We start from the raw sequence: 54,937 nt of genomic DNA, 5'->3' as shown, positions 1-54,937 counted from the left end.
GCGCCGGTGGCAGGATTGACAACGTCTCGCCTGCGGCCGGATGCACCGTCGGTCCAGCGACCATCGATCAGCAGTTGCGTGTGAGTGAGCGAAGTCTGCACTTGTCTTCCTTGAAGAATGAAACGTGCCGCGCTGTCTGCAGCGCGGTCTTCCAAATTCTGTTGGACTGCCCTCGAGCGCACAAACGATGGAATCTGTTGCTGTGTCAGCTTTATTCACGCCGGAGGACTTCCCCCCTACGGAAAGATCGTTCAAGCGTGTTGTCGCCGTGTCGCAAGGCTTGAGTTCGCGATGTCATGCTTGCCCCTCTCTCCAAATCCTGGATTTGTGGACTACCGCGCCACAACGATGCCGGCCAGCGAAGTCACGGCACCGAGCAACATCGCTACGGCGAGCCACCATGCCGGGACCATTGCGACGGGCGCAGTTTGCGGCGCTTGCGCGATCAGCGCTCCCGGGTTCTGCTTGGCCATCGACATTCCCGCATGCGCTGCAGGCGACGAGACAGTCGTCAAAGGCGACGCGCCAGCGGCGAACTCCGGCGCGGGCGACGTCGGCAACACCGCAGCAGACTCGATGGGCAGATCGACAGGCACGAGCTGTCGACGTAAGGCGGTGAAGAAATCGTCAGCCATCTTGCGCGCCACGTTATCAATCAGCCGCGAGCCGACCTGCGCGAGCTTGCCTCCCACCTGCGCGTTGGCGGTGTAGTTGAGCGTGGTGCCGTCGACCGTCTCGGCCAGCGACACCGACGAAGAACCCTTGCCGAAGCCCACCACACCGCCCTGCCCCTCGAACGTCATCAGGCACGATTCGGGCGGCCTGGACTCGGTCATGCGCAGCTTGCCGTTGAAGCGCGCCCGCAGCGGGCCGATTGCCGCGGCCATGAGCACGCGGAATTCGTCGGAGCTGACGCGCTCGACCGACTCACACCCCGGAAGACACAACTTCAAGATGACCGGATCGTTGAGCGCATTCCACACCTGCTGGCGCGGTGCACCGATGCTCTGGGTGCCATTAATTTGCATGATGCGCTCAGTGCCTCTTCTTCATGGCCGCCGAGGTGTTCACCATCGAATGGAGGCTGCGGGCATAGTCGATTGCAGCCTGCTCGTCCATCCGTGGTGCGACGCGCAGGTATTCCTTCAAGCCGAGGATCGCGGGGCGTGGTCGGCTCAGGAGCACCCGGCAGAAGCGGTCGACTTCGGCGTTCAGTGCCGCCGCTGGTACGACGTTGCTGACGATGCCGTACGCCATCGCGCGCTCGGCATCGATAAAGTCGGTCGAATAGGCCATCCAAAGGATGGCGTTTCGGTTCATGCGGTCATAGACGGCCGACATCACCATGGTCGGCATCACGTTGTGGCCGATCTCGGGGATATTGAAGTTCGCGGCGTCGCTGGCAAAACTCACGTCGCACAACGCCGCAATCGCAGTGCCAAAGCCCATGCAGCGCCCCTCGATTACGCCGATCACCGGCACCTTGGCGCTGCGCATCGCGTGGTAACTGCCGAAGATGCCGTCGTATTCATCTCGGCGCGTATAGGCCTCGCTGGCCGCCGGCGTCGGCCCGGCATCGCGGATGCGGCCGGTGCAGAAGTCAGGGCCCGCGCTGCGCAGGAGCACCGCGTCCGAAGTCTCGTGCGCCGAGAGCAGCACGACCGACAGTGCGGACGCCATGCTGTCGGACACACCGTTGTCCTCGGTGCGGTTCAGCGTGACGCGCAGCAGTCGGCCGTCTTGTTCGATCTTCAATTGGGGGTGCATGGTCTCTCTCCAGAAATATGGGTGATGTCAGTTGCCGAGGCGCTCGAAGTGCCGCAGCAACGCGGCGTTGAAAAGTTCGGGCCGGTCGATGTTCGGCAGGTGGCCCGCATCGGCAATCACCTCCAGCACGGCGCCGGGCAGCAACGTCTGGATGTCTCGCAATGCACCGGGCAGCGGGCCATCGTTGGCGCCGACAATCAGGGTCGTGGGTGCGGCGATCCGCGGCACGCTGCCCAGATAGTCCAGCTGCTGGATGGCACGCGCGCAGCCGACGAAGCCCTCTACCGAGGTCGCCGCAGCGGTGGCGCGAAACCGGTCCGCCACTGCCGGATGGCGGTCGAGAAAAGGAACTCCGAACCAACGCTCGATGGTCGACTGCGCCAACGGCGCGCAACTGGTGTGCTGCAGCGCCGTTGTGACGCGTTCGTCCCACGGCGCCGCAAAGGCGGCGGGCGCATCGGCCCGGCAATCGCACAGCACCAGGCTCAGCAAGCGGTCTGCATGGTGGATGCCGAGGCCGAAGCCGCTCATGCCGCCAAGCGACAGGCCGATGCAGTGCGCCTTGTCGATGCGCAATGCATCCAGCACCGCCACGGTGTCGGCGGCCAAGTCGTCCAGCGTGCAGGGGCCCACCGGTGCTGCCGATGCACCGTGGCCCCGGGTATCGGCCCGCACTACGTGAAAGCCGCGCACGGCCAGAAGCGCTGCCTGCACTTCCCACATCATCGACGACGACAGCACCGAATGCGCCATGACCACTGCCGGTCCGGTCGGATCGCCCTGCACAAACACGGCCAGTTCGCCGGCCGCGCCGGCGACGCTGCGTTGCTCGACGGCATTCATCTTCCTGTCTCCGTAGCGGGTGCCTGAAGGGCGCGCCAGATGGCCTGCGGTGTCATAGGCAGGAAGTCGATCGACGCACCGCGGGGCGCGAGCGCATCGTTGACCGCGCTGGCGATGGCGGCGGGACTGCCCAGGTAACCGGCTTCGCCCGAGCCCTTCTGTCCGAACTCGGTAAGCGGCGACGGCGTGCAGTGGTCGACGATAGTGATGGCCGGCACCTCTTCGGAACTCGGCAGCAGGTAATCCATGAAGGTGCCGGACAAGAGCTGGCCTTCTTCCGAGAACGCGAACTTCTCCATCAACGCCGCGCCAAGCCCGTGGGCAATGCCACCGTAGGTCATGCCGTGCACCACATCCGGGCTGATCATCACGCCGCAGTCATGGCCGCACACATAGCGGTGGATGCCGACCTTGCCGGTTTCCGGATCGATGCTGGCCAGCACCACATGCGACTCGAACGAGTGGCAGGGGTACATCTGGATCCGGCCGTCCTTGGTCGGCAGCCCGCCGCCCGTGGGCACTTCCCATACGAACTTCTCCTGCAAACCCGGCTCCATGCCTTGGGGCATGCGGTGGTAATGGCGGTGGGCAATTTCCACCAGCGAATCCCAACTCAGGCGCTTGTCCGGCTGCGCCGTCGCGAATACGTCGCCATCCTCGTAGGTCAACTCGCCCTCGGGCAACTGCAGGTCGTGCGCGGCAATGCGCAGGAACTTGGCGCGCAGCTTCTTGGCTGCGCCGGCGGCCGCACCACCCAGCATGATGGCCATGCGGCTGCCTACCGGGCTGTTGGACGGCAACGCGTTGAGCGAGTCGGCATGCAGCACGCGGATGCTGTCGGGCTCGCGCCGCAACACCTCTCCCACTACCGTGGACACCAGCGTCTCGTGCGCCTGTCCCGAAGTCGAGGTGCCCATCAGCGCAGTGATAGAGCCATTGAGGTCGATGCGCACCAGGCACGAGTCCATCCAGGTGGTGGTCTTGTTTTTGGGGTTGAACAGCGGCTCGAAAGCCGAGTTGCCACCCGAAGGCTCAAGGCAGGTCGAGACGCCGATGCCGGCCAGCAGGCCCTGGGCGCGCATGGCATCGCGCTGAGCCACGATGGCCTCGTACGGCGCGGCGTCCAGTGACTTGCCGAACACGGTGGCGTAGTCGCCCGAGTCGTAGTACGTGCCACTGGGAATCAGGTAAGGAAACTCGTCCTTGCCGATCATGTTGCGGCGGCGTAGCTCGATGCGGTCCATGCCCAGGAAGCGTGCCACCTTGTCGATGCCGGTTTCCAGGGCGTAGTTGGTCGGCGCCTGGCCGAAGCCGCGCACTGCCTCCTGCGGGGTCTTGTTGGTCAGCACCGAGATCGCGTCGTACTCGACGCTAGCGATGCGGTATGGACCGACGATCGCACCCACCGGCTTGCCCAGTTGCAGCGGCGAGCGGCCCGAGTACGCACCGATGTCGTCGAGCGCGCGCATGCGCATCGAGCGAATCGTGCCATCGCCCTCGAAGGCCAGCGTCACGTCAAAGATGCGGTCGGGGCCCTGCATGTCGCCCCCGCGCATGTTCTCCAGCCGGTCTTCAAGAAAGCGAACTGGCCGCCCCAGCTTGCGCGCGAGATAGCCGACCAGGATGGTGTGCTTGATTCCGCGCTTGACGCCATAGCTACCCCCCACGTCCACGTCGTAGTGCACCCGCACGCCGTTGCCCGGCAGGCGCAGCGCCCTGGCCAGCAGGTCGGGGTACTTGGGCATCTGGATCGAGGCCCAAACGTCGAGAATCTGGGTGGCGTCGTTCCAGGAGCAGGTGGCGACGAAGGTCTCGATCGGCACGGTGGAGCTGCGGGCCCAACGCGCGCGGTAGCTGACCTGGTGCTGCGCGGCCGCAAAATGTGCGTCCACTTCGCCCCAGGTGAACTTGCGCCGCCAGATCACATTGGAGCCGTGCGCCGGATGCACCTGCGGACCGTTGTCGTCCATCGCGGCCTCGGGGTCGACCACATGAGCGGTCTGCTCGTATTCGATCATGACAAGCTCGCTGGCGTCTTCGGCCAACGCGCGCGTCTCGGCGACCACGGCCACCACCCATTCGCCTGCATAGCGCACCACACCGCGCGCCAGCGGGTAGCGGGTCACACGTGGCGCATCGACACCGGGCAGCATGGGCTCGACGGCCGGCGTCAGCTCCTCGCCGTCCAGCACCGCATGCACGCCGGGCAATGCCAGCGCGGCGGATGCGTCGATGGACACGATGCGCGCGCTGGCATAGGGGCTGGCGACGATGGCCACGTGCAGCAGACCAGGCAGTTGCACGTCGGCCGCGAAATGCCCCTGGCCGGTGACGAACCGGCGGTGCTCCACCGCCCGGCGGCGACGGCCGATGTAGCGGAAGGCCTGATACGCCTCACCTTTCGGATCAGCCATTGGCGACTCCCGGAATGCCCGTGTGGCCCGGCGGCAGGCCTTGGGCCTCGGAGTTGCCCCTGACTTCGTAGCCGGGACTGGTCGCGAGTTTCACCGCATCCACAATCTGCTGGTAACCGGTACACCGACACAGGTTGCCGCCGATGGCATCGCGGATCTGTGCCTCGTCGGGATGCGGCGTCCTGTCGACCAGCGCGTGGCAGGCCACCAACATGCCGGGGGTGCAATAGCCACATTGCAGCGCATGCGTTTCGCAGAAGGCGTCCTGGATCCTGGACAGGCAGCCGCGCTGCGGCGCCAGTCCTTCGACCGTGGTCACAGACAGGCCATCGGCCTGCACCGCGAACATGCAGCACGAGCGCACCGGATCGCCCTCGAGCAACACCGAGCAGGCGCCGCAGATGCCGTGTTCGCAACCCACGTGGGTTCCGGTCAGGCCCAGGTGTTCGCGCAGAAAATCGACCAGCGTGGTGCGCGGCTCGACCACGCGCGGCTGGATGACACCATTGACCTTGATCTCGACCGTGGCGAGGGAGGATGACATGAGGCGCAACGTTCCTTCTTTGTTCAATGCGTTGCGGCCGGTCCCGCTGCCGCGCGCAGCAGCACGCGCGTCATCAGCACTGCGGCCAGGTGGCGGCGATAGGTGGCATCGGCAAACAGGTCGGAACCGGGCTCGGTGTGCTCGGTACAGGCATGGGCTACGTCGCGTGCCAAGGCCACATCGATGCGCTGGCCCACCAGCCGCTCGGCCTGTGCGGGGAACGCTAGTGGCGTGCCGTCCACGCCCCCCATGCCGATGGCAGCGCGGCTGCAAATTCCGTCCGGCCCCAGCTGCAGCTGGCAGGCGGCCGAGGCCATGGCAAAGTCACCGTGGCGCATGGCTGTTTCTTCGAAGGCCGTGCCGACGCCGCCTCCCGACCACACGGGCCAGTCGATGCCGACCAGGCATTCGGTCTCGCCCACGGCGGTGAACATCGGGCCTAGGAAGAAGACTTGCGCCGGCACCGCGCGCACACCGTCGGCCTCGCTGCGCAGATGCATGGTGGCGCCCAGCACAGCAGCCGCCAGCGGCAGTTCGGCGGACGGGTCGGCATGCACGAGGCTGCCGCCCACGGTGCCGCGGTTGCGGGTCTGAATATGGCCCACCCACCGCAGTGCATCGCGCACGAGCGGCAGAAAAGTGTGCAGTGCCTTGTCGTCTTCCACATCGCGCTGCCGGGTGGCTGCGCCCATGTGCACGCTCTCGGCGCCGATGGCGACCTGCTTGAGTTCGGCCAGGCGGTTGATGTCGACCAGCACAGCGGGGCGCGCCAAGCGCATAGCCATCATCGGCACCAGGCTCTGACCGCCGGCGATGGGCTTGCAGTCGCTGCCGTGGCGAGCCAGCAGCTCGACCGCGTGGTCGGTGCTTTCGGCGCGGATGTAGTCAAACGGTGCGGCCTTCATGTGTCTGGTCTTGCGGTGCGCAAACGCGCCCGTGCTGTGGATTGATGCAGAGTGTCGGCATGGCACCGTGGAGCAGCAACGCAAGAAAGCTCACGTAGCGTCAAATAAACTCACTGACATTCCCACGCCGCCACGGCACCATCTGGCCCTCCATGACTCGCAAACTCCCGCCGATGAATGCGGTCCGCGCTTTTGAAGCTGCGGCACGCCACGTGAGCTTTACGAAAGCTGCGGACGAACTGCACGTGACGCACGGCGCGGTAAGCCGCCAGGTGGCCTTGCTCGAAAGCTGGCTAGGCACCGCGCTTTTCCGTCGCTCGGCTTCGCAGTTGACGCTGACCGATGCCGGGCGCAGCTATGCGGCCGAGGTGACTTCCATGCTCGACCGGCTCGCCGTCGCCTCGATGCACCTGGTGCAGCATGCCGCGCCGACCACGCTGAGCGTGAACGCGCCGCCCACCTTCACTATGCGCTGGCTGATCGCGCGCATGTCGGGCTTTCAGCGCATGCGGCCGGATGTGGAGATACGACTCACCACTTCGCTGTTGCCGGTCAATTTTCAGGAGCACGGCTACAGCGTGGCCATTCGCGGTGCGCACGCGCCGCTGGCTGGCTGCAGATCGCTGCGCTTCATGACCGAGTTGATCGTCCCGGTGTGCCACACGGACCTCGTGGAGAGCGGCGGCCTGCACACGCCCGACGATCTGCACCGCCACACCCTCATCGGCTATGCAACAGCACCCTACACTTGGCCGGAATGGCTGGCGGCCGCGGACGTGCCCAGCCTGCAGAGCGCCAACACGCTGCAGTTCGAGCAGATGTACTTTGCGCTGCAGGCCGCATCCGAAGGGCTTGGTGTTGTATTGGTGCCGCTGTTCCTTGTGGTGGACGACATCGTGTCAGGCAAGCTGTGCGCCCCCTTCGGGCCGCTGGCCGCAATGCAGCGCAGCTACTTCGCCAATATGGCAACGGGCGGAGCCCGCAATCCGATCGTCGACAGCTTCTTCGAGTGGTTGCTGCGCGAGGGGCGCGATACCGAGGACTCGATCAACAGTTGGGCGCGCACCATGACCTGGCAACTGCCGCCACCGCCATGAGGCCGGACTGACGCGCCTGCCGACGAACTGCTGTGACCCGTCATCGCCGATCTTGCCCGACATCCTCGCCGCAGCGCGCCGCCAGCGTCAGGTTTCACAGATTCAGTGCGCGCTCCGCCGTTCCTCGTTATGAATGGGACGGCAGCACGGGGCCGTCATGCCGAGGCCACGGAGGCTCTCAGATGTACGCTCGACACGGCGAGCATGCGAAGCCCAACGGAGCGCCCCGTTAGCTCGTCACCAAGCCAATATACAACTTGACCAGAGCTTTCCTAGCCTTCCAAGCAAGCTGATAAGTCATCTCATTGAATCACCCAACCGGCTCAATAATGATGTCGTCCGGACCCAAGGTTAGAGGCACAGCCCAATTGGCATCTCGCAAAGAGCGCTGGACCAATCCATCAACTCCCAATAGGGTCGCGAATATTGCCATTCGAATTGGCACTCCATTATCTGTTTGTCGAAATATCGCCAAACGTGAATCGCCATCGAGGTCCGTATTTAGATCAAAGGCTCCATCGCGACTGTCACGCGGAAGTGGGTGCAGTACGACGATGTCCGGCCTGCATAGCTCATTCACCCTCTTTTTATTTATCTCATAGGAAGAAAGAAACTCTGGAACAGCCTCGCCGGTGAACCGTTCTTTCTGAATTCTTGTGGTGTATAGGACATCAGCCTCCGTGATGGCCTCCGAAAGCGAGTGAGATACGTCCACGTTATGCCCGCGCTGCGCGATTAGGTGGCAGATTTCCTCTGGCATCTCCAGAGAAGGCGGAGAAACCAAAGAAAAACGCATACGTTTGTACAGCGACAAAAGCTTGATCAGCGAATGAGTTGTGCGTCCATACTTCAAATCTCCAACAATTGCAATGTGAGCGCCATCGATGAGCTTTCCGAGTCGAGAAAACTCTTGTTGGACAGTGTATAAATCTATTAAGGCTTGAGTGGGATGTTCTCCTGCGCCGTCGCCTCCATTGATGACCGGAATGTTTGTCGCGGCAGCGAACTGCCGAACCGATCCTTGGTCGGGGTGTCTGACTACCATGACGTCCGCATAGCCGCTAACGGTTCGACTTGTATCGTGGATCGATTCACCCTTGGCCATGGATGAATATGTAAATCCGGTTGTATCGGAAACTGAACCGCCGAGGCGATTGAAGGCCGAGGCAAAGCTAAGGCGGGTTCTGGTACTTGCCTCAAAAAACAGATTCGCCAAGACCGCACCCTCTAGAACTCGGCAGGTCTTGCGACGGCGTGCAACAGGTTGCATGGCATCCGCCAACGCACAGAGAGCGTCCGCTGATTCCCGCGAAAACTGATCGACGGACAGCAGGTGGCTTAGTACCCCAAATTCTTTATTCGGGACAGTTTCGTCTTGCGTTAAACCGTGATGAGCAGCTGCGGCCGAAACGGCAACGCCTCTCGCGTTGGCCAAAATTTCGGTGATGAATTTCCTGGCAACTTCTGGCATCGCACGAAATTCCTTTGATTCATCAGGAAGCAACCACGTGTCGAGGGCTCGCTTCGTACATCCCAAGCGCAGGGCAAAGGACTCTCTTGTCATGCGCAATGTACGCATTGCGTCGCGTAAAAATGTTTGCTGGGGTGGGTTCATGCACCAAGGATACGCGCTTTGCGTAGTGTTCATGGAAACACATACGCTCAGCGTCCTATGATTCGCTATCGCCGCACTCTCTATTCAGGCGCTAGGTCGCAGGTTGGCGGTGACGCCGACCTTCCAAGAGCACCTGGTGGATTGCGTCGGACCCTGGATCAAGTGCAAGGGCGCGGGCATTGGCCTCCAGAACCCGGCTTTCCGCTGAGATCCACCGCAGCGCGCCTCTGGCCGCTAGCTTTCTGCTCTCAGAGGTATAGCTAACTCAACTAACGCAAACAGTGTGGCAGAAGGTCGTCAATCTGGCTTTGCTGGTGCTTAGGAAGCGGAGTGAAAACGTCTTTCAGATACGCGTAATGATTCATGGCCGTTGAGCTTTTCCGATTGGATCAAGCGCGTGATCGCGGCCGCGCGTGGCAGGCGAATTGCGTTCCGGCGAAGAACTACTTGCGACGTCCCCGTCGCCCAGATTCTGATTTTCTGCTCATCGTGATGATGCTGGATTGTCTAGGTAGCGCATCGGCGCTGCTCAACGCTTCAGGCTGTAGTCGATGGCACTACTGCGGCGCCACGTTCCACAACTTTTTGCGCCGGGCGGTGCAACGTCGCTGTGATCTACCGGGCAAGGCGTTGACGTTGTTCAAGCCGTTGCCCTGGCGTCCCGTTTTTCACCTCGCGCTCAATGGCGTACAACTGGCCAATGAACTCGACCACCGTCGCAGCAATGGTGCTTTTTGCTGTCGCCCACGCCATTGCAGCGCATCCCAATGCGAGCGTTTATCGGTCTGTTCGCACGCGCGTCGAGCAATGGTCGTGACCACCCTCGCTGGAGCGAACCCGCCACTGCCGATGCCTTGTACGTCGGCCACCCTGGAAATCTTGTTGCGCTCGGCGTGGCCCCCGTTCGCTCGGTTAGCATTCCGCGCGGATCTATCTTCTCTGTGATCCATCCAAAATCTCGTATGCCCGCCAAAAAAATAAGCGCGACAAGCAAGTCCGCCCTACCCTTTACTGCGTCTCACGCTAGTCTGCTTGTCGGCGGAACTGACCAGACGCTGCGCAGAGTGACACTGGGCCTGGCCGTACTGGGCTGGGTGCTAGCGGATATTCGCGCGGGCTTTGGCAAATTGGTACACGTGTCGCCGTTCCAGTACGTCGCATTGCAGGCGATCGCACGCGTGACGACCGACGACCCATGGACGACGCAATCCGTGGCCAGGCATTTCCGGGTTACCAAGGCATTCGTGAGCATGGAGCTGAAGCCGTTGATTGCCAAAGATCTGATCCGTGCGGACCCCACCGCGAACGACAAGCGCTCCAAGATTTTCTCGCTGACGGAGCACGGAACCCATGCGCTCGTCGCGCTTGCACCTGTGCAGCAGAAGATCAACGACCTCCTTTACTCCCAGTTCGATTCCGCGGGCCTCGTACAACTGGGTGAGACGATCGAGCGCATGCTGACCGACGCCGAACAGGCGAGCGAGTACCTCAAGCAACTTCTCGCAAGCCGTAAGTTCGAGATCGAGTAAGGCTCAAAAAACCTTGACAGCCCGGAAATTCGATCATATAGTTAAGTCACTTAACTAACTTGATGAGGCCTTGATGCTACGCACTGGAGACGATTACCTGAAGGCGCTTCGAGACGGCCGGCGTATCTACATCGGAAGCGAACTGGTCACCGACGTGACCACCCATCCCGCCTTCAGAAACGCAGCACACAGCTATGCGAGGCTGTTCGACTTCAAGCGCGAGACCGAAGGCATGTCCTTCGAGGAGAACGGCGAACGGCACAGCTTCTACTACAAGCAGGCTCGCACGATCGAGGACTTGGTCTTTCGCAAAAACGGCCACAAATTGCTGGCCGATTTCAGCTACGGCCTGCTAGGGCGCTCGCCCGATCACGTGTCGTCGTTCGTCACCGGCATGACGATGAAGCCCGAGGTCTTCGACGTGCCTGGCCACGGCTTTCCGGACCACCTTCTCGCCTACTACAAGCATCTGCGCGACAACGATTTGTACGTCACCTACGCGGTACACCCGCCGGCCGGCGCCAAGAACTGGAGCCAGGATGCGAAGGCGCACCTCTTCGATTCGCCATCGCTGCAGGTGGTGGCCTCCGACGAGCACGGCATCACGATTCACGGCATGAAGATGCTAGCCACCGGCGGTGCGTTCGTCGACGAAATCTGGATCGGCAACTTGACGCCCATCGCACCCGGCCGCGAGAAGGAAGCGGTGACCTGCGCGATTCCCGTGGCGACGCCGGGCGTGACGCTCTGGTCGCGCAAGTCCATGGAGCGCATGGCCGAGAGCACTTTCGACAACCCGTTGTCTTCGCGCTTCGACGAATCGGATGTCATGCTGTTCTGCGACCACGTCAAGGTGCCCTGGCAGCGTGTCTTCACGATCGGGCACGTGGACCTCAGCCGCGCGATCTACCTGGACACGGCCGGGCACTGCCTGGGCAACCACCAGTCGAACACCCGCTTCTGGGCGAAGCTGCAGTTCATCGTCGGCCTTGCCAACAAGATCGCGCAATCGGGCGGCGTGCGCGGCATCGCCGCGGTGCAGGACACGCTCGGTCGCCTGTCCGCACTGGAGGCGACGCTGGCCGGCATGCTCGACGGCCAGGTGCTGGCGCACGAGGCCATCGGCAATGGCTTCGTCATGCCGAACCGGCGCTACATGTATGCGGCGCTGAACTGGTGCCAGGAGAACTACGTGCACATCTGCACGGCCGTGCGCGAGTTGATGGGCGGCGCCGTCTTCCAGATGCCGGCCAATGTCACGGTGACGCAGGACGAGGCGCTCAGCGATATCTTCGAGAGCTTCTGGTCGACCGAGAAGGAAAGCGCGCTCGACCGTATGAAGCTGTACAAGCTGGCCTGGGACATGCTCGGCTCGGAGTTCGCAAGCCGCCATCTGCAGTACGAGAACTTCTATGCAGGACCGTCGTTCGTGGTGCGCGCCTACAGCATGCGGCTGGCGCCGTGGGCCGCTTTCGACGGCATCGTCGACAAGCTGATGGCCGGCTACGGTCCTGGCACTGGGCGTGAGCCATCGGGTGCACCCCTCACCGATTTCTCCGCGGCCGAAGCCGTCGCTGGCTGAGGAGGGACGCCATGACCACCAAGCGTCCTTGGGATGATCTGATTTCCGGTTCGGACCGCGCGGCGTATGCCGCTGCGGGGTTCGGCGGCGCCGGCGGAATCGGCCGGCGCCCTGCCCTGCTGATCATCGACATGCAGTACCGCACCACCGGCACCGCGCGCGTGTCGATCGAGGATGCCATGCGCGAGTTTCCGACGTCGTGTGGCGAGCGAGCCTGGGCCGCCGCCGACAGGATCGGCCCCCTGCTCGATCTCTTTCGCGACAAAGGCTGGCCTGTTCTCTACCCGCATGTCGCGCCAAAGACCGCCAGCGAAACAGGCCGGCTCGCGGCCAAGGTGCCCAGCATGTGGGGCGTGCCCGCCCAAGGCTACGAGTTCTTCGCGCCGCTGGCGCCGCGCGACGGCGACATCCTCGTGCCCAAAAAACACCCGAGTGCCTTCTTCGGCACCTCGCTGGTCAGCCATCTGGTGGACCTGGGGGCCGACACGCTGGTGATGGTGGGTTGCACCACTTCGGGCTGCGTGCGGGCGAGCGTGGTCGATGCGTTTTCGTATAACTACCACGTGGTGGTGCCCGAAGACTGCGTCTACGACAGAGGTGTCGCGCCGCATCTGATCAATCTCTTCGACATGTCCCAGAAGTATGCGGACGTGATGCCCTGCGAAGACCTCCTGGCCGCGCTGCACGCCGTGCCTGCGCGTCACGACATACCACTGGACAAGAGAACCCCATGACACACAAGTTCGACACCGGGCTGGACCGCTATCCGTTTTCCGCCATCGTGGACCGCCCGGGTTACCGGTGGAAAAACGGCACTGGCCTGGCCGTGTACTTCGCGCTGAACATCGAGGCCTTCGAGTTCGGCCGCAATCCAGGCAACGATTTCACGTCGATGCCGTCGGCGCCTTACCACCGTGGCTACGCCTACCGCGATTTCGGCAACCGCGTGGGGGTCTGGCGGATCAAGCAACTGTTCGACGAGTTCAACATGCCGCTGGCGGTGCTGGCCAACTCGTCGGTGTATGACGCCTACCCTCGCGTGCTGGACGCCTTTCGCGAGCGCGGCGACGAGTTCGTGGGCCATGGCCGGACCAACTCCGAACGCCAGATCGATATGGACGAGGCGCAAGAGCGCCACATGATTTCGCAAGTCGTGAGCAACATGCGCACAGCCGAAGGCCGCGCGCCGGCCGGCTGGCTGGGTCCCTTCATCTCGCAGAGCGCCCGCACGCCCGAGCTCCTGAAGGAGCAGGGGTTCACCTACATGCTCGACTGGTTCTTCGACGAGCAACCGGTCTGGTTCCGCACGGATAACGGCCCCATCCTAGCGGTGCCGTACCCGTCGATGGAACTCAACGACCTGCCGGCCTACGTGAACCGCGGCGCCAGCGACAGCGACTTCACGCGCATGCTGATCGATGCGTTCGACGAACAGCTGGAGCAGTCGAAGACCACGCCGCTGGTCTACTGCGTGTCGCTGCACACGTTCCTGAGCGGACAGCCGCAGCGCATCCGCCAATTGCGCACCGTGCTGGCACACATCCAGTCCAAGCGAGACGGGGTGTGGTTTACCACGCCGGGCGAAATCGCAGGGCATGTGGCTGCCCTGCCCGTGGGCACCGTGCCGGGAGACGAACGCTCATGAGCGCGATCGCATCGATCGGCACCGCCGATCGCACCGAGCGCGAATACAGCGCGCGAGCCCTGTTGGGCGTGGCCGTTCCCCAGGCTAACCCGATCGTCGAGCCGGAGTTTTCCGCGTTGATGCCGGCAGGCGTCGGAGTGATCGCCACGCGCCTGCAGGGCAGCCGCACCGATTCCGGCAATCGCCTAGTGCAGTACCTGGACAACCTCGGCGACAGCCTGGATGCCTTCGATACCGCGCGGCCCGACGCGCTGGGCTATGCCTGCACCGGCACCAGCTACCTCATCGGCCGCGACGAAGAGCTCCGGCGGATCGACGCCTTCTCGGCTGCAAGGGGCTACCCGATCGTCACTTCCGCCGACGCGATCCTTCGTGCGCTCAAATTCCTGGGCGCCTCGCGCATCGCCCTGCTGGCGCCCTACCCCCAGTGGGTGGTCGACGCGAGCCATATCTACTGGGAGCGTGCCGGGCTAACCGTCTCGGGCGCGGCTCGCACGCTGCTGGACACACAAGACACGCGCAACGTGTACCGGGTGCGGACCCGCATGGTGATCGACGCCGCCGCCACGCTGGACACCTCCGGGGCGGATGTGATCCTGATGTCCGGTACCGGTATGCCGACCTTGCGGGCGATCCCCGAGATCGCCCGCATGACCGGCAAGCCCGTACTGTCCTCCAACCTCTGCCTGGCTTGGGCATTGCTCAAGGCCGCAGGTGTCACGCCACCCGCGCCACGCCCCTACATGGGCGAGACGCTGATGGGTCATTGGGTCGAGCGGGCCGGGCTTCTCTAGCCACCGCATCTGTTCACTTCGGAAGGAATCCAGTCATGTCCGCATCCGCAATTCCGCAAACCGTCATATCCAGAGCACTGCGCCGCACCCTGGGCGTATTTCCGACCGGCGTCACGGTGGTGACGGCACTCGGCACCGACGGCCACGCCTTCGGCGTCACGGTCAACTCCTTTGCGTCCGTCTCTCTCGATCCGCCACTGGTGCTGTGGAGTCAGGCCAAGAGCAGCCCCAGCCACGACGAGTTCTCGCGCGCCGGAACGATGGTCATCAACATCCTGTCGGAAAACCAGCGCGACGTGTCGACGCGCTTCGCGCACCCGCATCCCGACAAGTTCGAGGGGGTCGCAAGAAGCGCTGCGCCATGCGGTACACCCGTGCTCATGGGCTGCGCGGCCACGCTGGTTTGCCGCGTCGTCAACCACTACGACGGCGGCGACCACACGATCCACTTGTGCGAGATCGAATCGTTCGAAGATCACTGCCGCCATCCGCTGATTTTCTGCAAGGGCGCTTACGCCGAACTGGCGTCAGCCTGACCTCTCATCCCCGCTCACCTCCGCGCACCCCCTCTCATCCCGCACAAGGACATCGGAAATGATCTATCGTTCCAGCAGCAAAGCACTCAGCGTGCTGCGCGTTCTGCTCCTCACCGTCGTCACCTCAGCAACGACGCTCGCGGCCGCCCAAGGCTATCCGCAGAAGCCCGTCGAACTGATCGTTCCCTACGCTCCGGGCGGCACCAACGACGTGGTAGCGCGGCTCGTGGCTGAAGGCCTTACCACGGAACTCGGCCAGCCGGTGATCATCCTGAACAAGCCGGGCGCCAGCGCGTCGCTGGGCAGCGCCTACGTGGCGCGCGCCCGGCCCGACGGCCATACCCTGCTGCTCGGCAGCCAGGGGAGCCATTCGGCCAATCCGTACCTGTTGCGTAACCTGCCCTACGACGCGTTGAAGGACTTCTCGCCCGTGGCGCTGATTGGGAAGGTCAACAACGTGCTGGTCGTTCCGGCGGCCATGCCGGTGCGCTCGATGGAAGAGTTTCTTGCGTACGCCAGAAAGAACCCGGGCGCGGTGAACTTCTCGCATGCGGGTACCGGCACGTCGATGAGCCTCGCGGGCGAACTATTCAAGCTCAAGACGGGAGTCGACATGGTGTCCATACCCTATCAGGGCTCGGCGCCGGCCACGCTGGCCGTGGTGTCGGGTGAAGTCCAGTCGATGTTCGCCAATACCACCTCCGTCATGCAGCATATACAAAGCGGCAAGCTGCGCCCGCTGGGTGTGACCAGCGGTGTGCGCGACCCGTTGCTGCCGACCGTAAAGACCATCGCCGAGCAAGGCGTTCCGGGCTTCGATATCCAGTCGTGGTTCGGTATCTTCGCGCCGGCGCAGACGCCTCAACCGATCGTCGACAAGTTGAACGGCGTGATCCGCAAGATCCTGGCTCGCCCGGAGACGATGCGGCGTTTTGCGGAGCTGGGTGTGACCGAGGGCTCGATGACCGCCGTGGAGTTCCGCAGCTTCGTGGCCGCCGACAATGCCACGATCCATGCCCTGGTTCAGCAGGCGGGTCTCAAGCCTGAGTGAACCCCCTGGCCTCGCTTACCGCATAGGCATTCAGCCTGCGCACCGTCTCTCGGATGTCGTCTTCGGTGGCGTCGGGATGAATGGCGCAGATTCGCAGAACCGTTCGCCCGTGCAGTTCGGTGGTCAGCACCGTTGCAAATCCATCCCGCAGCGCCCTCTGCGCAACGGCCTTGTTCAAAGCGTCGATCTTCGCTTCGGACAACCCACCTGGCGCATACCGGAAATTGACAATCGCGAGTTGCGCCGAAGTCACGATTTCCCAGTGCTGGTGCTGCCTCAGTTCCTCTTCGGCCCACTGCGCCAATTGAAATCCGTGCTCGATGGCGTGGGCCATGGCATCGGAGCCCGCGACTTGAAGGGTCAGCCAGAGTTTGAGCCCACGCGCGGGCCGCGTGAGTTCGATGCCAAGATCCCAGAAATTGACTTGCCCCTCATCCGTCTCGGTGTCCCGGAGGTACTCGGGCCGCGTATGAAAGGATGCCGACAGAAGAGATCCGTCGCGCACCAGAACCATGCCGCAGCCATAGGTCTGGAATAGCCACTTGTGGGCATCCCAGCTGATGCTGTCGGCCTCCTCGATACCCTTGAGCAGATGGCGATAGAGTGGCGAAACCGCGATGGATGCGCCATATGCCCCGTCCACATGCATCCACAGCTTTTCTCGATCGCACAGGCTACGGATCTCGGGCAAGGGATCGATGCTCCCCGTATTTGTTGTGCCTGCACTCGCGATCACAGCAAAAGGCAGCCGGCCGCCCTTCTTGTCTTCAGCCACCGCCGCAGCCAGCGCATCCACGTCGAGGCGAAACTTGCTATCGCACTTGATGCGGCGGATCTGGTCCGGCAGAAATCCGATGATCTTGAGCCCCTTTGCCACCGAAGAGTGCGTCTGCTCGGAAACATACGCGACCCCCTTCGCACGCTCCTGCGCCGGTAAGCGCTGGTCTCGCGCAGCCACCAGTGCAGTCAGATTTGCCATGGAGCCTCCCGACACGAACAGGCCCCCGGATGATTCGGGCAAGCCCAATTGATCCGCCAGCCACTTGACCAGTTGCTGCTCGATGCAACTGGGCCCGGAGCTCTCGAGCCAGTTGCCAGCATGGGGGTTGTAGACGGCCGTCAGCAAATCGCCGATTGCGGACAACGCAGACGCCGGGCCCGGCACGAAAGCAAAGAAGCGCGGATGGTCTGCCTGTGCTCTGTGGTGGTAAACCTTCTCCACCATCTCATCGATCACTGCGTCGAGCGGTCGCCCTTGCCGTGGCACTCGCATCGCCCTTAGCTCGGAAATGGCCTGCTCATCGGCCAATCGCACAACGTGAGGTTGCGGATTGGCGCGAGATCGCAATACCTGTACGACGGCCGCTTCCAGTTCCCGGGAGCCGACGCACGTGGGGGACTTTATGATATTTTCCATAAATTACAAATCCGCCGAACAGTCATAGTGAATATATTCATTTGACAGAATCACATTCATAAAAGAAAGCGAATTCTTCTGCATGGCTAAAAGTACGAACCCTGTTCAGGAGGAGCACCGCTCTGCTGCGAAGCTGGACGCCGTGGACCGAACGCTGTTAAGCCTCCTGGCCAGCGACTGCGCACAAAGCTATGCGCAGTTGGGGGCACAGCTTCATCTGTCTGCGCCTGCCGTACACGAGCGTGTGAAGCGACTCAAGCGAGACAGGGTGATCCTGGCCTCGGTGGCCAAACTGGACGCCGTCTCCCTGGGCCGACCCTTGCTGTGCTTTGTTCAGGTCATGACGAACACCATTGCTCGCACGCGCCAGATTGCCGCGCTCACGGACCTTCCCGATGTCGAAGAAGTGCACACGGTGACGGGAGACTGCGGACTGCTCATGAAGGTACGCACGCGCGACATGAAGTCATTGGAGGCGCTGTTGGCAACCATCCATGACGTCGATGGCGTCGCGGGCACCCGTACGCAAATGGTGCTGTCTACATTGATGGAGCGCGGGCCTAGTGCTTCGCTGGTCTAGCTGGCGCGGTCGGACGGCGGGGCGCTTCCCGTCAAGGATGCGGAAATTGTGCCGCCGCACGCCGGGCATCGAGGTTTGCCACCTGCTGAAAGCGCAACAGGCTGCGCCAACCCTCCGTCGTCAAATCGCGAGCGCGCTCGCCCACGATCAGCATGAGCGGTCGCCAAGTCGAGCGCATCAACAGAACCTTGTCGATCGATTGCGATGCCCTGGCGATCTCATCAGGAGCGCCACGCTGCGAAGCCAGTTCGGCTAACGCGCGGTAGCCGTCAGCGCTCGCCCCGCCTCGGCGCGCATCGAATAGTTGAAGCTGGAATGGCAGAAGTTGCTCTTGTCGCCGAGCTTCGTGATGTCTTGCTCAAATTCTTCAAGCAAGCTCGGTCGCGCGCAGCCGATTCGCGGCATGGTCTTTTTCTCCTGTGGCATCGGGCTCGAATGTTTCGATTCACCGCATTGGCCAAAGCTCCCAATCGCCCGAGATCAACAGCCCAAAAGGACCGCGCCGCGGCGGTGCCGAACGCGCGGCCGTCATGCGTCTATGCACGGCATTGCCGCCGACCTCATCAAGCTCGCCATGCTCGCAGTGCAACGCACCATCGACGAGTGGGACTGGCCACTGCATGTAATGCAGATGCACGACGAACCGGTTTTCGAGATGCCCGAGACGGAGGTCGACTGGGCGCGCGGCAAGGTGCCGAAGTTGATGGCCCGTGTGGCGTCGCTGAAAGTGCCGTTGGTGGCCGAGGTCGGCATGGGTCCGAACTGGGATAAAGCGCACCGAATACACGGAAGGCATCGCGCCCGGGGGCCCGCGCACGGGTCTCGGCTCACTGCCCCGCCGCTTCGCTTAGACATCGGTCGCATCGTTCGCGAGGACATGCGCGCAGCGCATCCGGGATACGCTGCCGTCAACCTCCGGGAGCCTGACCATGTCAGCAAAACTGAAACCCTTCGAGATGTTGCCTGCCGCGCTTCGAGCGGGCGTTGCACCTGCGCACACATCGGTGCCGACCGGAGTGCGTCCGGGCTTGCCAACGGTGATCCGGCCGACCATGCCCAACATGGGCCCGACCAGTCGGATCTCCACGCAGCCTGGGAATCCGTCAATGGCACCCCGCGTGGCCAACACGAGACTGGATCAACTGTCCCAACGGCACGGGAAGCCGCCGAACGTGTCGTCGACGCTCTACGAGACGCCCCAGCACCTGCGGGCAGACACTGGCCGGCCGACGAAACCAGCCCCTCCAGCCGATGGGAACCCCGACTTCCTCAGACCGGGATTTCGGCGTGCGAACAACCAGCCAGCGCAGTCGGCGAGCGACGGAATTCCCGATAGCCTCAGGCCCGGTAGCCAGCGCGCCACCATGCCGACCCACTCGCACGTATCGATGCCAGAGCCCCAACCTCAGCGCCCCTGGCCGTCGTACGAGTCCATGCGGTCATCGCTTTCAAGCACCGTGCCGGCGCATCAGTTCGTACCGGACGCGGTGAGCATGCCCGATCCCAGGCATTTTCAGGGGGCAAGTTCCACCGGTGTCGGGCCAGGGGGGCGCATGCCTCCACCGCCGCTCTATGAGCAGCCGCAGAAGCAAGACAATGGATGGCCGCGACCGTCGGTCCGGCCACAAGGACGTCCGTACTCGCAGCCACAGACGACCATCTACAACAGCGGAAACTCTGCGGCGGCCTCCTCCCATTCCCACCGCCCGACCGCGGCTGCATCGACCCGCCCATCATCGTCGCTGCACGTGGGGGCCGTACAAAGCAGGCCGACGTCGATACCGACCACCGCGCCTTTGCACCCGACCCACGCTCAGTTCGCAGCATCGCAGCAATCCGAAACCGAGACGAGGGAGGTCCGTGACGAATTCAAGTTCCGTAGGGAAATTGGGAACATGAAGCAACAGCTAAACGGAATGTACAAGCAGAAGAAGGGATTTCTAGGTCGTCTGTCCGATGTGGACAAGGCTCACAATACCCGCATTGCACAATGCTTGACGGTCCTCGATAGGCACATGGTCGGGAACAGGAACTTCATAATTCATGTCGACGGAAAACCTGCGGGCATGATGTCCATGTCCGTGCCGCCAGATGGCACTCCTGGCGACGATGGCGTCAAGCTTCACGGACTCATGTCGCTTCCCGGTACAAAGGGTGTGGGTAGAAAGGCCATCGAGCAGGCAGTGCAGCTTGCGATGCGCGAGGGCCGAGAAGGCCGGGTTGACCTGGAGTTCCTTGAATTCTCCAACTCGCATGATGTCTATAAAAACTTCGGATTCCGACGCAATGGAAACTGGGACAGTAATAGCATGTATCTCTCACCTCCTGATGCAAAGGACTTCCTGAGAAAGTCCGCTGGGAGGTCACCTAGTTTCGTGTCCACTGGCAATTGATAGGCCTTATCTTGAGCTCCATCATGGCCGTGGCGCTGAGCGTCGGCCCGGGCGGGTCCGTCTTGTTTCGCAGTTGCCGCTACTTGAAGTCTCTTGTTGTCTTGGAGAATGCCTTGCCGCCCTCGATAACGGCGATGTAGACGCCGGCCGTCGATGCGCCTCTATCGTCAACGCAAGCAACTTCGGCGGGGTTCGCAACGCCGAGAATTTGTTCTGCGGCCGGGTCCAGGTGAGCGCGAATGGCCGTTGCGTCGCTCATGGTGGCTGCCAGTTTCTATGGCACCAGCGATGAGTTGGACTGCGGTGCAGTTCAAAGATGCCTCCCACGTTGCGATGCCCGCTGAATGGGCCTTCTTGAAGCGCTGCGTGAGCGTTTGCGCAGCGCGCGTAGCAACATCCTGGAAGGAAGCGCGCCAATGGCGCCTTCCATCGAGCCGCGGCCGTCCAGGACTTTTTGCCATCGCGTCGAACCATGCCTGGTCAAGACGAACAAAGCCACCCTTGAAGCACAGCTCTCGTGCCTGCTTGACTACCAGCGCCGTCAGGTCCGAAGGAGCTGCCGATGAACATCGCATTTGACTTCGGTGCGAGCGCACGACTCACCCCGCGGTAGAAGTCTGTCACCTTCACATAGAACAGCGGATCAGGCTTGATTGAACAATAAAATTGTAAATATTCAGTGAATTCTTGCTTACCCTGAAGCGTTCGAGAGTGAGTCGGCGCATTCGAGGCCACACCTAGCGTTGCAGGGTTTTCGCTCACAGCATGTCCGGAGGACGGCGAACTTCTATCGCCTCATGACCGCTCGCGCTTCAGCTAACAAAACAAGTCCCGGGGCCGGATGAAGCGTTGCTGTCTTACAATGTGTATCATGCGGCGCACAGGCCGCCCGAGCCTTCTGAATATCCTCATCATGCCTACTCCGCTATCGGAAGCCGAGATTCACAACTTCCGTGCCAGGCTGTGCGCAGAGGCGGAACGTCAGTTTCTTCGCAGTGGCGTCGATGCCGTTTCAATGCGCTCTCTCGCCAAGGCGCTCGGCTGCAGTCCGACCACGCCATACACGTACTTCAAGAACAAGGGAGAGATCCTTGCCCTGGTTCGCGCATCCATACTGAACCGACTCTGCGAAAAGCTGGAGAAAACGGAATGCGAGGATGCGCGCCTTTGGACCGGAGCCCACCTGAAAGCGTGCGTCGACTTCGCCTTCAACGAGCCGGAGTCCTATCGGCTGATCTTCGACATGTACCAGTCCGATGAAGATGAGTACCCGGAGCTTGTTCGCGCCAACGCTAGAACATTGCACGTCAACTATGCCTACGTGGAAAAGCTCATCGAACAGGGCCATTTGGAGGGTGACGCGCAAGAACTCGGCTACATGTTCTTTGCGGAGCTTCACGGCCTGATCGTATTGCGCATGACCGGGCGTCCTCGCACAACGAGGGAGCAATTCGACAAGAAGTGTCAAGACTACTTCTCCTGGATCACGCGCGGGCTTCGGCCGGCACGCGCGACATCGGCGACCCCAAAGAGGACGGCCGCCAACGCGGCGGTCGAACCGCTCTCCTCCAAACGTCGAGATACACCGGCTGCACGGTAACGCGCGACAGCAACCGGAACTCGTCCGCTCGTCACGACGCTTCGCCGACCCGGCGGCCCCATCGCTCGCCAACCGCTCCCTGCGGGTTCCAGTTGCATGCGCGACCATTAGATTGACAGTGTAAATAATAGCGGATAGATTTCGCGCTCTGCGTCAATCTGGCGGCGTCGGGCCTCCTGCGCGATGAAGCCAACCGGAGGCCACCTGAACTCATTGGATATCCAAGCGGCGGCGCGGTCATGGCTTGAGACTGATGCAGTCAAGCCGTGCGTTGACAAGACTTTCTGGCTGGACGCCGCCGCCCTCGTGCACAAATACCTGGAAGCCGGCAAGCATGTCGGAAAGATCATCCTGTGCATCCGACAAGAACGGCAGCAATGACTCTGTCCCAATCGACGCGGCCTGCAGGAACTCGCTGGCAACGGCAAGGTTCCGAACCTTATGTGAAAACCGCGATGAACGATGCTTTGGATGCTTGGCATGCGTACGTGGAGTCCAAGGACTCCGCGCGCCTGCTTCGACTGCTTCACCCCGAGTCGTGTTCGAAAGTCCGGTGCTACATACGCCGTAGCATGGGAGCGAAATTGCGTTCAGGTACTTGGACAGCGCCATTTCGATATTGACGCAGCCTAGCTTTCGCTACATGAATGAATGAATGAATGGCAAGGCGGAAGATCTGCCGTCCTCGAATTCGAAACCGAGATCGAAGGCATCAAGATCAATGGGGTTGACATCATGAACTTCTGCTCCGAGGGCACACAGATCATTAGGTTCAAAGTGATGGTGAGGCCATTAAAAGCGATTCAGTTGCTGCAGCGGCTGAAGTTCGAGAGGATGTCCAATGGCTGAACCGGACACCTTTGATGCTTCTGAGACCTCCCCAGTTCGCATGAAACTGCTTCACGCACACAAAACATTTTTTTCAAGCGGTCCGCCTCGATTCAATCGTCCAACGAGGCTCGAGGTTATTCAAGGCAAGACAATGAGACATTGCAAGAGCACCCAACGCCGTGTCCATTGCCGGACCTCAAGTCGATCGTCATCAACCGGCTGGCCTGAATCATCGAGGGACGACAAGTTCCATGTCGGAAACAAAGACCGCCATCGTGACCGGTGCCAGCCGTGGCATACGGCACGCCGCTGCCCAGCGATTTCGGCAGCTTGGCTGGCGAGTGATCGCGGTCTCGCGCACAGTTCCGCCCAGCGAGTGCCCATGGAGCGCGAGCGGCAACACCCACATTTCGCTGGACTTGGTCGATCCGCAGCAGATTCTCAAGACCGTGGAAGCCTCGCGGCCGTTGCCGGCGAGCACCAAGCTGCATGCGTCGATCAAGAATGCCGACACTTCGCCCACAGGCCCAAGCGGCACTCGCGTCAATCGCTCACTACCGGTCTTGGTGCTCGGCAATCGATGTACAACACCAATTTCTATGCGCCCTTGGTGCTGACCAGAGGATGCGCTCAAGAACTGTCCAACGCACGTGGTGCCGCGGTCAACTTGTGCTTGATCGCGGGCCATTGCGTTCACCGTTTTGCAGGTTCGGCATATGCCACTTCAAAATCGGCATTGGCCGCGTTGACGCGAGAGATGGCCAATGACCTGGCACTCTTGAATGCGCGAGTGAATGCCGATCCGATCCAGCTTGACCTGCCGGCGGGACACGTCGTTCGACATCCTGAAATGCTTTCATAGCCGCGCAGCAGACCTGCTGCGCAACATGATGCATGCACCAGACGGAATTCGGCACAAGCAAGCGTCTTTCGGCGCCTCTATCGAGCGACTCACTTCAGAAGACCACCGCCATTTCGCAGACGATGAGCAGATTGCAAACCTCGAGAAAGAGATCATTCATGTCCGCTACCACCATCTTCGATCGAATCTGCAGGCCTTACGACGGTTTCTCGCAGGTCGTCGAACAGCTCGATCTCCCTGCGCAGGAAGGCGAGTATCCATCTCTGCTCCGTCCCGCTGGATCGGACAAGACAACGGCACTGATGCTGCAGGCGGGGATCGAGACGCCCGCCGGCGCGGAAATTCGTCTGATCGGGGGCTCGCTGCGAACAGCTTCCACGCACACACGAGGCCTGCCCAATGCGGCGCCTAACGCATCACCGCGCTTTTTCGAAGACACGAGTCCGACTTTGCTCCCGAAGTTCGTGAGTTGGCCCTTTGAATGAAAGAGTACCGGGCTAGTGCCCGGTACGTTCCTAGGGCCCTGCCGAAACGGCTTGATGCCGAACGGGAGCGCGCGCTGCAAGTGAATTGCCCCACCCGTCCGGGCCGCACAACATCGGCTCTTCGCCAGTCTTGACGTGGCTTCGTCGCAGATCACCTGAGCGCAAGCCACATCGAAGACGATGCATGCGATCGCACCACGACCGACGTGGTCGTCTGCACCAACCAGCGCATGGCGCTTTGCATCGTCCCGCATGCCACTCCCTTCATCGCCGATATTGCAGAGGCTGCTGCCTGAGATAGAAATCGAACCATCGCGCCTTCCGGCAATGGGCTACGAATTGCAAGAAGATGTGGGACCGGTGACATGCCTCGAACACGGATTTCCTACACCGCTCGTCCGATGGCATTCCCACGAGGAGTTCGAACTGCATCTGATCGTCGCGACCTCTGGAACTGCTTTCGTCGGCGACTGGATCGGGCCGTTCGAGCCAGGCCATCTCGTGTTTTGTGGCGCAAGGCTGCCGCATAACTGGATCTCGCTGGATGCACCGCTGGCGGGAGTGATGCTTCGTGATCGGGTGATCCAGTTTCTGCCCGAGGCGACCCTCGAAGCCGCACTGAAATTCCCGGAGATGCATGAGGCTGCGCGCATGCTCAGGCGGGCGCGCCACGGCATCGAGTTTTTCGGCATGGGACCGATGGCCGAGCGGCACTGGCTCAAGATCAAGGCGGCACGCGGGCTCAAACGCCTCTGGCTATTGTGCGAGTTTCTGGCGGAACTCTCGCAATGCGCCACCTATCGTCTGCTGTCGAACACACGCACAGAAGAAAGCGGAATTGACGAACTGCATGCGATTCATGAACTGATCGCCCGGATCGCCAATGACCCTGCCATGCCCCTTACCGCTGCGGGCATCGCTGCCCAACTGGGCATGAGCATCGGTCGTTTCGGACGACTCTTCAGGCGCTGCACGGGCTGCAGCTTTCCCGGCTACCTGAATCAGGCGCGCGTGACCCGCGCCAGCTATTTGCTGATGGAATCGGGCGAGATCGTCCAGGTGATCTGCCGTGCGGCCGGCTTCAGCAACCTTGCCAACTTTAATCGGCAGTTTCTGCGCATCAAGGGAATGACGCCGACGGAATTCCGCAGGCAGAGTCGTCTGCGACTCGGCAGCTTTGAGGCAACTTCCCCAACTCCTCCCCAGGACGTCGATGCGCAATGAATTCTCGGGGGATCGAGGGCGAAGTCCTTATCACTTGTGGCTCAGGTCACGCTAGCGCATTTCCTGCTGGAACTCAGCGTGTGAATCCAGTTGTCGTCGGTCGATGTATCGCCGGCCACCGAGGCGCGGGCCTGAAGGGTTTGTTTCATGGTTTCGGACAGGCACAGAGGCGGCGCGGCAACCATCTCTCAGTGCCCGATTTTATCGACTTACCCCGGTACGGAGGACTTCATGTTTCCAGATGCAGCCGCCATGCTTTCAAGCTGGTAGCCTCTTGCGTAGACGTTGCGCAGCGTGACGTCGGCGCCCGCGCAGAGCCTGATCTTTCGCCGCAACTGGTATATGTGCTGCTCTATGGATCGACTCGCGAGGTCTTCCTCCATCTCCCAGATACGGGCCAGCGCGCGGCGTGAAACGACTCCACCCACCGACTGAAACATCATCCGGGCGAGCGCGGTCTCGCGGCCCGTGAGTTCAACTGACCGGCTCGCAGTCACCAGCTTGCGCCCCGCCACGTCCAGCCTGCAGCACCCGCAGGTCAGTGTCATGCTCTGCCGATGCGGGCCGTCGGCACGGCGCAGCGCGGCGTGCACGCGCGCAGACAGTTCGGCCGCAATCCAGGGTCTGGACACGAACTCATCCGCACCGGCATCCAGGGCAATGGATGCCGACTTCGGTGTTTCTCCTGTACCGACGATGACCGAGAGGCCTGGCAACTGCTGGCGCAATTGACTCATTACCTGCTTCCAATCGTCGCAGAGGCCGTCGACGTCGATGAGCATCAGGCGGCTCTCCACTCGGCGCCAGCCGCGCATCAATTGCGTGAGGTCTGGGAAACCAACTGCGTCGAACCCCACCGAAGCCAAAGTGGTTTGAAGACGCTCGCGGCCCGCGCTATCCGCCATCAAGATACTCGCTCTTTCCAAAAGATGTCCTCCCACTAACCAATATTTGCCTTAGCAGCTATCAGTCGTTCAGACGCCAGCAGGCATCCATAACGCAACTGCTTTACGAGAAGCTTAAGGCAGCAATCTGGTAGCGACAACAGTTCGGCGCGTGTAAATCTTGAGATTTGATTTAAAAAATACGCCGTCGCAAATCAACTTTCTCTCGATCGAGAATTCATGAGTTGGAGCATCTCATCCGTGAGATTTTGGGCTTGCGCACCCCATGTTCTTCGGCAGTTTCAGGCGGCTTCGCCTCCGCCCTCGCGCTTGTATTCGTCCAGGTCGATGTTCAACGTCTTGGTCTTGCGATATGCCGTGGCGAGGTTCAGGCTCAAAGCCGCAGCCATCGATCGCACGGAACCGCCATGACGCCGCAGCGCAGCCTGCAGCAGGCTGCGTTCGATCATCTTCATCGACTCCTCGAAAGAGCGGGTCGGCGAGCCCGCGTTACGGCCGTCGACGAAGAGAGGCAATCCGAGCACGAGGCGATCAGCGCAGCTCTTGAGCTCGCGCACGTTACCTGGCCAAGCGGAGCCGAGCAACATCTCGTGATGCTCGGCCGTCAACGACGGCATCGGCATCTCGTAAAGGGTGGCCGCCCGATGCAGGAACACTTCGAGCAGGGAAATCACGTCGCCGAGCCGGTCGCGCAGCGGCGCGATGCGTAGCGAGACCACATTGAGTCGGTAGAACAGCTCAGCCCGAAAGAGGTTGCGGTTGCTGAGGTCGCCGAGGTCGGCTCGGGTCGCCGCCACGATGCGGAAGTTGACCGGGATGGGTTTGTTGCTGCCAAGCCGCTCGATCTCGCGCTCCTGCAGCACCCGCAACACCTTGCCCTGCATCGCCAGCGGCATGGCTTCGATCTCGTCGAGAAACAGGGTGCCATCCTTTGCATGCTCGATCTTTCCGATGCGCGGCTTGTCGGCGCCGTTGAACGCGCCTGACTCTTGGCCGAACAATTCCACCTCGAACAGGCTCTCCGGAATAGCGGCACAGTTGACTGCAACGAAATTCCCCATGCGGCGGGAAAAATCGTGCAGGCAACGCGCGACCAGTTCCTTGCCGGTGCCGGTCTCGCCCTGCACCAGCACGTCCGCGGGCGTGGGGGCCACTCGCAGCACGAGGTCGCGCAGTTCGCGCATCGGCGCACTCTCGCCCCGGATGATCTTGCCGATGCCCGAAGCCGCTGCAAGCTGTCGTTTGAGTTGGCGATTCTCGAGCACCAGCGTATGGCGGTCTGCCGCCCGGGTGATCACGGCCAGCAAGCGCTCGCGGCTGAACGGCTTTTCCAGAAACTCATACGCACCCGAGCGGATCGCGTGAATTGCCGTCGGAATATCTCCATGCGCCGTCATCAGCAGTACGGGCAACTCCGAATCGATGGCCTTGACCTTGTCTAGGACGAACAGGCCATCGCCCCCCTCGGGCAGCCGCAGGTCTGTGAGCACGGCCGACACGGGTTCTGCGCCCAGATAGTCGATGGCGGTCGTCGCATTGCCGAAGGGAATCACCTCGAAGCCGGCCAGTTCGAGGGAGCGTTGGACCGCCTGGCGGAATGGCGGGTCATCCTCGATGATCAGCACGCGCCGGGACTCGCGGGCCGATGGCTGAGCCTCGACAGGAGAGGGGGTCAAGTTCAAGTTCAAATCGGTTCTCGGGCGGGTCGCACGCCATCGCATGAGAGGGAACGGGCACCGCGGCGACGCTGGATACTCATGGGTACGGCACATGCGGCAGCGTGATGTCGAAGAAGGCGCCGGACGAGTATCCGTTCCTAGCCTTGAGATCGCCGCCCATCGCGCGCAATGCGTCACGCGAAAGCGCCAGGCCCAGGCCAAGTCCCTGCCCAGCCGGTTTTGTCGAGAAGAACGGATGAAACAGGCGACCGTGGATATCCGAGGGAATGCCCGGGCCATTGTCGCTGATCGTCAGTGTCAACGTGCTTATACCCGCTACGCATGTGAAGCGGATGACACGAGAGTCCTGCACCGCCATCGCATCGATGGCGTTGTTGACCAGGTTCACGACCACGTGCAGGACTTGTTCCTCATGAGCCTTCGCATACACCTCTTCGCGCAATCCCTGTACCTCGCACGGTGTCTGTGCGAACCGCGACTGCAGAAGCGCCAGGGCCTCTTCCACCACGGCACGCAGTCCCAACGTTTGCAGCGGCGAGTTCTCTCTCACAGGAAAGGCCGCGAGCTTCGAGGTCACGTCGGTCAGGCGGCCGCAGATCTGGTGCATAGACCGCAGGTTCTGGTGGACCTCGTCAACATGCCCGTGGGTCGCGAGTTCCATAGTCGTCTCGGCCAGCAAGCGTATCGATGCCAGCGGCTGGTTGAGTTCATGGTTCACACTCGCCACGAGATACCCCACATTGGAAAATCGCTGCGCGTAGGCAAGGGTCTGTTCCGACTCGCGCAGTTGCTGTTCGGACTTGTCGTGCAAGGCGAGCAGGGCAAGACGCGCAGACAAGCTGTGAGAAGCCCGCGTGGCTTCATGCCGCAATGCCGCGCAGAAAGCCTCGTAGGCGCCGCGGCTGTCGGCGGTTCGCTCGAGAATGCGCGCCACTAGGCGCTGGGCCTGCGGCAGCTTGGGAGAGCGCAGGCCTTGCGAAAGCCAGCGGACGGCGCGCCTCGCCTCGCTGAGGGCTGCGCCGAAACGCCGCTGCTCGAACTGCAACTGCGCAGACCGCAGCCACGCCAAGCCTGTTGTGCCAGGATCACAGAGCCGCCGGGCAAGCGCCAGCATGTGCGCGAGCGCCGTTCGCCGCGCTGCACTGTTGCCGCGTTCCCGTGCGATCTTCGCCTTCAAGTCCAGCACCAAGGCTGCCTGCGGCCCTTCGGAGGAATCGACCTCATCGACCGTTGGCAATATCGCCGATGCGATATCCAACTCTGCCATCGAAAGGGCGATGGCACCGTTTCCGGAAAGTCGACGCGAGAGTTGCAGCCGCGCTGAGGCCTCGACCGCATCGAGGCGTTGGCCGAGTGGTGCAGGCGCGGCACGGCGCTCGGCGCGAGCACGCTTGGCGACGTGGACCGCCGCGAGATAATTGCCCTCGCACTGATAGGATGTCGCAAGCAGCGATCGGCAGCTGGCCGATTCGACAACGCGCCCCATCCGGTCGAAGCGGTCCACCGCCTCGCTCAACAGAGCCTGCGCCAGATCGTGTTCGCCGACTTCCATGCAGCAGCGGCCGCGCAGCTTCAGCACATGCGTGGCCCCCCAACGGTCGTCCAGGCGTTCGAGCATGGGCTGAGCCTTCAGGCACATCGCATACGCGCTGCAGGCATCGCCCAGCTTCAGCAGAATCTCCGCAGCACGCTGCAGGCACAGCAGCAGCGTCGTTTCGACCATATCTTCCGTAGCCCGAATCGCCTGCGCCACGAGGCGCCGCGCCCGGTCTGCATCGATCCTGGCGCAAGCGCTCGCCATCGAAAGGCACGCGTCCACACTCGCGGGCAATCCCTCCTTCAGCGGAAGGTAGGGCCAAAGGGACGGACGGTCCTTCTTGTCCCCAAGGGGCGCGAACACTGATGTCACGGTGAGAGGGCAAGACCGCGATGGCTGCACAAGAGCGCATCTGGCGCATCGCCGAAGAAAATGATCCCGAGCCTAGCAAACTTTCATGCTCGAAGCCACGCATACTCGCCCGATGCGATGCCCTCGAAGACGTCATCGATCGCGCTGCTCATGTGATCGCGCCAGTAGCGCCCGTGCTCAGCGTAGTGCACAAGCGTGTCCGCGAACCATGCGCCATCGATGTCCTCCGTCATCGGCACTCGCAGGATGAGCAACACGCCCCCGGTTTCCGGATTCACGCCCAGTTGCGCTTGGTCTTGTGCGTAGACCAACAAGTTCGATTCGAGCATCATGCGAAAAATGCGCAACGTTCGTCCGGCTGTCACGATCCCGTAATCGAACTGCATATAGATTGCGTCGGGATCGTCCTCGAAGTGATCGATCAGGACTGTGAATCCCTCGACTTCCAACGTCTTCGTTTCCAGTACGACCCTTGGGTCACCGAGCTCCGTGGTCGTGCAGAACTCGTTCACAAGTTCTTCATACCGTTCGTACGTCATGCCGTCCCTTCGCCCAGCGGGTTGTGTCGGACCAACATGGCCAAGCGTATCAGTAAGTCCCGGCGCTGCGAGGTGGTGCGCGGGCGCTGCAGGTCGAACAGGACCAACGGCAGCAAACAGAAGAAGGTCTGACGCATTGCATTGGCGGACGCCCGGTGAGGTGGCATCTGCGCCGTGAGAGTCACCAGCAGGTCGCGCACCCCCGCGAACCCGTTCGCCTCGAACAACGCGGCGCTTGATGCGGCATGCATCTGTCTCACCGTGCCAAGCCAGGGGCGCCGCCAGCCCTTCGTGCCCGGCCCCCAGGCTACCTGCAGCAACCTGAAGGCACCCGCCCGGCATAACGCCGGGGCGCCACCGGCTGCGAGTGCTGCCACTGCCCAGTCGGTCTCATGCGTGCCAGCGGGCCCGATGCCCGACAACGCACGCACCGCCGTGACGGGACGCACGCGTCCCTTCATGCGCCGCGGCGCCGCGCCGTCGCGGTCGCCATCGCCGCTTTCTTCGCTGGAGCCACCATCGGAGGAATCGTCCTGAGGCGCGGCGTCTTTGTCGTGCCCTGCGCCAGCGTCTGGTCCCTCCTCTTCCGCGACGTCGTCGTGCGCGCTTGCGCCTCTTTCCTCGTCGCCATCCACCCCGCCTGCCTCCTTATTCCCCGCCAGCACGGCACTGGCGCCGCGCAAGTCGCTCCCGCCCCGACGTGCGAGGGGACGGGGTTTCAAACGCGCGAGCATCGCACTCGCCATGCCCCCTGGACGAACCATCGCGAGAGTGGTGCGGATCGTCGCGCCCTTGTAGCGCGTCATCAGTTCCCCCATGGACCTCGCATGCTCCTGGGCCTGCCGTGCGGAGTTCTGCTGTGCATGCACGAGAGCGGCTGCACGCATCGCCTTCATCGAGGATGCACTCATGTCGCAAGCATCCCGGTCAGGCCATGGCCAGGCGCATCATGGACTGCGCGAACTCGAGCACCAGACGCGCACCCCAGGGGGCCGCAACCAGCAGGGTGATCACGACCGCGATCATCTTGGCCCCCTGCCCGATCGCCTGTTCCTGCAGCGATGTCACCGCCTGCACGAACGCGATCAGCAATCCGACCGTTGCGGCCACAATCACGGCCGGCAGCGATACGAGCAGGCAAAGGAGCATCGCCTCGGAGGTTACGCGTGCAAGGTCTTCCGTTCCCATTGCAGGGCTCCTAGCGATAGGTGAGCACGAGCCCGTGCAGAAGCATTGACCAGCCGTCCATCACGACGAACAGCAAAAGCTTGAAAGGAATGGCGACCTGCGTAGGCGTCACCTGCGACAGGCCCAACGCCAGCAGCACATTGGCGATGACCAGGTCCACGACGATAAAGGCCAGGTAGATCAGGAACCCGATCTTGAAGGCCTCCGTCAACTCGGACAGAGTGAAGGCCGGCGCAAGGATCATGAGGTCGTCGGGCTTCACCTGCCTGGCTCGCTCAGGTGTCCAGATCGCTGACACCGACTTCAGGAAGAACGCCTTCTCTCGCTCGTGCGCGTGCTTGCTCAGAAAACGGCGCACCGGTTCGCGCGCGGACTCCAGCACCTGCGCCATCTGGCGGCCCCCGCCGGCGGGCTCGTTCTGCTGGCGCTGCAGCGCATCGAACGAATCCATGAACATCGGCGCGACGATGTAGACGGACATGATCATCGCAATGCCATTGAGCACCATATTGGGCGGCACCTGCTGCACACCGAGTGCATTGCGCACCAAGCCCAGTACGACCACGATCTTGGTGTAGGAGGTGACCATCATCGCGGCGAACGGCAACAAGCCGATCGCGAACACGAGCACCAGCAGCGGGACGACTTCAAGCTGAGCGCCGGGCTGCATTGTGGGTGTTCATGTGAGTGATGCGGGCGCCCAGGCGGTCGCCAACGGATACCAGTTCGGCGGTACCGATCACGCGGCCGCAGGAAACCAGCTTGACGACGGCGTTGGACAACGGCGCCGCAAGCTCGATCACGTAGCCTTGTGCCATCGCTTCGATCTCTGACAGCGGCAGCGCCACCGTGTCGATCTCGAAGCGCACGGGCACATCGAGATCGTGCGGCAACGACACTCCTGCCGCTTCGCCACGCTCGTCGCCTTCATGGGCGAGCGCATCGTCTTCGTCGATCATCTTTCCTGCTCCTTGAATCGTTAGAAATGAGTCGTCCACTGTCGCGCCCGCACGCCAACGCCTTCCAGCACGAGCCCCGAAGGCCACACTGCACGCGGCGCTGGCGTCTTCGAGCCCCCAATTCAGCAGCAGCACATCGCCCAGGCACAGCGTGGCCAGCAGGGAGCGACGCAGGTCCCGGCTGGACAACGTCACGCGCCCCGGCATCGACAATACGGGCGCCAGACGCGAGAAGAAGCGCGCGGGGGCCAAGCGCGTCTGTAACTGCAGGCAAACGGATTGCGGCAATCGCGTGAAGATGAATCCAGCGATGGCCCGCCCCTCGCGGTGCAGGCTCACCCACCCTGCGGACGGAAGCTCTTCGTGGCGGTCGCGCATAGAGACGAACGCGACCACGCGAACGCCGCGCATTCCGATCGCTTCCAGTGCCTCGACAAGTGGCTGCAATAGTGCTTCGGCCGCCAGTTGCTGAAGAGCGGGCGTGATTGCCATGACGCCGGGCGCCGCCACCGCGAGCGAAGGAAAGGCGGGTGCGCTCAGGTACGCCTCCACGGTGCCATCCAGAGTCTCCAGCGATAGGCGATACACAGCGAAGACGGGCCGATGAGCCATCGGCTCGAAATCCACCCCCGCGACTTCGAGCCGCCAGCCGCTGCGCAGCCGACGGTTGTGCACCAGTTGCGACGCGGCCGCGGCCGCCGCGTCCACGCGGGCCAGACGATCGGCGATCGGGGCGATGACGGCACTGGATAGATTCATGAGGGGTCGAAGCTGATGGATATCTCGCGCTTGCGCGAAAGGGACGTCTCGAGAAAGTCGATCAGGTCCCGCCGCCCATCGGACAATAGGGCGAGAACTTTCGCGTCCTGCGAACAAAAGCGAAGAACCAACCAATGCGACGAAAGCGACAGATGCAGCGTCGTGCCGGCAACAACGTCGGCGCGCAGTAGCATCTGCACCTGCCAGTCGCCGGTTTGCGCGACCGCGCGGTCGTTGCAGAACGTCGCAACGGTTTGTGCGACGTCACGTACCAGCGCTGTCCACGGCGCATCGGCCGGCGGTTGCGGCGCGAGCAGCGGTTGCGGCGCGAGCAACGGGTCCGGGGGGGCCGTCTCGGGCGCGGCGACGTCAGGCTCGGCATCGTCGACTTCGGGAGAGCCGCCCGAACTCTGCGTGGGCGGTGGCTGCGGCGGTATCGCGGCAAGTTCCTCGGCCGGCTCTTCCTGCGCATCGAGGTCCGGCGGCAACCCGAGCACGCGGCGCTGTCGCAGTAGATCGGAGAATCTCTGCGTCACGCCCCCCGGGCCCGCGGGACGCGCGGTCTGGCCGACCAGGGGCGCCGGTATGGGTGCGGGGCGGTGCGTGCGCGTCGACATGCCAGGCGAAGTTTCAGACCGACACGCGGCCGACCGGCTCCAGCCTCACGCGCGAGCCGAGTTCTTGGAACGAGTACACCGACAGCCACCTCATGTCGGTTTCGATGATGCGGCGTACGTAGCGCCTGATGTCCATCGACGTCACCACCGCCACTCCCGCCTGGGGCTGCGTGCCTACGAGGTCCGCGATGTTCTTTGCAATTGCTCCCATGGTATCGGGCGGCAGCGCTAGGTAGTTGCCGGCTGGGGTTGGCTTGATCGCCTCACGAATCATTTTCTCGGTCGCCGGGTCCAGTAGCACGGCCGACAGCACGCCGGTTCCGCCCGTGGCATGGTGCGTCAGGTAACGGCCCAGGTCGCCTCGAACGTACTCTGTGAGCATGAGGATGTCCTTTTCCTTCGGCCCCCAGACGATGAGGCTTTCGCAAATGGCGCGCATGTTGCGGATCGGCACTTGTTCCTCGAGCAGGCGCCTGAGCACTTCGGAGATGCGCTGCAGCGGAAGCACTTTCTGCGCCTCGGCGACCAGGCCCGGATAGTCCGCCCCGACCCGCTCCAGCACCCACTGCACCTCCTGGATGCCAAGGAAGAGATGCGCCTGGTCATGCAGGACCATCACAGCATGACGGGCAACGGCCTGCTCGTGCGACAGCACCGTGTCGCCGGCGGCCTGTAATGCCTCTGTATCCGCAAGCCAGTGGCTCACGGCCTCTCCCCCCGCAGGTCCCGCGGGCTCGCAGCGCTCCTGTATTTCGGCCGAGGGGTTCACGACCAGGCGCTTTCCCGGCAACAACACCCCTTCTGCCGTGGGAACGTCATGCACCAGAACGCCATACCCATCCTCGGCCATGCCGGGTAGCCGCCACAGCCGGATGCCTGGAAACGGGAGGCCGAGTTGCTCCTGCAACGAGTTGCGTTCCTTCTCGAAGGCGGAGCCCAGAAGCTCGGAATCGAGCGAGTCCGCGAGCGATCCCGACAAGGTCACAGCGAGCGGACAACTGAACGCGGCCGGGGCGTCCTCGATGCCACTGGCCTCGCCCTTGGCGCCTTCGCGCTGCAGCCCCTTGAACGGGCTGGCCTCAGGGTCGGATTGCCGGCGCATCTGCACCTTGCGGCCGACAAACGCCAGCACCGCGGCGAGTATGAGGAACACGAACCACGGAAACCCCGGCACCACCGCAAAACCGCAAAGCAACGCAGCAGCCAGGTACAGGGCCTGCGGGTTCGACGTCATCTGGCTCGCTATCTCGGCGCCCAACGCCTTGGGCTTCTTCGAGTCGTCGGCCACACGCGTGATGATCACGCCCGCAGCGACGCAGATCAGCAGCGACGGGATCTGCGACACCATAGCATCGCCGATCGAAAGCACCGCGAACACATTGGCAGCTTCCGCCGCCGGCATATGGTGGTACGTGATGCCGATTACGATCCCTGCCAGCAAATTGATCGCGGTGATCACCAGGCCCGCGATGGCATCGCCCTTAACGAACTTCATGGCACCGTCCATGCCGCCATGCAACTGGCTTTCCATCGCTAGGTGGGCGCGTTTAAGGCGAGCTTCATCGCCTGTCAAATGCCCGGCACGCAGATCGGCGTCGATGCTCATCTGCTTGCCCGGCATCGCATCGAGCGTGAACCGGGCACCCACCTCGGCTACCCGCTCGGAACCCTTCGCGATCACGATGAACTGGACGATCGCAATGATCAGGAATACCACGACCCCCACCACGAGGTTACCCCCGACGACAAGGTTGCCGAAAGCCTCGATCAGATGCCCCGCGTCCGCATTGAGCAGGATGAGCTTGGTGGAAGCAATGTTCAGCGCCAGCCGAAACAACGTCGTGAAGAGCAGCAGCGAAGGAAACGAACTCAGTGCCACCGCATTCGGGATGTATAGCGCCACCATCAGCAAGAGCACGCTGACCGTGATATTCACCCCGAGCAGGATGTCGATCATGAGGGTCGGCAGGGGGAACACTATCAGCGCGAGGATGGCCACGATGGCCAGCAACGTGCCCAGTTCTTCTCCGTACCCTTTCTTCTTGCGAGCGGGTCGGACCGCGGCTCGACTCATGATGCGCCTCCCTTCGTGCCGCGATCACCTGGCGTGCCGCCCAGGCGGTCGACCCAGCGCAACACCGCGGCCACGGCCTCGAATAGCTCCGCGGGAATGGCCGCGCCCGTGTTCAGCTTGTGCAGCGCGCGAGCGAGCGGCGGATTTGCGAATACGGGCACGCCGAACTCTTCCGCGAACTTCCTGATCATCAGCGCACTCTCGTCGACCCCCTTGGCCACGACGATCGGCAGTCCGTTTTCATTGGCCGCATAGCGGATCGCCACGGCGAAATGCGTCGGGTTGACCACCACCGCACTGGCAGTTGCCACCGCTTTCTTCGCGGGCGGCCCCTGGGCGTCTTCGCGCTGCAATTGCTTTCGCTGCCCCTTCAGCTGGGGATCGCCTTCCTGTCCTTTGTACTCGCGCTTGATTTCGTCCTTGGACATGCGCTGGTCCTTCATGAAGAGCCAGCGCTGTATCGCGAAATCCACCGGTGCCAGTGCGATGAACAGGACGAGCCCGATCATCAGCATCTTGGTCAGTGCGGACCACGCAATGGTGCCGATGCCGGCAACAGACTGATAGGTCGAGCCGCCGATCAGCGGCAACAAAATCAGGATCACCTGCCAGACGGCGGTGCCGATGATCACCGCCTTCGTCAGCATCATCAGGAACGTCAGCAGCGACTTCACTGAAAAGAGCTTCTTGGTCCCCGCGACCGGATCGAGCTTCTCCGGCTTGGGCGCCACGGCTTCCATCGATATGCGCAGGCCGATGTGCGACATCAGCCCGAGCGCCGCAAATATGGCGGCAGCTATAACCAGCGGCATGATGGCGATGAGCAGCTGCAGTGCCATGTCCTGCATCCGGCGGAATATCTCGTAGATCGGCAGGTCGCCGTTGCCGAAGTCCAGCGCCAGCCGCAGCACCATATGCAGCCGCTCGACGATGGAATCGGCCGTTGCATCCAGGACAATCACCACGCCCAGCATCGATGCGGCAACCGCTACGTCCTGGCTCTTGGCAACCTCGCCTTTTTCGCGGGCCTTTTCCAGCTTGTGCTCAGTTGGCTTTTCGGTTTTCTCGTCGGACATTGGGATCGGTGCGCAGCTGGTGCTCATGAAAGAACAGGCGGGCGGCCTTCGCTTTCGCGCCGAACCTCATCGCTGCCCGAGCCTAGGGCGCACCGTATCGAGACAAGGCTGCGGCAGCGAAGCCACGTGCGGTAACGCGATGCACACCGCTGATCGGCCGCGCCTTGACAAGCTCCGCGTCGGGCTCCAACCTTGCTCGCCCGGTATCACCTCATGACGTTTTCTCACTCCGATCCGCCCTGCGTCGACACTTCGATAGATTTGCTGGCATCGGCCGCTGCCGGCGGCCGCGACCTGCTCGAAGGCATGCGACTCTCGTCGGAGGCAGTCATCTGCGCCCGCCACGAGGAAGCCGGCGACGCCGTGCTCGGGCAAGCGCTGCTGTTGCAGGCGCACTACGCGTACAGGCGCTTCGACTACACCCTCGCATACGAGTCGGCTCTGGAGGCGAGCGCTGTCCTTCGGCGTTGCGACGACGTGCGGCGGCTGGGACAAGCTCTCAACTACTGCGTCATCACATGCATCGAGACAGGCGACGTGGTCCATGGCCTGAAGCATTCAATCCGTGCCCTCGCCCTCGCCGAAGCAGATAACAACCTCGGCCAGCAGGCTAAGCTGGTGCACAACCAAGCCGTCATCTTCGAGATGCTTGCAGACCACAGGACCGCACTCGAACACCTGGAAAGAGCCGCCCGGCTGTTCGAACGTGTGCCGAACGGCCAAGCCGGCGCCTTCTCTGCGCGGGTCAACGCAGCCGGCATCCACCTGACCCTCGCGGAGAGTCCCACCCCAAAGGGAATGCCGCAGCGAGAAGCCGAGGCGTCCGTTCTGTCCCGTCGTGCCGCCGCGGCCCAAGAGCTTCCCGATCTGCTGCCACAAGCCGATCCGGCAGCACTCCAGATGTGGCTCGCCATCCAGATGCGGCTTGGCAACATGGACGCGGCGCGACTAGCCGCGGTGATCGGCATCGGTGCGGCACGCCGCAACCGCTGGAGCGAACGGTATCGCACGCACGCCATGCTGGGGCTGGCCGACTATCACCTGGGGCATGGCCGCGCCCACCGCAGTGTGCTGTGCCTCAAGAGCGCCGTGAGTAAGCTGCGCGCGGCGCAAAACCAGTCTCATCTGGCAGCGACCGAACGCCGTCTGGCCGCTGTTTACGCGCACATCGGCGACCATCAGCAAGCCTTGTGGTGGATGCGCCAGGCCGAGCACGACAACGCGCGCGTGCAAACCGAATTCGACCAGCTGCGGCGCCACATCGGCGAGTCCCAACGCCAAGCGGAACGCCGCCGCAGCCTTCGCGAGGACGTGCCGGTGCACGTCCAGAGGCTGGACGTCATCGGCCGGCTGATCTCGGAGGTCCATCACGCGCTCGCCCAGCCCATCGGGGCCGCACGCACCACGCTGCGGCGGCTGATCGACGCCGCCGATCCAGCCACCTCGCCACTGCATCTGGGCGGGGATCTGCGGGAAGTCGTCGAACAGATCGACACCGCATCCTCGCTGGTACGTCAACTCAAGATGTTCTCATACCGCGCAGCCCCTCAACCCAGCGAGGTAGATCTCGAACGGGCCATCGCCCAATCATGGGAGGACGCTTCCCTCTGGCGGCATGGCCTTGGACGCAAACTGACGGTCATTGCGTCCCAGCGCACCGTGGTCCACGTCGATGCGCAGCGGCTGGCCGTGCTGCTGAATATCCTGTTGATCGAGGCCAACCGGATGACAACACCCAATGAACTAATGTCCGCGCATATCGCCAGGGACGCGACGACCTGCTGCATGAAGCTGAGCCTGGGCGACGCTTCGCTCGACGTGAAGCTGGTCCGCGCCCGAGTCGGCATCACGCTCTGCGCCGAAATTGCCAACGAGGTGGGCGGCCGGCTGACGTGCAAGACAGAGCCTGGACCAAGTGTCGCCCTGCTTCTGAAGCTCCCCCTCATGAGCAGCGCGTGATCGAGCGCCGCTCGCGCACCGCGCCGGAATCCTGATAGACACCGTACCAACTCAGCACCGATTCGACATAGCGGCGCGTTTCCGGATAAGGCGGTACGCCCGACCATCTCTGCACGGCCCCCTCACCCGCGTTGTAGGCCGCGAGCGCCAAGTCCAGCCGTTGCGGATAGCGGTCGCGAAGTGTCCGCAGGTGGCGCGCCCCGGCTCTCAGGTTGACGCCCGGCTCGAGCAGGCGGATCGCCGGATCCGCGACGCCTAGCCCAGAGGCGGTGGCCGGCATAACCTGCATCAGCCCCACCGCGCCCTTGCGGGACACGGCGCGCACATCGAAGTTCGACTCCACGCGCACGATGGCCTTCATCAACGGCGCCTCGTGACCATACAGCGCAGCCACCTCGTCAATCAGCCGGGACACCCCATCGTCGCCCCGGGCCGATCCGACATCGGGCATCGGCGCCGCGTCCGGAGGGATCACCCGGGCAGGAGGCCACACCTCGAGAACCATCCGCCCGCAGGTCGACACAATGTCCAATTGGCCTCGCGGCGACGGCCAGCCCGTTTCGAGCATGAGACCTCCACGCTGCTGCTGCGCATCCGCGTGCGAGAAGAGACAGTGCCACGACAGGATCAGCCCGCCGATCCGGCGCATGTGCGATCGCATGTCCGAACCGCCGATCAAGCCTGTACCGGAACCGCAATGTCACGGCGGGCCAGCGTGTCTGCGGGCGTTTCGCGAAAGTGCTTGCGGTACGAGGACACCAGCGTGGAGCGGTTGCGAATACCCCACCGCGCTGCGGTCTCGATGACGGTCTGGCTGCAGACTTCGGCGTTCAGCAGGTCGCGGCGAATACGTTCGACACGGGTGCGCCGCAGCACCTCGATAGGCGTCATGCCAAGGTGGGTGCGAAAGGCCGACTGAACGGCGCGTTCGCTGACCCCGACGTGCTCGGCGATCTCGCGCACGCTGAGGTCGGCCCGGTCCATATGCGCGAGCAGGTAGCGGTAGCCGCGGCGGTACTTCGCGGGCAGCGCAAGCTCCATTTCATCGCGCGTCTCGATCGTCCGACCGTTCATCGCCGCACGGGGCAAAAGTCCCTGCATTTCATTGCGTAGGCACATCGCCGACTCGAGCGCATACCGCTGATAGTGCCGAAGACCCTCCTCGCTCTGTCCGGTCATTTCGCAAAGCTTGGCGCGGCAGTAGGAAAGTTCGAAGTTCCATCGCTGCGGAGCCTCTCCATGTCGCCCGGACAAGGGCTCGAGCAGGCTACGTGTCAGTTCCGCGTTGCGGTTGGCAACGGCGACGAGCGCTGTCTCGAGTCGGCACTGCCGCTCCGGCCCGGCCAAGTGCATCTTGCGTAACCTTGCTAGATGGCCGTGCGCGGCATCGAGCGCGCCTGCATCGCCCATGCCTGCGCGCACCAGCGATATCAGATGTTCCAGGCGCTGCACCAGCAAAGGCCGACCTGCGGCCGCGACCGCGCAGGCATTCAGGTCGACAAGCAGTTCCACCTCGTCCGGGCGTGCACCGGCGTACGCGGACTCCGATTGCCAGAAGATGTGGTCGGCAAGCGCTGCATTCGTGCGAATCGCATATTGCGCCGCCAACTCCACGCGCACGATCCGCAGAAAAAGATGCAGCGATTCGACCACCTGCGCATCGCAAGAGCCGGCCTTGGCAAGCCGCTGCGCTGCGTCGTCGAGCGCTTGGCAGGCCACGTCGTTGCGGCCGAGCGCATGGTGCGTGAGACTCAGGCCGGCAAGCGCCTCGATCTGCTGCGGCAACGTTGCGGCATCGTCCTCCGCCACTCGCTGGAAGCTGTTGGCAGCGGCGCCATAGCGGCGCTGGTAAAGGCTCACGAATCCGATATTGCGGCAGGAGACGACACGCACTTGGCCGCGCTGAGTCGAGATGGCGGCCGTCAGCGCCAATCGGTAGATATCCTCAGCCTCCTCGGCACGATCCTGTGCCAGCATCAGGTCAGCTGCAAGCGTGGCGTGCTCCATCGCCGACTCGCCTACATGCACGCCTCCTGTCGCCTCCAGGGATTCGAGCGCGAGGGAGGCGGCATCCTGCGCCGCTCCGTCGAGGACCATGGTCCGCAGTGTGGTGGAAACACAAGCGCGGGTCATCGCGCTGAACATGAAGAAAAACATCGACACTCTTTCTTTGTGTGTTTATGAATGCAAAGGCCATCGTAGAAGTGCTGCCTCTCGAACAATTTCATGAATGCTCAGCCTTGTTTCGTTACGGAGCGTGCGACGCCGAAAAGGCAAAAAATCTCATCTTTGAGAGCAGGCGGTACCGCGGTCACATGGCGTGTCGCGGCGAGGTCCGCCGGGCCGTGCGAACACGCAAGCGAGCGCAACCGAAAAACGGCATTCGTCAGGTGAGGATCGGAAGAAGCGGGCATGCGCCCCGCTGTGCACGTCAGCGGGCGGGTAGCAATTTGTGGAGACGCGGCATCAGGTCCATCGGGATCAGGAACTGGCGTGCTTCCGCGATGAACACGCCCGACAGCAATGCAAGCAGCAGCATCGTTACGGCGCCCTTGACCGGCTGGGACAGGGAGTTGGGTTGCAACTTGTCGGCCGCGCGCGTCACGAGGCCGAAACCGATGTCAATGAGCACCAGCACCAACAACACCGGCGCGGCGAACTTCACGGTCGTAGCCATCAGATTGTCGACCTCATTGAGGAAGAAGACCTCGGACAACCCCTTCATCGAAGGAAGCGGCGACAGTAACGGCCAGATCTGAAACGACTCGAACATCGCCTTGAGCACCACTAGCATGCCGCCCATCGAGAAAAATGCGGCAATGACAAGCTGCAAGAGCGTGTCGGACACCGGCGTGCTCTGCTGCCCGCTCAGCGGATTGGTCAATTGAACATTGTTGTAGCCGGCCTGCGTGTCGATGAGCGCGCCCACGCACTCGGCGGCCCAGAACACCGTAGAGGCCGCAAAGCCGAGCATCAGTCCGATGATGGCCTCCTTGATAGTCAGCATCGTCCACATCGTCGGCGTCAGCATGTCGACACCTTGCCAGGAAGCACCGAAGGCAATGAACATTCCGAACAACACCACCACGCCGTTGCGAACCATGCCCTGCAGCGCTTCTCCCGCTGTGGCCGGCAAGACCATGAAGACCACATAGAGCCGAATGCTGCAGAGCGCGACCGTCTTGAGCACGTCGCCGAACGCCGAGCCCATGTGCGCGAGATCCAACTCAGGCATGTTCGCCAGCCCCTCCCGGCACGGAACTCCGCCTGCCGATGCGGGCGCTCGCCATTTCCTCTGCTTCTTCATCGGCCGCTTCGTCTTCCGCCTGCAGCTTTTCGGACAAAGCCCGCGCGATGCGGGCGTCGAAGCGGTCGATGCGCTCGGCATTGGCGCGAACCGCCGCCTGCGCCGCCACCACCTGCCGCTGCTGCCACTGCTCGCTCGACTCGCATCGCTTGAGCACTTTCTCGGCCTCGGCCTTGCGAACCGCTCCGACGTCCATCGCGTGATCTGCCGCTCTCACACCCTCTGGCGTGAAGGCCGTGTCATAGAGCTGCGAGCGCTGCACCGCAGCCTGCGAGAGTGCCTCCTCGCACTCGGCGAGTTTTTGCCGAGTAGCCTGGGACTCCTCCGAGCAGCGCGTCAATTCGGCTCGTTGCGTCGCAAGCGCTTTCTCCAGCTCGTCGCCGCGCCGACGGCGAATGCCCGCAAGCACGCGCAGGCTGCGGATCTGAGGATCTACCATGCGCGCCTCATTGCACCAGCGACGCGAGGTGCGCCAAGGTATCGTCGAATGGCCGCAAGTCGCTGGTGGCCTGGTTCAGAAACGCGCGGATGCCCTCGATGCGCTCGACGGCCATGTCGGCCTGCGCATCATTGCCGGGCTTGTATTCGCCGACCTGCAACAGCATCTCGACCTCGTCGTACTTGGCCATCAGGCTGCGCAACGTCGATGCCATTGCCACGTGCTGCCCGGGAACGACCTGGGTCATCACCCGGCTGAGGCTGCCGAGCACATCGATCGCCGGGTACTGGTTCTTTGCTGCGATGCGGCGCGACAGGATCATGTGGCCGTCGAGAATGCCGCGCACTTCCTCCGCGATCGGGTCGCCGCCGCTCTCGTCCTCTGCAAGCACCGTGTACAGCGCCGTGATCGACCCGCGCTCGCCCATGCCCGTGCGCTCCAGAAGTCGCGGCAGTTCTGCGAACACCGAGGGCGGAAATCCCCTTCGCGCTGGCGGTTCGCCGGCGGCCAGGCCGATCTCGCGCTGGGCGCGGGCAAAACGGGTGAGCGAGTCCATCATCAGCAACACCTTCTGCCCCTGGTCCCGGAAATACTCCGCAACGGCGGTGGCCACATACGCCGCCTTGGCGCGCTCTATCGAGGAACGGTCGGACGTTGCGCACACCACCACGGAGCGCGCCATCCCCTCGGCGCCCAGAATGAACTCGATGAATTCACGGACCTCGCGGCCCCGCTCGCCGATCAGCCCGATCACGCTGACGTCGCACTGGGCACCCCGCGCCAGCATGCCCATCAACGTGCTCTTGCCGGCGCCGGCCGGCGCAAAGATGCCCATGCGCTGGCCTTCGCCCAGAGTCATCAGTCCGTCGATGATGCGCACGCCCGTGGGCAATGGGTGCTCGATCATCGCGCGGCGCATCGGATTCGGAGGATCGGCAAACACTGGACGATCTTCGCCGCCGACGATGGGGCCCTTGCCGTCGATAGGGTCGCCAAGGCCGCTGATGACGCGGCCCAGCAGCTGCGGCCCCACGCGCACCGACAACGGCTTGCCGGTGCCCACGACGCGCGTCGTGTCGCTGACGCCCGTCAGGCCACCGAAAGGAGACAGTACCGCGCCGCCCTTGCCGAACCCGACCACCTCCGCACGCTGGAAACGGCGGCCGCGCTGATCCTCGAGATCGCACAGCTCACCCACGCGGACGTCGAGTCCGCTTGCGCGGATGAGCGTGCCCACCACCTCGAAGACCTTGCCCGTGCGCTTGAGCACTGACTCGTATTTCAATTCGGCTTCGAGTGCCTTGGCGAAATGCAGGAGATCGGTTGGAGGAGGCACCATGCCTCGAACTATGAAGACTCTCGGCTCGCGGAGCACCGCGCTTGGCGAAGCAGGCAACGCCAAACCGAACGAAAGGCGTCTAAGCCTCGTCCAGAATCGCGAAGTTCGAACTGTCGGACGACTGCGCTTCGCCGTCGCCGGCGAGTCGCTCTCCCTGCATCTGGAGCACCATGTGCTGCGCGGCCCGGTCCATCGCGCGCTGGATCGCTTCCAACTGGGTCTGCAAGCCCGCGTCGATCAGGCCCTGGTCGGACTCGAAAAGACAGCTGCCGGGCGCTAGATCGGAGTCGGGCTTGACCTCGATCTGCAACCTGCCGGACGTACAAGGCGCGAACACCGAAACCGCCGCAAGCGCATTTTCGAGTTCCGCGGGGCACACACGAAGTGTTGCCATCGGCACATCCTGCACGAGCCTGGAGATCGCATTGAGCGAGCGGCTGAACAGCGTCACGCGGTCCTCCTGTTCGAAAATGTGCTCCAGCGCCAGAGAGACGATCCGGCTCAGGCGCTCTGTCTGGCGCACCAGGGTTCGCTGGGTCGATGCAGCTTCAAGCAACGCGCCCTCCGTCCATTGCTCGGCGGCACGTTCAAGCCCTTGTGCCAGTCCTTCCCCGTACGCACGCTCCCGCTCGGTCTGCGCCGCCGACAACTGCGCCTGAACCTCTGCGATGGCTTCGGAGCGCAGCTGTGCGACTTCCTGCTCCGCGTCCTCGAGTAGACGGCCATGCACGTCCTGCACCGTTCGCATCGCATCGATCAACTCCGTCAGCTGGGTGAAATCGGCAGCGCGGACGATGCCGTCCTCTACGCCGACAGTGCACGATCCATATCTGAACCAAACAACCATTCGAGCTCCGGAAAATATTGAGGAAGACCTTCGATCACGCGAACGATGGATCGGCTCGCCGGCTCCGGGGCAGCCCCGTCAAGCCGCAAAGGGGCCTCGGGCAGGGTCAACGGCAGGCTCAGCCTGGCCATCCGCGTGAGCACCGGGTGATGCCACACCCCCTCGTCGCGCATTAGGCGAAAACCTTCTGCCGCCAGCCGTTCCTGCGCGACATCCGGCACCGCAAGCGGGTTAGACACCTGGAGGCCGCGCATCGTCGTACTCGTCAGTTTCTCGTAGGCGCTTTCACCCACGCCATCGATCAGGAGCTTGCGCACCGCGCGCCCGACGGAGCGGCGAATGCTCTCGCGCCGCGTGTCGAGCGCGAACACGGCAAGCACCTTCAGCAAACTGTCCCGGTCCAGCAACACCAACCGGTGCACCGGATCGCGAAATTCTGCGAGCGATGGCCAGGCAAGGCCGAAGATGGCCTCGAGCAGAGCAGCCTGCCGGCCTGGCGGCAGACGCGCGGACGAAGCCGCTGCCTGATCGCCGAGGTGTCCAAACGCTTTGTCGACCCAGGCTGGATGCAGATCGACCTGCCACGATGCCGCCTTGCGGTCCACTGCTTGCAGCAACCGCGCCAGCGACGTCTTCATGATGCGGGCTTTCGCACATCAGGGGATGCCCCGCGCGGCTTGACGAACCGCTCGCGCCACGCCGGGGGAAACCAGGCCGGGCGTAGCAACGCGGTCACCAGGAGCGCCAGGAGCGCGCCCGCCAGGGCGAGCGCCAGAACCCAGACGACAGGCACGGGTCGGATTTTCTCGACACGATGCCGCGCGGCCATCTCCATCGGCGCTGCCGCGACGACAGTCACATTGACATTGTCGTAAGACAGCCCCTCCACGCTGCGCATCACTAGGTTCTTCACCACCGGCGTGAGCGTGGAGACATTGACGTCGGGCCGATGCTTGATAAACACCGACGCGCTCGACGGCTTCACGTCCTTGGCCAACGGATCGTTGTTGGGCAGCACGACGTGCACGCGCGCAGTGATCACGCCGTCGATCGATGTCAACGTGGCAGCCAGTTCCTGCGAAACGCCGTGGATGAACCGCACGCGTTCTTCGGTCGGCGTGGAGATCAGCCCGTCCTTCTTGAACACGTCGCCCAGGCTCTGGTGGGCCTGCGCGGGCAGCCCGTTGGCGCGCAGCACCAGAAGCGCTTCGCCAAGTTGCTCGCCCTCGACCGAGATCGTCCAGGTCTTGCCGTCGGGAGACTTCTTTGCCGCGGTGATCTCGGCATTTAACAGCACGCCGAGCATCTCGTTGGCGTCCGCCTCGGCGAGCTTCGAGTAAAGGTCTTCCTTGCACCCCACCAGCGCGAGCGCGGTACATGCCCACAGAAGCGCTGCGCAAGACGACTGCCGTACAGACGCGCACAACTTAAGACCCGTGAACTCACGCATGGCTAGAATTTTTTTCACTGATTCTTCAACAGAGACTGCAAGCTCTTGTTTGCGCCGGAAGCTATTGAAGTGGCTGCCTGCATGCGAAACGTATCGATTGAAACCGAATTGCTGAGTTCGATTGTTGCCATCGTCAGTTCGGATGGAGTCATGAAAGGGGCCTGCTCTCGCAAACTCACTATTTTTTGTTCGGCGTGTTTCATAGGATCATTGCCGTCGGCCATCATGTACGTCAATGCACTGTCTTGAGGTGTCGGCGGTGCGGCATTCACTGCATGAGGCGATTCCATCATCGTTCGAAAACGGCTCGTCAACTCCTCCACGGAAGGGCTGTTGGGCGAGGAAGGCGCTGTTTGCACCAACGACGGACTGACTGTGGCCGATAGCGTTACGTTCGCAGCAGCAACGGCGGAAAGTGGTTCGACGGGAGACATGGCAAAGTCCTACGTGAGATAGCTGATTGAAAACCGAAGTCGGAGCGGATACGGTCTGGTCAACACCGCGTCCCCATGTAGTGCGACATGGCGAATGGGCTGCAATCCTCCGGGGCCTCGACCTTGGAGACCTCGAAAGGGTCTCCACGTTCGAGGCGATCAAGGCAATCGAGAATAGCGTTTGCCTTCTCATCGGCTGGCAGTTCGCGAGCTTCCTTGACGTAGGCCTGCCAGAGGCCATTGCGCTGCTGACGCAACACGAATGCAAGCACGGCTTTCACAATGGGCGTGTCGGGATTCTTCGCATCCGTTTCTTCGAGCAACACGCGAGCCGACTGAAGGTCGTTGCACTCGCTCAGCTGTTGAGCTTCTGCGACGGCGAGCAACGGCAAACCCGGGCGTAGTTTCCGAATCCCCCGCAGCACCGGCAGAGTGTGTTCACTTACCTCTAACTCAATTCCTACATAGAACACTCCAACTAGCGCGTCTACGAGCTGCTGGTCGGCGGATGCTGAATTCATACGGTTCCCCGGTTCTTTTCCCGAACTCTTGAAAATGTTGGATATCCGTCGCAATGGTCACGTGCCGTCGACGACGGGACGTGACCGAGAGCGGGCTTCAGACCGTCGGCTTTAACTCCGAATTTTCGGAGCCTTGGCCTTGGCCTTGACCTTGGCTTTGCATTGCTTTAAGCAGTTCCACGAGCTTCGAGAGCAAATCCAGCAAGCTGTCTTGCGCTTTCTGCGCGCCACCCGGAGGCCCACTTTGATCGGGTCCTTGACTGCCCTCTGGGCCTTGGCTGGCGCCAGCCCCTTGACTGCCCTCCGCCCCTTGGCCGGCACCAGCCCCTTGGCTGCCCCCCGAGCCTTGGCCAGCACCGGCACCTTGGCTGCCGCCCGAGCCTTGGCCAGCACCGGCACCTTCGGAATCCCCTTGACCGAAGAGCTTACGGATTAGGTCGTCGAGCGAAAATCCAGGCGGTGAATTTTGCGTGTCTTGACTTGCCGATCTGGCCTCATCGCACGCTTTTTTCAGTTTTCCCAGTAGTTCCTCTAGGCCGTCTAGGGCTTTTGACGTGGGACTTCCGGTATGGCCGCCATGCGGCTTTAGAAAGGCGAGGTTCGGACCTGTCGCATTTATCATTTTGGCTCTCTTGATAGTTGAACAATGCTTGCTGATTACGCCTGCGAGGTGGCCTTGAGCAAATTGATGCTGGCCTTACGAAGATTGAAGACCGCTTCCATCGTCCCCATTGCCTCAATATCCTCGAGATTCTTGTTGGCGTCTGCGAGTCGTGTGTTCACCACGGAATGGGCGCCAGCCATTCCCGTAGCGGAGGTGACCTCGGCGCCGGCGGCGCCCTTGACACTGTTGGCGTTGACGTTGGTGGACGGGCTAAGAAGATGGCTCATGATGAAAAAACTTTCGGGTTGATGAAAATACAGCCATTCGGCGCGCGTGCTCGATGAGCACATGCCCCACAAGCGCCGGCTGTGAAAGGCGCTTAGGTTCTTGAATCAGCTTGATCCAGCAGCTGTCGCGCAAAGCGCCGCGCGTCGCCGTCGTTACTGACGGCCAAGGTCTCCTCGCACAGGCGAATCCACTCTGGGTCTCCGGCAATCTTCAATGCCAGAGCCACGGAGATCTTGGCGCTCTCTGCGCCCGGCCAATCGTCCATGCCCTCAGTGAGCAGTTCACGCGCCGGTTGCGTCTCGCCACCGATAGCGCTCGCGAGCGCCAAGGTGATGCGCAGATGCCTGTTGTCCCCCAGCATCGTCGAGAGCGTGCGAAAAAGGTATGCAACATCGTCGAACTGCGCGTGCATCTGGCCGACCATCATGGTGGAAACCAGCCTGCGCACCAGTTCGACTTGGTACGCGGCGGAACTGCGCTGTGGCTGCGCCGGCAGTGGCGCGGGCGAGAGAGGAAGACCGTACTGGGCTGCGACATTCATCGTGAAATTCCTGGTGTGTTCGTCGGTGAAAGGCCTGGCGTTCAGACGTGCAACTCCGCGCCGTGGGCCTTGCGCCAAGCCATCAGAAGAATCCGCGATGAGGCCGCGAATGCGTCGCACAGCAATTGGGCATGCTGTTTCTGGCCATAGTCGACCGTGCGCAGTTGCATTTCGCGGCTCTTCAATTCCGCCTGGCCGAAGTACTCGACGAGTTCACGCGTCTTGCTTCCCTCAATGTCCTGAAGGATGGTTGTCTGCAGATCCTTGAAGTCGTCGATAAGGCTGGCTGGTGGGTTCAATGCTTCGGTGGTGGTCATGGTGTCTTTCCTTTGCGGGGGAGGGCTGGGGAGTCACTCGTCGTCCCGGGTCGGGCCGATGCGGCGAGTGCAGCCGGTATTTCGGAAACAGGTGCGGAATCGTTCAGGTCGACCTCCAGCAAGGCGCCAGCCATTGCAATGTGCTTGACGCCGTCGCGGGTCTGGACGACCGACAGGCGGTCCTGGTCCATGCGAGAGAGGATCGGACCCATCGGATCGTTGCCGAGGGTCTTCGACAAGCTCGCGTTGATCGTCTTCACCACAGGTGAAAGGTCGGCACCGATGCGATCGATGGATGCACGTGCGGCGCGCTCGTCGGTCACGTCGGCCACCACGCTGAATACGCCTCCGCCGTTGTGACGCACGCTTGCATTCATCAGCCCCGCCGCGCCGCGAATGGTTTCAGCAATGTCGGTGGCCACGGCAAAACGGGACACGACCGTGTAGGGAACACGCGCGGCGGCTAGCGTTGCGCGCGCCGCCGCGGCGTGCTGGCCATCTTCGACAAGGCCATTCACATAGATGGTTCGAAGCTCGATCGACGCAGTCAGCTCGCCCGGCGATACCTTGTCGAGGGCGCGCTGAAGAATGACCCTCGCCTCCTCGAGTGTCGGCTCGGGAACCGATTGCGACCTTGCCTCGAATCCGGGCCACAGGAGCCCGATGGAAGCCGCCATCGCCGCGGTGAAGAGCCAAGGCAGGAGTCTTGCGAATGGCCCCTCCCGAACCCAGCGCACCACACTCTTTCGAGGTGGTGAAAACACGGCCGAGAGCAATTGCACGTCATTGGGCCAGGGCCTCTTGCGCGGACCCACGCACAACACGATTCCATCGAATTCCCGCGGCGCGAGCTCGGCGAGAACCATGCTTCGCTCGACCGGCTTGCGCCCGGCGCCTTCGGCATCGGCCGGCGGTGTCTCCTGCCAGCTGGCGGTGACGGATTCGCCGGACACGCACAGCAAGACCGGTGCGAATGACCAATCGGTGATCACGACGTCGGCGTCGCTGTGGGCGCCGATGACATGGGACCCCTGGGAGAGATCCAGATGCGCGCCGACGTGCTGGCCGGTCAGGATGCGCAGGCGTTTCATCGCGCGCTCCATTCGACTGCGGAATCCAGGTCGGCGACGTACTGCGCTAGGGACAGCGCATTGCCGGGCATTGCGGCCTCCAGAAGAACGAGAGCGGGCGGCTCTACAGCTGCCTGGTCCGACTGCGCCGTATGCGTGCTCTTGCCGGAGGCTCGGGGTTGCGGCGCGACCGGTGCGGGAACCTCCACCGGCAGCACGGCAGAGGGTTGCGACGAGACTGGCGCAGGCACCTCTACAGGCAGCACAACAGAGGATTGCGGAGCGACCGGCGCAGGCACGGCTACAGCTGGCGCGGCCGGGGGCTGCGCTGAAACCGGCGCAGCCCCCCCCACAGACGGCAGCGACGAGGTCTCTGAAGGCCGCAATTCCACCGCCGGCTTCAGGCTCACGAGTTTCGGCGTGATCAGAAAGAGTCGTTCACGCCTGGACTTGACGCCCTCGTCATGACGGAACAACCCTCCGACCAGCGGCACCTTCGACAGGCCCGGCAGGCCACTGCGCCCGGTGGTGTCAGTCTCGACGGAGATGCCTCCGATGAGCAAGCTCTCACCTTCCAACAAGGCTGCATCAGTACGGATCTCGGTCTTCTTGATGATCGGGATGGAATCGACAAGCGCGCCCTCGAAGCTGCCGTCCTCGATATATAGCGACAGCCGAACCTCTCTGCGGCCGCCATTGAGCACGATCTGAGGCATGACCTGCAACGTGGTGCCTGCCTCCACGGTGTACAGGCCGACATCCAGATTTCCAGCGACACGAACCGACGCCTGTCGCTTGTCGATCATGCTGGCCATGCGGTTGGCGGTGCCTAGCACCTTGGGATGCGCAATGATGCGTGCATTGCCCGTGCTCTCCAGTGCACGGATACGTGCGAGCAACGAGCGTCCCGCATTGGAGATCAGCGTAGTCACGTTCGGTAGGCCAATGTTCACCGCAGGACCATTGCTCGTTCCCACGCTCGGACTGCCCGACGACACGGCAAGACTGCCGCCCGCGGACCGCGAGAACTCCCACTCGATACCGAGCGAATCGTAGGATTCGCTGCTCACGTCGATGATCGTCGCCTCTATCTCCACGAGCGCCTGCGGCACGTCGAGTTGGCGAATGAGCTCCTGGTACTGGTTCATCCGCTCAGGCACGCCGCGCACGATGATCGAATTCGATGCTTCGTCCGCCTGAAAGAAAGGCACGTCATCCTGCGAGACCTCGCCGCCGACTTCAGGCACGATCAGCCGCCCCGCCGCATCGCGCACGCCGTCCTTGCGGGCAGATCCGCCCTGAGGGTCCGCGGCACGCGCACCGTAAGCCATCTCCATCGCGCGGCGCTTGCTCGGATTTCCATTCGAAGACGTGTCGGCGCCCCCCGCCGAGTTGGCCTCCGGCGCCCCCCCTGCAGCTCGCGCCCCCCGAGTGAACAGGTTGTTGAGCGTGGTCGCCAAGCCCGGGACCCGGACGTTGCCCGACACCCGGTCTGACGCCGTGACGTTGGTCAGCGGGAACACCCGAATGGCAGCGCCCACGCGATCCCGGGCGGTGCCGTCTAGCGTATCGATGACGGTCTGCACGAGTTCGATATGCCGAGGCGGGCCATACGCGAGTAGAGTCTGCTCCGCATCGTTGAAGCGCAGTGGAAAGCGCGGGTCGCCCAGCCCCATCGAAGAAAGCATGTGGCTTACGCTGTCGCGAGAGTAGCCGCGCATGCGGAAAAGGCGGCTCTGCATCATGCGCGATGGGTACACGAACAAGGTCACACCGTCGTAGTACCAGATGATTCCGTAGCTCTTGCCGAGCGCATCGAGGAACGCCGCAGGCTTGGCGTCGAACTGCCCGTTGACGGAGCCATCGACGCCCGCATCGATGACTATTGAGATAGTCTGCGAGGCGGCAAAATCCTGCAGCACCTCCGTGAGTCGCTTGCCATCAGCGCGATAGGTGAAGCGCGTGCTTGGCAGTTCCGCGTGCGCGGCGAAAGCCTGAGTCATCAGCGCAATAGCCAGGATTAATGCGGATCGCATGACAGGTTGAACTCCAGTTTTTCGTCATCGGTGCAGCAGGTGCGCCGCACTCTCAGGTCACTACGGTAAGTCGTAGATCGGACTGTCATTGCGCAACAAGCGAAGAGGCAAGCTGTAACGCGAATCTGTGCGCAACTCGCCTGCTCAGATCATGTGGAGCTGCTGCCAGACGGGTTGATGCAGCGCGAGGATTTCCCCCACTTGGCGGCGGATCTCCGGCAGCTCGGCATTGCCGACTGGCAATGGCTCCGCACCCGCTGCGACTGGCACACCCTGGGGAGAACGCTGGTCGGCAATCGCCTGGCAGCTCCAATGCGCGATCGCCTCGATGTTCACCGAATATGGATCGTGCCGAAGCGCGTGATACACGAGCCGCTGCAGCGGGCTCGCAGCCACACCGGTTCCGAGCAAGGGCGAGGCCAGCACCCGATAACGGTCATTCAACATGGCGTCCAGCGCTATCTCGGCGTTCAGGCGCCACGACGCGGCCTTGCGGATCGGATCGGGATTCAATAGGAATGGCGCACCCTGGCTGTGCCACTCGAGCAGGATGATGATGTTGAAGATCGTTTTTGGCGCGCAGCCGATGTGCTCGACGATATCCAGGACAGACATCGGTCCGCGCTCGAGCAGATCGAGAATCGGACCGATGAAACCGCCGGCCGCATTCGCATCCTTCACCAACTCGCCCAGCGTCGCATGCTGGCGCGGCACCGTCAGCGCGATGCCGATCTGCCCCAACCATTGGCGGCGCCGCGCCGCACTCGTGCGGCGTGCACCTTTGATGAAAATGTCGCTTCGAAAAGCAGTGTTCTGCAAGTAGTCGAGCAAGGTCTCCCGCATCACCGGGTCGTCGACGGATTCGATGATCTCGCGCTGCGCCGGCGGCAACTCGCTGGGATCTACGTTGGTGCTCAGCTCCGCGGAGACCGCGAATTCGAGCTTGGCTTCAGCCATGTCGCGCACGACATCGGCGTGATAGAGCGCCTGCCACGATTCATTGAGGTATTCGTGGGCCAGGTATGTCGGTTTTTCCCTTGCCCACGACTCGAGCCTGTGATGCAGGATCGGGTTCGCGTGACTGGATGAAAAGTACAACGCCTCGGCTCGGGACAACCGGTCGATCAGGTCCTTTGCCCCCGCGACCTGCGTGCCCGGGCTCCCGGGCCGAACACGCGCGTGTTCGAGCACCAGACGCTGCAGCGGCGCCGCAATCGACCATCCCGGCAGCGCGTTGTAGCTCACATAGACGATGCCACCGGGCTTGAGGTAGCGCGCGATAAAGTCGACGATATGACGACGGTTCACGGCATTGATCCATGAGTAGACGCCGTGCATGGTGATGAAATCGAGGCCCGGAAGGTCGACCTCGCCGGCCGCCAGTTGCGCAAAGCTTTTCTCTAGGTGCGTCACGTTCCTCAATCGGGCGGCGGTTGCAAGTTCTCGGCCCGTCGCCACATGCTCCGGCATGAAATCGGCCGCAAAGAATTGCGCGTGCGGGTTGCTCGCCGCGATGACGTTCGAGGTAAAACCCTGTCCCGAGCCGAGTTCGAAATACGTGAAGGGCTTGCGCGTATCCACAGGCTCGAAACCGTTGAGCGCGCATGCCGCGCTCAGGTAGACGGGGCTCTGCCTACGGTAGTAGCCGCTGGTGTACGCCTCTTTCACGACGTAACCTTCGTTCCAAGCCATCGCTTCACTCCTGGTTTTACTGATGATCAAATTCAGGTTAGTCAGGTGATTTCGATAGCAACGGTGGGCTGGCGAAGTGCCCGCAGTAATAACGAACACGCGCCCGCTATGTGCGGCCCTCCCTTCTTCGCGGTTTCTGACAATTGGCTACTGCCGCCCTCGTCGGAGAAGGGTTTCGAAGATTCTTTTTTGGGACTTCTCAACGCGTTCCAGAATATCCAACGAACGTCGCCCGCTCAATTGCGAGCGATCGTGAATTGCTGGTATCGAAGCGGAACTCGTTGGTGCGATACGGAAGAAAATCCACCAAGCCTCGCTGGCCAGGCGCACTACGATGGGCCTGAATGATCGACATCTATACCCGAGCGGAAAGCAGGTGCGTGATCGACGACCGCTTAAACAACTCGAGGCCGCAGTGACGATGCCCTTTCAACAAACATAAGGCACGTCGCTATCCGCCGATCTGTTCATGGAGGCTGCACGGCGCCCGCCCGTGCGCCGACGGTCATTTGCATTTATACAGGTGCGAGTTTCCCTTGTTTCATGCGATATCCGGGAACTGCTGGAGCGATTCTCCTGACTTTGATCCAGTGCGTTAGGCCCACCATACATGCAGAACGAAACGCCGCCGCGCCCCTTCTCCTTCGCGTAGCGGTCTACGCCATCAAGAAGGG

General features: G+C 62.5%; 58 protein-coding genes and 2 pseudogenes (1 of these 60 cut by a window edge). 19 read left to right on the top strand and 41 right to left on the bottom strand.

Annotated features, from left to right (window positions below; all coding sequences use genetic code 11):
- The 7 genes from BM133_RS23810 to BM133_RS23780 all read right to left on the bottom strand — a co-directional run.
- A protein-coding gene (locus BM133_RS23810; protein WP_093439230.1) for an NAD-dependent succinate-semialdehyde dehydrogenase crosses the window boundary here: on the bottom strand, positions 1 to 101 show its start. It extends 1,342 nt beyond the left edge of the window; 101 of the gene's 1,443 nt are visible here — the first part of the coding sequence; it begins with the start codon at positions 99 to 101; its stop codon lies beyond the left edge, outside the window.
- A 231-nt stretch (positions 102 to 332) separates the two neighbouring features.
- A complete protein-coding gene (locus BM133_RS23805; RefSeq protein ID WP_093439227.1) occupies positions 333 to 1,028 on the bottom strand; it encodes an SRPBCC family protein in 696 nt (231 codons plus the stop codon).
- A gap of 7 nt (positions 1,029 to 1,035) precedes the next feature.
- A complete protein-coding gene (locus BM133_RS23800) occupies positions 1,036 to 1,767 on the bottom strand; it encodes an enoyl-CoA hydratase/isomerase family protein (RefSeq protein ID WP_093439224.1) in 732 nt (243 codons plus the stop codon).
- 27 nt (positions 1,768 to 1,794) lie between these two features.
- Positions 1,795 to 2,610, bottom strand: coding sequence for an alpha/beta fold hydrolase (locus tag BM133_RS23795; protein ID WP_093439221.1), 816 nt, complete (start codon positions 2,608 to 2,610; stop codon positions 1,795 to 1,797).
- A complete protein-coding gene (locus BM133_RS23790) occupies positions 2,607 to 5,024 on the bottom strand; it encodes a xanthine dehydrogenase family protein molybdopterin-binding subunit (protein WP_093439218.1) in 2,418 nt (805 codons plus the stop codon). The genes BM133_RS23795 and BM133_RS23790 overlap by 4 nt, the downstream gene beginning before the upstream one ends.
- The gene (locus BM133_RS23785; protein ID WP_093439215.1) at positions 5,017 to 5,568 is read right to left on the bottom strand and encodes a (2Fe-2S)-binding protein; all 552 of its coding nucleotides are present in this window, start codon (positions 5,566 to 5,568) and stop codon (positions 5,017 to 5,019) included. Before BM133_RS23785 ends, BM133_RS23790 begins: the two co-directional genes overlap by 8 nt.
- Before the next feature lie 23 nt (positions 5,569 to 5,591).
- Positions 5,592 to 6,473, bottom strand: coding sequence for an FAD binding domain-containing protein (locus tag BM133_RS23780; protein WP_093439212.1), 882 nt, complete (start codon positions 6,471 to 6,473; stop codon positions 5,592 to 5,594).
- A gap of 173 nt (positions 6,474 to 6,646) precedes the next feature.
- Here BM133_RS23780 and BM133_RS23775 point away from each other — a divergent pair, with 173 nt between their 5' ends.
- Entirely contained in the window at positions 6,647 to 7,570 is a 924-nt protein-coding gene (locus BM133_RS23775) for a LysR substrate-binding domain-containing protein (RefSeq protein WP_177224929.1), read from the top strand.
- 310 nt (positions 7,571 to 7,880) lie between these two features.
- Here the strand turns inward: BM133_RS23775 and BM133_RS23770 are convergent, their stop codons facing one another.
- Positions 7,881 to 9,185 (bottom strand): aspartate carbamoyltransferase, encoded by a 1,305-nt coding sequence (locus tag BM133_RS23770; RefSeq protein ID WP_093439206.1) that lies wholly within the window; start codon positions 9,183 to 9,185, stop codon positions 7,881 to 7,883.
- A 269-nt stretch (positions 9,186 to 9,454) separates the two neighbouring features.
- Positions 9,455 to 9,550: a transposase domain-containing protein gene (locus BM133_RS35790; protein WP_093439203.1), complete on the bottom strand. Its 96-nt coding sequence runs from the start codon at positions 9,548 to 9,550 to the stop codon at positions 9,455 to 9,457.
- A 387-nt stretch (positions 9,551 to 9,937) separates the two neighbouring features.
- Between BM133_RS35790 and BM133_RS23760 the strand changes: the two genes are divergently transcribed.
- The 7 genes from BM133_RS23760 (at position 9,938) to BM133_RS23730 (ending at position 16,322) form a co-directional block, all read left to right on the top strand.
- Entirely contained in the window at positions 9,938 to 10,714 is a 777-nt protein-coding gene (locus BM133_RS23760) for a MarR family winged helix-turn-helix transcriptional regulator (protein ID WP_218158401.1), read from the top strand.
- Between the two features lie 73 nt (positions 10,715 to 10,787).
- Complete coding sequence (locus BM133_RS23755) at positions 10,788 to 12,296, top strand: 4-hydroxyphenylacetate 3-hydroxylase family protein (RefSeq protein ID WP_093439197.1); 1,509 nt, start codon at positions 10,788 to 10,790, stop codon at positions 12,294 to 12,296.
- Positions 12,297 to 12,307: 11 nt separating this feature from the next.
- On the top strand, positions 12,308 to 13,030 hold the full coding sequence (locus BM133_RS23750) for an isochorismatase family protein (RefSeq protein ID WP_093439194.1): 723 nt from the start codon (positions 12,308 to 12,310) through the stop codon (positions 13,028 to 13,030).
- Entirely contained in the window at positions 13,027 to 13,941 is a 915-nt protein-coding gene (locus BM133_RS23745) for a polysaccharide deacetylase family protein (RefSeq protein ID WP_093439191.1), read from the top strand. Before BM133_RS23750 ends, BM133_RS23745 begins: the two co-directional genes overlap by 4 nt.
- On the top strand, positions 13,938 to 14,735 hold the full coding sequence (locus tag BM133_RS23740) for a maleate cis-trans isomerase family protein (protein WP_093439187.1): 798 nt from the start codon (positions 13,938 to 13,940) through the stop codon (positions 14,733 to 14,735). The genes BM133_RS23745 and BM133_RS23740 overlap by 4 nt, the downstream gene beginning before the upstream one ends.
- 35 nt (positions 14,736 to 14,770) lie before the next feature.
- A complete protein-coding gene (locus BM133_RS23735; protein ID WP_093439184.1) occupies positions 14,771 to 15,271 on the top strand; it encodes a flavin reductase family protein in 501 nt (166 codons plus the stop codon).
- Between the two features lie 58 nt (positions 15,272 to 15,329).
- Positions 15,330 to 16,322, top strand: coding sequence for a Bug family tripartite tricarboxylate transporter substrate binding protein (locus BM133_RS23730; protein ID WP_093439181.1), 993 nt, complete (start codon positions 15,330 to 15,332; stop codon positions 16,320 to 16,322).
- Here BM133_RS23730 and BM133_RS23725 read toward each other — a convergent pair.
- Positions 16,309 to 17,739 (bottom strand): pyridoxal phosphate-dependent decarboxylase family protein, encoded by a 1,431-nt coding sequence (locus BM133_RS23725; protein ID WP_093439178.1) that lies wholly within the window; start codon positions 17,737 to 17,739, stop codon positions 16,309 to 16,311. The two genes, BM133_RS23730 and BM133_RS23725, sit on opposite strands and share 14 nt — an antisense overlap.
- A 142-nt stretch (positions 17,740 to 17,881) precedes the next feature.
- On the opposite strand from BM133_RS23725, the gene BM133_RS23720 reads away from it, so the two are divergent.
- Positions 17,882 to 18,319 (top strand): Lrp/AsnC family transcriptional regulator, encoded by a 438-nt coding sequence (locus BM133_RS23720; RefSeq protein WP_256219328.1) that lies wholly within the window; start codon positions 17,882 to 17,884, stop codon positions 18,317 to 18,319.
- A gap of 31 nt (positions 18,320 to 18,350) precedes the next feature.
- On the opposite strand, the gene BM133_RS35580 is transcribed toward BM133_RS23720, so the two are convergent.
- Both BM133_RS35580 and BM133_RS35235 read right to left on the bottom strand, forming a co-directional pair.
- Entirely contained in the window at positions 18,351 to 18,473 is a 123-nt protein-coding gene (locus BM133_RS35580; RefSeq protein WP_256219327.1) for a hypothetical protein, read from the bottom strand.
- Positions 18,474 to 18,571: 98 nt separating this feature from the next.
- On the bottom strand, positions 18,572 to 18,724 hold the full coding sequence (locus tag BM133_RS35235; RefSeq protein ID WP_177224927.1) for a hypothetical protein: 153 nt from the start codon (positions 18,722 to 18,724) through the stop codon (positions 18,572 to 18,574).
- 50 nt (positions 18,725 to 18,774) lie between these two features.
- Here BM133_RS35235 and BM133_RS35575 point away from each other — a divergent pair.
- A pseudogene (locus BM133_RS35575) lies at positions 18,775 to 19,097 on the top strand (DNA polymerase); the annotation flags it as partial.
- A gap of 69 nt (positions 19,098 to 19,166) precedes the next feature.
- Here the strand turns inward: BM133_RS35575 and BM133_RS35570 are convergent.
- Positions 19,167 to 19,406, bottom strand: a complete 240-nt coding sequence (locus tag BM133_RS35570; protein WP_256219338.1) for a hypothetical protein — start codon at positions 19,404 to 19,406, stop codon at positions 19,167 to 19,169.
- Between the two features lie 808 nt (positions 19,407 to 20,214).
- Between BM133_RS35570 and BM133_RS23710 the strand changes: the two genes are divergently transcribed.
- Positions 20,215 to 20,712, top strand: a complete 498-nt coding sequence (locus BM133_RS23710) for a GNAT family N-acetyltransferase (RefSeq protein ID WP_143100203.1) — start codon at positions 20,215 to 20,217, stop codon at positions 20,710 to 20,712.
- A 79-nt stretch (positions 20,713 to 20,791) separates the two neighbouring features.
- On the opposite strand, the gene BM133_RS34790 is transcribed toward BM133_RS23710, so the two are convergent.
- The gene (locus BM133_RS34790) at positions 20,792 to 20,971 is read right to left on the bottom strand and encodes a hypothetical protein (RefSeq protein WP_143100202.1); all 180 of its coding nucleotides are present in this window, start codon (positions 20,969 to 20,971) and stop codon (positions 20,792 to 20,794) included.
- A gap of 654 nt (positions 20,972 to 21,625) precedes the next feature.
- Between BM133_RS34790 and BM133_RS23705 the strand changes: the two genes are divergently transcribed.
- The 7 genes and pseudogenes from BM133_RS23705 (at position 21,626) to BM133_RS23685 (ending at position 25,714) form a co-directional block, all read left to right on the top strand.
- Positions 21,626 to 22,312 carry a TetR/AcrR family transcriptional regulator gene (locus tag BM133_RS23705; protein WP_177224926.1) on the top strand — a complete coding sequence of 229 codons (687 nt, stop codon included), beginning with the start codon at positions 21,626 to 21,628 and terminating at the stop codon, positions 22,310 to 22,312.
- Positions 22,313 to 22,495: 183 nt separating this feature from the next.
- On the top strand, positions 22,496 to 22,693 hold the full coding sequence (locus BM133_RS23700; RefSeq protein ID WP_093439164.1) for a zinc-binding dehydrogenase: 198 nt from the start codon (positions 22,496 to 22,498) through the stop codon (positions 22,691 to 22,693).
- Positions 22,694 to 22,963: 270 nt separating this feature from the next.
- On the top strand, positions 22,964 to 23,161 hold the full coding sequence (locus BM133_RS35370) for a hypothetical protein (protein WP_218158400.1): 198 nt from the start codon (positions 22,964 to 22,966) through the stop codon (positions 23,159 to 23,161).
- 233 nt (positions 23,162 to 23,394) lie between these two features.
- Positions 23,395 to 23,544: pseudogene (locus BM133_RS35785) on the top strand (SDR family NAD(P)-dependent oxidoreductase); the annotation flags it as partial.
- Positions 23,526 to 24,005, top strand: a complete 480-nt coding sequence (locus BM133_RS35230) for an SDR family NAD(P)-dependent oxidoreductase (RefSeq protein WP_177224925.1) — start codon at positions 23,526 to 23,528, stop codon at positions 24,003 to 24,005. The pseudogene BM133_RS35785 and the gene BM133_RS35230, both read left to right, overlap by 19 nt.
- 158 nt (positions 24,006 to 24,163) lie before the next feature.
- Entirely contained in the window at positions 24,164 to 24,490 is a 327-nt protein-coding gene (locus tag BM133_RS34785; protein WP_143100201.1) for a P-loop NTPase family protein, read from the top strand.
- Between the two features lie 252 nt (positions 24,491 to 24,742).
- Positions 24,743 to 25,714, top strand: a complete 972-nt coding sequence (locus BM133_RS23685) for an AraC family transcriptional regulator (RefSeq protein ID WP_093439160.1) — start codon at positions 24,743 to 24,745, stop codon at positions 25,712 to 25,714.
- A gap of 209 nt (positions 25,715 to 25,923) precedes the next feature.
- On the opposite strand, the gene BM133_RS23680 is transcribed toward BM133_RS23685, so the two are convergent.
- The 11 genes from BM133_RS23680 to sctU all read right to left on the bottom strand — a co-directional run bounded on the left by BM133_RS23680 (position 25,924) and on the right by sctU (position 37,446).
- Positions 25,924 to 26,496: a response regulator transcription factor gene (locus BM133_RS23680; protein ID WP_218158399.1), complete on the bottom strand. Its 573-nt coding sequence runs from the start codon at positions 26,494 to 26,496 to the stop codon at positions 25,924 to 25,926.
- A gap of 404 nt (positions 26,497 to 26,900) precedes the next feature.
- The gene (locus BM133_RS23675) at positions 26,901 to 28,244 is read right to left on the bottom strand and encodes a sigma-54-dependent transcriptional regulator (RefSeq protein ID WP_256219326.1); all 1,344 of its coding nucleotides are present in this window, start codon (positions 28,242 to 28,244) and stop codon (positions 26,901 to 26,903) included.
- Between the two features lie 130 nt (positions 28,245 to 28,374).
- On the bottom strand, positions 28,375 to 30,198 hold the full coding sequence (locus BM133_RS23670; RefSeq protein ID WP_093439154.1) for an ATP-binding protein: 1,824 nt from the start codon (positions 30,196 to 30,198) through the stop codon (positions 28,375 to 28,377).
- 92 nt (positions 30,199 to 30,290) lie between these two features.
- The gene (locus BM133_RS23665; RefSeq protein WP_093439151.1) at positions 30,291 to 30,746 is read right to left on the bottom strand and encodes a CesT family type III secretion system chaperone; all 456 of its coding nucleotides are present in this window, start codon (positions 30,744 to 30,746) and stop codon (positions 30,291 to 30,293) included.
- The gene (locus BM133_RS23660; protein ID WP_143100199.1) at positions 30,743 to 31,657 is read right to left on the bottom strand and encodes a hypothetical protein; all 915 of its coding nucleotides are present in this window, start codon (positions 31,655 to 31,657) and stop codon (positions 30,743 to 30,745) included. Before BM133_RS23660 ends, BM133_RS23665 begins: the two co-directional genes overlap by 4 nt.
- A 16-nt stretch (positions 31,658 to 31,673) precedes the next feature.
- On the bottom strand, positions 31,674 to 31,934 hold the full coding sequence (gene sctS / locus BM133_RS23655; RefSeq protein ID WP_093439146.1) for a type III secretion system export apparatus subunit SctS: 261 nt from the start codon (positions 31,932 to 31,934) through the stop codon (positions 31,674 to 31,676).
- Between the two features lie 10 nt (positions 31,935 to 31,944).
- Positions 31,945 to 32,604: a type III secretion system export apparatus subunit SctR gene (gene sctR, locus BM133_RS23650; RefSeq protein WP_093439144.1), complete on the bottom strand. Its 660-nt coding sequence runs from the start codon at positions 32,602 to 32,604 to the stop codon at positions 31,945 to 31,947.
- Entirely contained in the window at positions 32,582 to 33,652 is a 1,071-nt protein-coding gene (sctQ, locus tag BM133_RS23645; protein WP_093439141.1) for a type III secretion system cytoplasmic ring protein SctQ, read from the bottom strand. The genes sctR and sctQ overlap by 23 nt, the downstream gene beginning before the upstream one ends.
- Complete coding sequence (locus BM133_RS23640; protein WP_093439139.1) at positions 33,649 to 34,269, bottom strand: type III secretion HpaP family protein; 621 nt, start codon at positions 34,267 to 34,269, stop codon at positions 33,649 to 33,651. The genes sctQ and BM133_RS23640 overlap by 4 nt, the downstream gene beginning before the upstream one ends.
- 13 nt (positions 34,270 to 34,282) lie before the next feature.
- Positions 34,283 to 36,343 (bottom strand): type III secretion system export apparatus subunit SctV, encoded by a 2,061-nt coding sequence (gene sctV, locus BM133_RS23635; RefSeq protein ID WP_093439136.1) that lies wholly within the window; start codon positions 36,341 to 36,343, stop codon positions 34,283 to 34,285.
- The gene (gene sctU, locus BM133_RS23630; protein ID WP_093439133.1) at positions 36,340 to 37,446 is read right to left on the bottom strand and encodes a type III secretion system export apparatus subunit SctU; all 1,107 of its coding nucleotides are present in this window, start codon (positions 37,444 to 37,446) and stop codon (positions 36,340 to 36,342) included. Before sctU ends, sctV begins: the two co-directional genes overlap by 4 nt.
- 186 nt (positions 37,447 to 37,632) lie before the next feature.
- Here sctU and BM133_RS23625 point away from each other — a divergent pair, with 186 nt between their 5' ends.
- Positions 37,633 to 39,378, top strand: coding sequence for a sensor histidine kinase (locus BM133_RS23625; protein ID WP_093439131.1), 1,746 nt, complete (start codon positions 37,633 to 37,635; stop codon positions 39,376 to 39,378).
- On the opposite strand, the gene BM133_RS23620 is transcribed toward BM133_RS23625, so the two are convergent.
- The 16 genes from BM133_RS23620 to BM133_RS23545 all read right to left on the bottom strand — a co-directional run bounded on the left by BM133_RS23620 (position 39,362) and on the right by BM133_RS23545 (position 54,263).
- Positions 39,362 to 40,027 carry a lytic transglycosylase domain-containing protein gene (locus BM133_RS23620; RefSeq protein WP_256219325.1) on the bottom strand — a complete coding sequence of 222 codons (666 nt, stop codon included), beginning with the start codon at positions 40,025 to 40,027 and terminating at the stop codon, positions 39,362 to 39,364. The genes BM133_RS23625 and BM133_RS23620 overlap by 17 nt on opposite strands.
- Before the next feature lie 26 nt (positions 40,028 to 40,053).
- Entirely contained in the window at positions 40,054 to 41,535 is a 1,482-nt protein-coding gene (locus tag BM133_RS23615; RefSeq protein WP_093439126.1) for a helix-turn-helix domain-containing protein, read from the bottom strand.
- A 274-nt stretch (positions 41,536 to 41,809) separates the two neighbouring features.
- Positions 41,810 to 42,613 (bottom strand): type III secretion system export apparatus subunit SctT, encoded by an 804-nt coding sequence (gene sctT, locus BM133_RS23610; protein WP_093439123.1) that lies wholly within the window; start codon positions 42,611 to 42,613, stop codon positions 41,810 to 41,812.
- On the bottom strand, positions 42,606 to 43,124 hold the full coding sequence (locus BM133_RS23605; RefSeq protein WP_093439121.1) for a hypothetical protein: 519 nt from the start codon (positions 43,122 to 43,124) through the stop codon (positions 42,606 to 42,608). Before BM133_RS23605 ends, sctT begins: the two co-directional genes overlap by 8 nt.
- 7 nt (positions 43,125 to 43,131) lie before the next feature.
- Entirely contained in the window at positions 43,132 to 44,463 is a 1,332-nt protein-coding gene (sctN, locus tag BM133_RS23600; RefSeq protein WP_093439118.1) for a type III secretion system ATPase SctN, read from the bottom strand.
- 79 nt (positions 44,464 to 44,542) lie between these two features.
- Positions 44,543 to 45,310: a FliH/SctL family protein gene (locus BM133_RS23595; protein WP_093439115.1), complete on the bottom strand. Its 768-nt coding sequence runs from the start codon at positions 45,308 to 45,310 to the stop codon at positions 44,543 to 44,545.
- Entirely contained in the window at positions 45,268 to 45,948 is a 681-nt protein-coding gene (locus BM133_RS23590) for a type III secretion protein HrpB4 (RefSeq protein WP_093439113.1), read from the bottom strand. Before BM133_RS23590 ends, BM133_RS23595 begins: the two co-directional genes overlap by 43 nt.
- Complete coding sequence (sctJ, locus tag BM133_RS23585; protein ID WP_093439110.1) at positions 45,945 to 46,760, bottom strand: type III secretion system inner membrane ring lipoprotein SctJ; 816 nt, start codon at positions 46,758 to 46,760, stop codon at positions 45,945 to 45,947. The genes BM133_RS23590 and sctJ overlap by 4 nt, the downstream gene beginning before the upstream one ends.
- Positions 46,761 to 46,774: 14 nt before the next feature.
- Entirely contained in the window at positions 46,775 to 47,194 is a 420-nt protein-coding gene (locus BM133_RS34780; protein WP_143100198.1) for a hypothetical protein, read from the bottom strand.
- Positions 47,195 to 47,253: 59 nt separating this feature from the next.
- Positions 47,254 to 47,715 carry an HrpB1 family type III secretion system apparatus protein gene (locus BM133_RS23580; RefSeq protein WP_093439108.1) on the bottom strand — a complete coding sequence of 154 codons (462 nt, stop codon included), beginning with the start codon at positions 47,713 to 47,715 and terminating at the stop codon, positions 47,254 to 47,256.
- Between the two features lie 657 nt (positions 47,716 to 48,372).
- Positions 48,373 to 48,606: a hypothetical protein gene (locus tag BM133_RS23570; protein ID WP_143100197.1), complete on the bottom strand. Its 234-nt coding sequence runs from the start codon at positions 48,604 to 48,606 to the stop codon at positions 48,373 to 48,375.
- Between the two features lie 92 nt (positions 48,607 to 48,698).
- A complete protein-coding gene (locus BM133_RS23565) occupies positions 48,699 to 49,148 on the bottom strand; it encodes an HrpB1 family type III secretion system apparatus protein (RefSeq protein WP_093439100.1) in 450 nt (149 codons plus the stop codon).
- Positions 49,149 to 49,189: 41 nt separating this feature from the next.
- Positions 49,190 to 49,465, bottom strand: coding sequence for a hypothetical protein (locus BM133_RS23560; protein WP_093439098.1), 276 nt, complete (start codon positions 49,463 to 49,465; stop codon positions 49,190 to 49,192).
- Positions 49,462 to 50,556, bottom strand: coding sequence for a hypothetical protein (locus BM133_RS23555; RefSeq protein WP_143100196.1), 1,095 nt, complete (start codon positions 50,554 to 50,556; stop codon positions 49,462 to 49,464). The genes BM133_RS23560 and BM133_RS23555 overlap by 4 nt, the downstream gene beginning before the upstream one ends.
- Positions 50,553 to 52,571 (bottom strand): type III secretion system outer membrane ring subunit SctC, encoded by a 2,019-nt coding sequence (sctC, locus tag BM133_RS23550; protein WP_093439093.1) that lies wholly within the window; start codon positions 52,569 to 52,571, stop codon positions 50,553 to 50,555. Before sctC ends, BM133_RS23555 begins: the two co-directional genes overlap by 4 nt.
- Positions 52,572 to 52,715: 144 nt before the next feature.
- Entirely contained in the window at positions 52,716 to 54,263 is a 1,548-nt protein-coding gene (locus BM133_RS23545) for a class I SAM-dependent methyltransferase (RefSeq protein ID WP_093439090.1), read from the bottom strand.
- Between the last annotated feature and the right edge of the window lie 674 nt (positions 54,264 to 54,937).

This window comes from Variovorax sp. 770b2, from assembly GCF_900115685.1.
Taxonomy (GTDB): Bacteria; Pseudomonadota; Gammaproteobacteria; order Burkholderiales; family Burkholderiaceae_C; genus Variovorax.
This window is presented reverse-complemented; position numbering and strand designations above follow the sequence as displayed.

What these genes read in the sequence shown, in the direction of transcription:
- BM133_RS23795 (WP_093439221.1), bottom strand. Translation starts at nt 2,610, where the DNA reads ATGAATGCCGTCGAGCAACGCAGCGTCGCCGGCGCGGCCGGCGAACTG.
- BM133_RS23570 (WP_143100197.1), bottom strand. Translation starts at nt 48,606, where the DNA reads ATGAGCCATCTTCTTAGCCCGTCCACCAACGTCAACGCCAACAGTGTC.
- BM133_RS23770 (WP_093439206.1), bottom strand. Translation starts at nt 9,185, where the DNA reads ATGAACCCACCCCAGCAAACATTTTTACGCGACGCAATGCGTACATTG.
- BM133_RS23735 (WP_093439184.1), top strand. Translation starts at nt 14,771, where the DNA reads ATGTCCGCATCCGCAATTCCGCAAACCGTCATATCCAGAGCACTGCGC.
- BM133_RS23680 (WP_218158399.1), bottom strand. Translation starts at nt 26,496, where the DNA reads ATGCTCATCGACGTCGACGGCCTCTGCGACGATTGGAAGCAGGTAATG.
- BM133_RS34780 (WP_143100198.1), bottom strand. Translation starts at nt 47,194, where the DNA reads ATGTCTCCCGTCGAACCACTTTCCGCCGTTGCTGCTGCGAACGTAACG.
- BM133_RS23705 (WP_177224926.1), top strand. Translation starts at nt 21,626, where the DNA reads ATGCCTACTCCGCTATCGGAAGCCGAGATTCACAACTTCCGTGCCAGG.
- BM133_RS35790 (WP_093439203.1), bottom strand. Translation starts at nt 9,550, where the DNA reads ATGAATCATTACGCGTATCTGAAAGACGTTTTCACTCCGCTTCCTAAG.
- BM133_RS23805 (WP_093439227.1), bottom strand. Translation starts at nt 1,028, where the DNA reads ATGCAAATTAATGGCACCCAGAGCATCGGTGCACCGCGCCAGCAGGTG.
- sctJ (WP_093439110.1), bottom strand. Translation starts at nt 46,760, where the DNA reads ATGCGTGAGTTCACGGGTCTTAAGTTGTGCGCGTCTGTACGGCAGTCG.
- BM133_RS23725 (WP_093439178.1), bottom strand. Translation starts at nt 17,739, where the DNA reads ATGGAAAATATCATAAAGTCCCCCACGTGCGTCGGCTCCCGGGAACTG.
- BM133_RS23685 (WP_093439160.1), top strand. Translation starts at nt 24,743, where the DNA reads ATGCCACTCCCTTCATCGCCGATATTGCAGAGGCTGCTGCCTGAGATA.
- BM133_RS23755 (WP_093439197.1), top strand. Translation starts at nt 10,788, where the DNA reads ATGCTACGCACTGGAGACGATTACCTGAAGGCGCTTCGAGACGGCCGG.
- BM133_RS23790 (WP_093439218.1), bottom strand. Translation starts at nt 5,024, where the DNA reads ATGGCTGATCCGAAAGGTGAGGCGTATCAGGCCTTCCGCTACATCGGC.
- BM133_RS23665 (WP_093439151.1), bottom strand. Translation starts at nt 30,746, where the DNA reads ATGACGTACGAACGGTATGAAGAACTTGTGAACGAGTTCTGCACGACC.
- BM133_RS35370 (WP_218158400.1), top strand. Translation starts at nt 22,964, where the DNA reads ATGAATGAATGGCAAGGCGGAAGATCTGCCGTCCTCGAATTCGAAACC.
- sctC (WP_093439093.1), bottom strand. Translation starts at nt 52,571, where the DNA reads ATGCGATCCGCATTAATCCTGGCTATTGCGCTGATGACTCAGGCTTTC.
- sctV (WP_093439136.1), bottom strand. Translation starts at nt 36,343, where the DNA reads ATGAGTCGAGCCGCGGTCCGACCCGCTCGCAAGAAGAAAGGGTACGGA.
- BM133_RS23595 (WP_093439115.1), bottom strand. Translation starts at nt 45,310, where the DNA reads ATGGTTGTTTGGTTCAGATATGGATCGTGCACTGTCGGCGTAGAGGAC.
- BM133_RS23625 (WP_093439131.1), top strand. Translation starts at nt 37,633, where the DNA reads ATGACGTTTTCTCACTCCGATCCGCCCTGCGTCGACACTTCGATAGAT.
- BM133_RS23730 (WP_093439181.1), top strand. Translation starts at nt 15,330, where the DNA reads ATGATCTATCGTTCCAGCAGCAAAGCACTCAGCGTGCTGCGCGTTCTG.
- BM133_RS23555 (WP_143100196.1), bottom strand. Translation starts at nt 50,556, where the DNA reads ATGAAACGCCTGCGCATCCTGACCGGCCAGCACGTCGGCGCGCATCTG.
- BM133_RS23745 (WP_093439191.1), top strand. Translation starts at nt 13,027, where the DNA reads ATGACACACAAGTTCGACACCGGGCTGGACCGCTATCCGTTTTCCGCC.
- BM133_RS23590 (WP_093439113.1), bottom strand. Translation starts at nt 45,948, where the DNA reads ATGAAGACGTCGCTGGCGCGGTTGCTGCAAGCAGTGGACCGCAAGGCG.
- sctN (WP_093439118.1), bottom strand. Translation starts at nt 44,463, where the DNA reads ATGGTGCCTCCTCCAACCGATCTCCTGCATTTCGCCAAGGCACTCGAA.
- BM133_RS23710 (WP_143100203.1), top strand. Translation starts at nt 20,215, where the DNA reads ATGAAGCAACAGCTAAACGGAATGTACAAGCAGAAGAAGGGATTTCTA.
- BM133_RS34790 (WP_143100202.1), bottom strand. Translation starts at nt 20,971, where the DNA reads ATGAGCGACGCAACGGCCATTCGCGCTCACCTGGACCCGGCCGCAGAA.
- sctT (WP_093439123.1), bottom strand. Translation starts at nt 42,613, where the DNA reads ATGCCTGAGTTGGATCTCGCGCACATGGGCTCGGCGTTCGGCGACGTG.
- BM133_RS23605 (WP_093439121.1), bottom strand. Translation starts at nt 43,124, where the DNA reads ATGGTAGATCCTCAGATCCGCAGCCTGCGCGTGCTTGCGGGCATTCGC.
- BM133_RS35235 (WP_177224927.1), bottom strand. Translation starts at nt 18,724, where the DNA reads ATGCCGCGAATCGGCTGCGCGCGACCGAGCTTGCTTGAAGAATTTGAG.
- BM133_RS23750 (WP_093439194.1), top strand. Translation starts at nt 12,308, where the DNA reads ATGACCACCAAGCGTCCTTGGGATGATCTGATTTCCGGTTCGGACCGC.
- BM133_RS23565 (WP_093439100.1), bottom strand. Translation starts at nt 49,148, where the DNA reads ATGAATGTCGCAGCCCAGTACGGTCTTCCTCTCTCGCCCGCGCCACTG.
- BM133_RS23545 (WP_093439090.1), bottom strand. Translation starts at nt 54,263, where the DNA reads ATGGCTTGGAACGAAGGTTACGTCGTGAAAGAGGCGTACACCAGCGGC.
- sctU (WP_093439133.1), bottom strand. Translation starts at nt 37,446, where the DNA reads ATGAGCACCAGCTGCGCACCGATCCCAATGTCCGACGAGAAAACCGAA.
- sctS (WP_093439146.1), bottom strand. Translation starts at nt 31,934, where the DNA reads ATGGGAACGGAAGACCTTGCACGCGTAACCTCCGAGGCGATGCTCCTT.
- BM133_RS23800 (WP_093439224.1), bottom strand. Translation starts at nt 1,767, where the DNA reads ATGCACCCCCAATTGAAGATCGAACAAGACGGCCGACTGCTGCGCGTC.
- BM133_RS35580 (WP_256219327.1), bottom strand. Translation starts at nt 18,473, where the DNA reads ATGCTGATCGTGGGCGAGCGCGCTCGCGATTTGACGACGGAGGGTTGG.
- BM133_RS23740 (WP_093439187.1), top strand. Translation starts at nt 13,938, where the DNA reads ATGAGCGCGATCGCATCGATCGGCACCGCCGATCGCACCGAGCGCGAA.
- BM133_RS23780 (WP_093439212.1), bottom strand. Translation starts at nt 6,473, where the DNA reads ATGAAGGCCGCACCGTTTGACTACATCCGCGCCGAAAGCACCGACCAC.
- sctQ (WP_093439141.1), bottom strand. Translation starts at nt 33,652, where the DNA reads ATGAATCTATCCAGTGCCGTCATCGCCCCGATCGCCGATCGTCTGGCC.
- BM133_RS23560 (WP_093439098.1), bottom strand. Translation starts at nt 49,465, where the DNA reads ATGACCACCACCGAAGCATTGAACCCACCAGCCAGCCTTATCGACGAC.
- BM133_RS23775 (WP_177224929.1), top strand. Translation starts at nt 6,647, where the DNA reads ATGAATGCGGTCCGCGCTTTTGAAGCTGCGGCACGCCACGTGAGCTTT.
- BM133_RS34785 (WP_143100201.1), top strand. Translation starts at nt 24,164, where the DNA reads ATGTCCGCTACCACCATCTTCGATCGAATCTGCAGGCCTTACGACGGT.
- BM133_RS23640 (WP_093439139.1), bottom strand. Translation starts at nt 34,269, where the DNA reads ATGTCGACGCGCACGCACCGCCCCGCACCCATACCGGCGCCCCTGGTC.
- BM133_RS23620 (WP_256219325.1), bottom strand. Translation starts at nt 40,027, where the DNA reads ATGCGCCGGATCGGCGGGCTGATCCTGTCGTGGCACTGTCTCTTCTCG.
- BM133_RS23700 (WP_093439164.1), top strand. Translation starts at nt 22,496, where the DNA reads ATGAAGCCAACCGGAGGCCACCTGAACTCATTGGATATCCAAGCGGCG.
- sctR (WP_093439144.1), bottom strand. Translation starts at nt 32,604, where the DNA reads ATGCAGCCCGGCGCTCAGCTTGAAGTCGTCCCGCTGCTGGTGCTCGTG.
- BM133_RS35230 (WP_177224925.1), top strand. Translation starts at nt 23,526, where the DNA reads ATGGAGCGCGAGCGGCAACACCCACATTTCGCTGGACTTGGTCGATCC.
- BM133_RS23785 (WP_093439215.1), bottom strand. Translation starts at nt 5,568, where the DNA reads ATGTCATCCTCCCTCGCCACGGTCGAGATCAAGGTCAATGGTGTCATC.
- BM133_RS23615 (WP_093439126.1), bottom strand. Translation starts at nt 41,535, where the DNA reads ATGTTTTTCTTCATGTTCAGCGCGATGACCCGCGCTTGTGTTTCCACC.
- BM133_RS23660 (WP_143100199.1), bottom strand. Translation starts at nt 31,657, where the DNA reads ATGAGTGCATCCTCGATGAAGGCGATGCGTGCAGCCGCTCTCGTGCAT.
- BM133_RS23580 (WP_093439108.1), bottom strand. Translation starts at nt 47,715, where the DNA reads ATGAATTCAGCATCCGCCGACCAGCAGCTCGTAGACGCGCTAGTTGGA.